The organism is Streptomyces sp. AM 4-1-1 (assembly GCF_029167625.1).
GTDB lineage: Bacteria > Actinomycetota > Actinomycetes > Streptomycetales > Streptomycetaceae > Streptomyces.
Genome location: NZ_CP119145.1, coordinates 6721832 through 6778931, shown reverse-complemented (window position 1 = coordinate 6778931; position 57100 = coordinate 6721832). Strand labels below are relative to the sequence as shown.

The following is a 57100-nucleotide window of genomic DNA, read 5'->3' as shown; positions in this document are numbered from 1 at the left end:
CACTCCGTCCGCACGCCGGCGCACCATGTCGCCCGTCCGGTAGAGGCGGCCCTGTGGATCGTTTCCGTAGCGGTCGGGGACGAAGCGCTCCGCGGTCCGCCTCGGGTCGTTGAGATACCCCATCGCCACGCCGTCTCCGCCGAGCCAGAGTTCCCCCTCCTCTCCTGCCTCGGCCGGGCTGCCGTCCCGGCGGACCACGTAGGCCGTGGTGGCGGACACCGGCGTGCCGATGGGCACGAGTTCCGCGTGCCGTGACAGTGCGCGGATCGTGTGGGAGGTGCTGATGACGCTGTTCTCCGTCGGCCCGTAGGCGTTGACCAGAGTGGTCGGCGCGCCCTGGGCCAGCACGGCGCGGACGGCTCCGGGGCTGATCGTGTCACCCCCCACCATCAGACATCGCAGGCCGGAGAACATGTGTGGTGCCGTCTGCGCGTGAAGGTGGAACAGACCGGCGCTCAGCCACAGGGTCGTGATGCGATCGCGCCGGAGGCGCTGCGCCAGTGCCTCGGTGTCGAGCAGGTCGTCAGGGGCCGGCAGAACCAGACATCCCCCGTTGAGCAAGGTGCAGAAGATCTCGTAGCACGAGACGTCGAACGTCGGGTTCGTCGTGGCGAGGAGGCGGTCACCGGGCCCCGGAACCGCCGGGTGATCGGCGGTCACGAAGCGCACCAGCCCTCGGTGGGAGCACAGCACGCCCTTGGGCGCACCGGTCGAGCCGGAGGTGTATATGAGATACGCGGCGTCCGTCGCCATGCGTCCGGCTGTCCGTCGCGGGGCCTGCGCCCGTGGTTCCTCCTCCAAGTCATGGGTGGTGACAACCAAGAGTCGAAGAGCCTGGGGAACAGCGGTGTCCGGCGTGGCCACGAGGTACTTGATCTTCGCGTCCTGAGCCACCGCGACAAGCCGCTTCTCGGGTGTACGGGGATCGAGGGGCAGGTAGACGGCGCCTGCTTCCAGGATGGCGAGCGCGGTCATCACCGACTGGGGGGAGCGTCCCAGCAGCACGGCGACGATGTCGCCGTCACCGACGCCACGGGCGCGCAGCTGCGCGGCGGCCCGGCGCACTCGGCCGTGCAGGTCCCGAAACGTCCAGCGGCCGTCGCTCCACACCAGGGCATCGCTGTCCGGGGATCGTAGCGCCTGTTCGGAGAACAGGGCCGAAAGGAGGGCGTCGCGCGGATAACCGGTGCTGGTGGCGCCGCACGCGCGGACGTGCTCGGGGGCGCGTTTGTTCGGCGTGCTCGCCGTCGACGGCATGTCGAATCCCTTCGTGAGTCAACCGACCGGGGCAGGAAAAACAAATTCGGCACCGGCCTACGAGCGATCAGGAGACCGGACGAGGGCGAACCCGGCGTGCTCAGCCCGGCGAGCGAATTGACTTCCGGCCCGCTCGGGAACTGAGCCAGAAGCAGGGATGAGGCTGCGGTCCCGCACTGCGGGCCCAACTGGCCGGCCTGCACCATGGTCCACATGTTCCGCTCGCGAACCTGCCCGTCGCCGGCTGATCGCGGCCTGACGCACTCACCTGGCCGACAACCTTTTCCTGCTCCATAAGAAACTGGGCAGCGCCACACACAGGTTCAGAATTCACGGCTTCCCCGTCTCCGGTTCTCCGGCGTAATTGAATTATCCGCCGTCCGCAGGCACGGGTACCCTGACCTCAAACCCGAAAACGCCAAGGCTTCCGGTACCTTCGATACGGCACCAGGCCCCTTGGTTCCAAACGTTTTTCCCCGGCACCGAGAGGGACTGATCCGTAACGAACCACAGGCGCACCACACCTGTAGATCGACATTTCCAGCACTCTCTCATCGCTCCTCCCGTGGTGATCGCGCGACGATCTGAAGCCTCCCCGGGCTGTCGTGTGGTGACTTGGGTACCACAGGGGCACAGGTGAGCCAGTGGTGCCGGACTGAAAGTGAGTCAGAGTCGTCATCACGGAAAAGAGGTTGATCACCGAAATGGAACCCGGTCCAATTTGCGGTTCACCGCCCGGAGAACCAGGGAATAATAACCCCGTCCGTCCCGCCTCGGACCGCAGAACCGCTGACCTTTCTCTGAGCGCCAGAATCTACCCCAGGGGGCGTCGTCGTGCCGGACGAAAAGGGAGCCCACGATCAGGAGATCTTGTGCAGCCTACGGAAACTACTCGAAGACCTCGGTGAAATAACTCAGTTACTGCAGGTCCTGGTCGATGGGTACGAGTCGCACCCCACTCCGCCGCACACCTTCATCAAGACACCACAAAATCCTTCCTCTGGACGCGAAGAAGCATTGACGGTGTTTCTGGACAGAGAAACTGAATCGTTCACGGAACGCGAGAGCGAGGTTTTCAATCTACTGTTGACCGGAATGTCGAACCGACAGATAGGACGCAGCCTCGGCATAGCCGAGCGCACGGTAAAGAATAATCTTCATTCGATTTACCGGAAACTCGGAGTGTCAAGTCGCGCCGAGGCGATGACGAGGTTTTTCAGCGCCTCTGCCGCCTGGCGCGGCACGGATTCTGGCGCCTGACAGAAACCTGGCCTCGGCCTTTCGGAAATGGGCTCAATTCTCCGCCACCGCCCAACTGGTCACCACCGGCCGTCGCCGTCGACTCCGCTTCACCACCCGATGGCGCCATGTTCACAGCGAGGATGTCCGTCGACCCCCTGTCCGACGCGGTACCGGAAGGAGCTTTCCGATGATTGATGTACTGGTCGTCGACGGCGACTTCGTGGTGGCAAGCATCCACCAGGCTCACGTCGACAGCGTCGAGTCCTTCCGGGCCGTCGGCACAGCGAGCACCGGCGAGCAGACGATCACGGCCGTCAGTGAACTACGGCCCGACCTGGTCCCGCTCGATCTCCACCTTCCGGACATGTTCGGTCTGGACGTCATTCCCCGCCTGCGGATCGACGGGCACGACTGCGACATCATGGTGATCAGCGCCTCGCGCGATGCCGACGCGGTCCGCCGCTCCGTCCGTCAGGGCGTGGTCAACTACCTGTTGGAGCCGTTCGTCTTCGAAGACCTGCGTCCTCGCCTCGTGCAGTACGCCGCACAGCGCAACAGTCTGCTCACCGCGGTCGTCAGAGACCAGGCCGACGTGGACCGGGTACTGGCCGGAGGCCACTTGCCGGCCTTGAGCGTCACGCTGCCGAAGGGCATGAGCGGGAGACCTCGAAGCTGATCGAACGCACACTGTCCGGTACGGACGGAACGCTGTCCGCCGCCGAGTGCGCGGCCCGAGCCGGTGTCTCAAGGGTGAGCGCCCGTCGTTACCTCGAATACTTCCACGACACCGGCCGCGCCGAGCTGTCCCTGCGGTATGGGACCGCCGGCAGACCCGAGCGCCGCTACGGCTGGCTCGCCTGAGTTCGCTGTCGCGGTACAACTGCCGGACGAAACCGGCCGATCGGTCGCCCGCCGAACCCCGTTTGATCCGGTGCTGGTCCCAGGACGATCCGGCCGTGAACCGCTCCGGGTCTGATGGAGGCTCGATTCCCTGAGAGGATCGTGTCATGGCCCGTCCGTCTCCTTACCCTGCCGAGCTTCGTGAGCGTGCGGTGCGCATGGTCGCGGAGGTCCGCCCCAACTACCCAACTGAGTGGGCCGCGATGAAGGCGGTTGCCGCGAAGCTGGGCATCGGTGCCGCTGAGACAGCGCGGATGTGGGTCCGCAAGGCCGAGCTCAACGCTGGCCGGCGTCCCGGGGTCGAGCTGCGCCGGGCGAATGAGATCCTCAAGGCGGCCTCGGCTTTCTTCGCGGCCGAGCTCGACCGGCCGTTGAAGCGCTCACAGCGTTCATCGACACCCACCGGCAGGTGTTCGGAGTCGAGCCGATCTGCAAAGTCCTGAGCAGCCACGGACTGAAGATCGCCACGAGCTCCTATTACCCGCTCGGAAGCGCGCCCCCAGCCAGCGGTTGGTCCGCGACGCGGAGCTGAAGACACAGATCAGCCGCGCCCACGCCGACAACTTCGGTGTCTACGGCGTGCGCAAGGTCTGGCGGCAGCCGCACCGTGAGAGCATCCCCGTGGCCCGCGACACGGTCGCCCCCTGATGCATGACCTCGGTCTTGAGTGTGCCCGACGGGGCAAGAGCATCCGCATCACCATCCACGAGGACGGCCATGAGCGGGCCTCTGACCTGCTCAGAGGCGACTTCACGGCATCCCGTCCGAACGAGCGATGGGTAGCCGACTTCGCCTATGTCGCCACCTGGTCCGGCATCGTCTACGTCGCCTTCGTCGTGGACGTGTTCTCCCGGGCGATCGTCGGCTGGTCGGCCGCGACCAGCAAGCGGGCAAAGCTCGTCCTCGACGCACTCGACATGGCCCTGTGGCGCCGAGACCGGGCTGGCATCCGCAGATCCCGGGCTCGTTCATCACTCGGACACGGGCAGTCAATACACGTCTTTCGCGTTCACCGCCCACCTGCTCGAGGCCAGCATCGCCGCTTCAATCGGCACCGTCGGCGGCGCCCTGGACAACGCGCTCATGGAGTCCCAGATCGGCCTCTACAAAAGGGAACTGATCAAGCCCCACAGGCCCTGGCGCGGCCTGGCCGACGTGGAGCTCGGCACCGCGGAATGGGTCGACTGGTTCAACAACCAGCGCCTCCATACCGCCATCGGGGACATCCCGCCCCACGAACACGAGACCAATCACTACGCTCAATACCACCCCCAACCGGCGGCTGGAGTCAACGCATAGAGCCTCCGCCGAACCCGGAGCGGTTCACTGCCCGCAGCCCCTCTCACGACGGCTGCACTTCGTGACTCACCCCAGCAGCTCTGCGCTGATCCGGTCCCAACTGGGTCGCGGGCCGTCGATCGTGCGTACGGTTGTGAGCAGGCGGCCGTCGAGGAAGGTGTCGAGCCGGTCGCCTGTTAGATTACTCAATCGCTTTCGCTGCTCGTGGCGGCTCAGCTCTACGGGCTCTTGCAGGAATCCGATCAGTACTTCGTGCCGTGCCTCGCCCAGGACGTCACCGCGGATCCGACGTCCACGGACGGGCACGCCTTTGAAGGTCCCGAGTGGGGTTGCCTCCCGGTTGAAGGACCGGCTCATCGCCTCCTCGGCCGCCGGGCCCACCTTGCCAAGCTGCGGCGCATGTTTTGAACACGGCGTAACCTCCGCCGATCCGGATCGCTCCGGGGCGGAGGCTACGCCGTTTCACTCGGTCAGCCGAGGAAGGTCTGGCGCCACTCCAGCGGCGACATCGTGAGGGCCGCCTCGGCGAGTTCTCGGGCAGACGCCGTTTTGAGGCTGTTCAACGACGTATCGATCCAGTCCTGCACCAGCGTGTTTCCCTGTGCCCGGTACTCCACCGCCTGCACCAAGCACTCCAGCTTGTCCGCGTCCTTGGCCACGATCGCCTCGGGGCTGTCGTTGGCCTCGTACTCCTCGACCACACGGTGGACTCCGACCTTCACCGCCGGGTGCGCGCGGGCGATCTGGTCGGCGGTGACGGTCTCATTCGGCGCGGCCTTGATGTAGCGGCGGCCGATATGGGGGATGTCCCCGATCCGGGTCTCTTGGGTGTCGTGGAAGAGGCACATCAGCGCGACCTTCGCCGGGTCCACACTCTCCATCATGGCGAGGACGGCGCCGATGATCCCAACGCGGAACGAGTGGTCGGCGATCGACTCGGGGTTGTTGTTGCCGGTGAACCACCAGCCGGTCCTCTTGGCCTGCTTCATCACGCCCATCTCGAAAATGAAGCCGGCCGTGCCCTTTGCCGTGTCGTCCGCCATGTGCTGACCTCCGCTCTCAGGTGCGATCACGCAAAACGTAGTGCACGAAGTTGAGTTCGCGGCGGGTCCTTTCCGAGATCCCACCCCCGTCCAGCACCCGTTCGGTGCGTTCCTCAAGGTCCGCCGCCAGCCCCTTCGCCGCCTCTGGGAGCCATGGGTGCGCGATCAGCAGAGCCCAGAGGGTGTGGGCGTACAGGTCGACATACCCAGGGGCGTAGTGGAACCCTCGCACCAGGCCCCGCAGTAGCGTGACCGGGTCCCAGGCGGTCAGCTCCCGATCCCTCATGAACCGGTCGTCGGACTGTGGCAGTCGTACGCCGCCGAGCCAGTAGGCCCAGTAGTTCAAGTTCGCGGCCTCGGCAGTGTCGTCGTCGGCCAGGGAACGCTCGATGAAGTCCAGAAGCGGTTGGGGATCACCCAGCCGGGCCAACGCGGTCGCCGTCGAACGCGCCTCCGCCCAGTGCTCCGACCACCCCCGTCGGGCCAGCACCCCGCGCCGTGCGTGCAGGGCTTGCGCCGTCCAGGACGCCGCCGCGGGTCCCCGGTCGTATGAGGCGAGATAGAGTGCCTGGCGGTGTAGCAGAGCCCCGCCTGCCGGGCGTCGCGCCGCTTCGGCGGTCTCCCGCAGGTGCGCGAAGAACTGCGCCCGCTCTCCCATGCCGAGCTGCGGGGCAAGAGCCGAAGGCCCCCGCCTGGGTGCCGGAACCCGGCCGGCGAGGGCTGGGGGCGCCAGCCCCGTCAAGGCCCACGCCAGCATGTGCGCGGTGTCCCTCGTGTGCACCCACGACGCCAGCGGGTGCAGGTCCAGCTCCTCCGGTGCGGCGAGCGCTGCCCCGATGATTTGGTCCGCGTCCATCGCCGGATCGAGTAAGCCCACCACCTGCGGATCCGCGCCGAGCAGCCCGAGCCGGCGCCGCAGCCTGAGCAGCGCGCCCGCCTTCATGTTCGCCAATGGGCGGCGCCCCGACTCCCAGCCCTGCAAGGTGCCCAGGTCCACATCCAGGGCCTCCGCCATCGTCGTCTGCGTGCGGGGGATGCTCTCCCGCGCCAACCGCAGCACGAACCCCGCAACCGATCCTCTTGCCGCACGTCCCCGTGCGGGCGGTCTCGCCGCCATGTCCTGCTCCCCGAGTGCGCGTTGCCCCCAACCCGTACTGCCAGTCAGTCCTACCGCGCTCAGAGTGACCGTACGTTCAAGACGCGGAAACCGACAGCACCCGGAAGGGTTCAGCCTGTTGACGCATTCGCTCGGAGATTGAGGACTCCGGGCGGCCCCCGAGGCAGCGGGCTTCGTCGCGTCCCGAACCGCGGCCCGCTGCTGTCCACACGAGAGGAGCGACCACGTGACCGCCTCCGAACTGCCCCGTAGGGCCCCCGGCGCGAGCGGCCGGACATACACGCCGCCGGAGCCCCAGGTGGGTGCGCCGAGCCGTGCTCTGCGCCTGCGGGCGGCCGACGGCTGGGAGAAGTTCATGTGCCGTGCCGCGAGCCGACCGGAGGCGGGAACGTGAACCCGGTCGATCCGGACGGGTACGAGCAGCACCCACTCCTGAACAAGAACGTCCGGGACTTTACCTCGCGCGGTGAGGGCCTCCTCGTCGCCGTGACGCATGAGCTCCACAGCCACGGCACCGTGCGGATCGCGCACATCCGTCCCCGGGGTGGGATCGAGTGGACGACGGCCGCGGACAACATCCAGCTCCTGTGACCCGGTTACGCCCCTGGTCCGGCTGGCGCCAGCACCTGGCTGTCCTCGCGTTCGTCGTCGTAGCCACGTTCGCCGTAGTCGCGCTGGCCATCGCCGGCACGCCCAGTTTCTGAAACGCCCCCAGCCACAGTCTTCTGCCACATTCAGCGAAGGAGAAGCACGGATGGTCAAGCTGCTGAACTCCCACGTGCCCCATGGTGAGAAGCGACCGTCCCTCGCCGCCCTGGCCGGGGAACTGGCGGACGCAAGCCGCTTCCGTACTCCCGTGCCGCCGCTGGCCAGCCGGTTCCCGGGCCTGGCTCTCGAAGATGCGTACCGCATTCAGCGGCTCAACGTGGCGCGTCGCGTTTCGGCGGGTGGTCGCGTCGTCGGTCACAAGATAGGGCTGACCTCGCTTGCCATGCAGCAGCAGATGGGCATCCACCAGCCCGACTCCGGATTCGTCCTCGACGACATGATCTCGCCCAGCGGCAGCCGCTTGAGCATCGCGGACTTCATGGCGCCCCGGATCGAGACGGAGATCGCCTTTCGTATCGGCCGCGACCTGAACGCCCCCACGGACCTTCGTACCGTCCGCGCCTCCGTGGCGGAGGTTTTCCTCGCGTTCGAAGTCCTCGACACCTGCTTTACCGACTGGAACATCACGCTGGTCGACAGCATCGCCGACAACGCCGCGTGCGCCCGGGTCATCACCGGAACCCCGGTCCCCGTCAGCGACATCCAGGATGTCTCCGCAGAGCGGATCACGGTCACCGTCAACGGCCAGACCGTGGCGACCGGGGAAGGACGCGACATCCTCGGCGACCCGTTCAAGGCGCTGATGTGGCTGACGTACCGCCTCCCCGTCCTCAAGACCACGCTGCGCGCGGGCGACATCGTCCTGGCCGGTTCCGTGCACGCCAGCATCCCGCTCACCGCCGACATGGACATCCGGGCCACGTCGCCCCGGCTCCCCACCATCCGTACGCACGCCGTCTGAGTCCTGACCGCTTCGTTTGAAGAATGGAGTACACGTGCTGAACACGGCCGTCCTCGGTACCGGTCTCCTCGCCCTCGACCTGGTCGAGCGCATCCAAAACTCCCCGCACCTGCACTGCGGTCTCGTCGTCGGCCGCGTCCCCGACAGCACCGGCCTGAGCAAGGCCGCCGCCATGGGCTGCGCCACCGCGGCGGGCAGCATCACCGCCCTGGCCAACTCGGAGGAGACGTTCGACATCGTCTTCGACGTCACCAACGCCTTCGCCCACCCCGAGCACGCGGCCCGCCTCGCCGGCACCGGAGCTACGGTAATCAACCTGACCCCCGCCAACACCGGGACGCTGATCGTTCCCGCCGTCAACGGCGACCAGGCCGCCGCGCACCAGCACATCAGCCTCGCCTCGTGTGGCGGCCAGACCTCGCTCCCCGTCCTCCACGCCATCACCCAGCACTACCCGGCCCTCCACGTGGAGATGGTGGCCACGGCCGCCACCAAGAGCGTCGGCCGGGCCAGCCGCCTCAACCTCGACGAATACATCGAGACGACCCAGTCCGCGATCCGGCAGTTCACCGACGCGGACACCGTCAAGACCATGCTGAACATCAGCCCCGCTTCGCCGCCGCCGCGCTTCCGCAGCTCGATGACGCTCCTGGCCCCGGGCGCGGAGGCGGAGCCGGTGCGCACGATCGTGGACTCCGCGGCCAGGACCATGCGGTCCTTTGTCCCCGGCTTCCACGTGGCCTCGTGCACCGTCGCCGACGACACGATCCGCGTGGCCGTGGAGGTCACCGCCACCCGCACCAACATGCCGGTGCACGCGGGGAACCTCGAAGTGATCAGCGCCGCCGCCATCCACGCCGCCGAACAGCACGCTCTCACCCGGACCTCGGCAGTGAAGGAGTACGTACGATGACCTCCAGCAACCAGGGTCGCCTGATCGTCCACGACCCGACCCTGCGCGACGGCCAGCACGCCGTACGCCACCAGCTCGACCGCCACCAGATCAGCGCCTACGCCACCGCCGCCAACGCGGCCCGCGTCCCCGTCGTCGAGGTCGGTCACGGCAACGGTCTGGGCGCGTCCTCGTTCCAGGTCGGGCACAGCAAGATCAGCGACGACGAGATGCTGTCCACCGCCCGCGAGGCACTCACGCACAGCAAGATGGCCGTCCTCATGGCGCCCGCCTGGGGAACCTCCGCCGACCTCCGCAACGCCGTTGTACGCCACGGCGCGGACGTGGCCCGTATCGCGGTGCACTGCACCGAGGCCACCGCCGCCGAACGCCATCTCGGAGTCATCCGGGAACTCGGCGCCGAAGCACAGGCCGTGCTCATGATGAGCCACATGGCCGACCCTGGACAGCTCGCCGAGCAGTGCGCGCTTCTGGTCGGCTACGGGGCTCAGGCCGTCGGCATCATGGACAGCGCCGGTTTCTACCTGCCCGAGGACGTCACCGCCCGCATCGGCTCCATCGCCTCGGCGGTGGAGGTGCCCGTGATCTTCCACGGGCACAACAACCTCGGTATGGCCGTGGCCAACTCCGTCGCCGCCGCCGAGGCCGGTGCCCGCGTCATCGACGCGTGCGCCCGGGGGTTCGGCGCGGGCGCGGGCAACACCCAACTGGAAGCCCTCGTGCCCGTGTTGGAGCGCTATGGCCACGCCACCGGGATCGACGTCCGGCGCCTGGCCGACGCCGCCGACCTCGCCGGACAGACGCTCATGCCCGCGCCGCCGTCAATCGACTCGACCAGCCTCGCGTCCGGACTCGCCGGCGTCTTCTCCGGGTTCAAGAAGCCCGTCATGGAGGCAGCCTCGCGCGAAGGCGTCCACCCCTGGGACCTGTTCCAGGAACTCGGCCGCCGTCAGGTGATCGCCGGGCAGGAGGACGTGATCCCGGAGGCCGCCCGCAGCCTCGCGACGCGGGGAACGGGCCGGTGACCGCCATGACGGCCCCGGCCGGGGTCTGGTTCATCACGCCGGGCCACGCGTCCGAGCGCTTCCCGACCGCGTACGAGTGCGGCGCGGACGTCGCGCTCGTGGATCTGGAGGACGCCGTGCCCTCCGTGGCCAAGCCGTCCGCCCGTGCCGCCGCCCGCGGCTTCTTCGCCGCCCCCGCCGCGACCGAGTGCACGCTCGGTGTCAGGATCAGCTCGCCCGCCACCCTCGACGGCGTTCGCGACCTCGCCGCCATCGCGGTCTTCCCTGTGAAGCCGCAGATCGTCTTGATCCCCAAGGTGGAATCGCCGCGCGACTTCGAGATCGTCGCCGGTGTCCTGGACACCCCCGACTACACGCCCCTGCTGTACGCGCTGATCGAGACTCCGCGCGCTGTGGAGGCGCTGCCGTCGATTGTGCGGGCCGATCGGATCGCCGGGGTCCTGTTCGGTACGGCCGACTACGCGACGTCTACTGGCAGCGCCATGGGGTGGGAGGCGATGCTGCACGCCCGGTCCGCGCTCGTCACCAGCGCCGCCGCTGCGGGCATCCCGGCCATTGACTCCCCGTTCTTCGACCTGGACGACCTTGATGGGCTGCGTCGTGAAGCCGAGCAGGTCAAGGCGCTCGGCTTCGCCGGGAAGAGCTGCGTGCACCCTCGGCAGCTCTTCGCGGTGACGGAGGTGTTCCGTCCGGCGGACGAGGAGATCGCCGCCGCCCGCGCCATCGTCGAGGCCGCCGAAACTGCCGGCGGACGTATCGTCCGTGTGGGCCACCAGATGATCGGACCCCCTATGGTCGCCGCCGCCCGCTCCCTCCTCACCCGTGCCGACACACCGCACGAAGTGCGCGCATGAGCACCGTCGGCCCGCAGGGGTACCGGCGGATCGCCGAAGGCCGCTACCGAGAGGTCGTCGGTCTCGGGTTCGACGAGCTGACCGTGGGCCTGGTCATCGAGCACCGGCCCGGACGCACCCTCACCGAGGTCGACAACGTCCTGATGACGACGCTCGGCGGGAACGACGCTCCCCTCCACACGGACGCCCACTACAGCAGTCTCACCGAGTGGGGCCGCCCCCTGGTGTGCAGCAGCATCACCCTCCACATCGTCGGCGGAATGACCGTGCGCAGCACCAGCGGCCTCACCCTGGCGAACCTCGGCTTCGAGGAGATCTGCTTCACCCACCCGGTCTTCGTCGGCGACACCCTCTACGCGGAGACCGAAGTCACCGGCCGTCGGGTATCCGGGAGCCGGCCCGGGACGGGGATCGTCACCTGCCGCACGACCGGCCGCAACCAGAACGACGAAGTCGTCATGACGTTCAGCAGGAGCTTCCTCGTCCCCCTCGACAGCGCCACGGTCAGAGACCGCACGAACTACTAGAAGCGGACGTCCCATGCCCGATCGGACCCTGTTCACCGAGGTCGTCGACGACGACCACTGGCAGCAGTACGACAGTCTCGCGGCCCGGAGCTACGGCCACCCCGTGGACGACATCGCCCTCCTGCGCCCCCATGCGGACATCCGCCTCGCGGTCAGGGACGGTCACGTCGTGGCTGGCGGTCTCGGCCTCCTCCTGCAGCAGTTCTTCGGCGGGGCCCCGGTACCGTCCGCACTCCTCGGCGCCGGCTGCGTCGCCCCGGAGGAACGCGGAGCCCACCTTTCCGTCCGCATGATCTCCGAACGCCTGCGCCCGCTACGCGACCAGGGAGCCGTGATCTCCACGCTCTGGACCGCATCCAGCGGCTACGCCCGCCGCCTCGGCTGGGAGGCCCCCGCTCAGGTGTACTCGTGGGCCGTCCCCACCGACGAACTGAAACGACGCTTCACTGAGACCGGATTCGAGATCACCCACGGCACGAACGCGAAGGTCCGCCTGCTCCAGAACGACCTGGCGGCCTGGTGGAACGGAACATGGCAACGACCGGAGTGGTGGGCGGACTGGCAGCAGGGCAAGCACCCCGGCCTCACCACCTACCGGTTCAACCGGCCGGGGCAGGAGCCCAGCGGCGTCCTCTGCGTGGCCAACGAGCCTCACCCCATCGAAGAGCGTCAGGTCGTCGTGCACGACTTCTGGGCGGCGAACCAGGACACGGCCGCCGCCATGCTCGCCTTCCTCGGCCGGCACAACAGCCGCATCCCCACCGTCGCCTTCCAGCGAACCGGTCTGCCGCCCGGACCGCTGCTGCTGCACCGCCTGGACCGTCCCGGCTCCCTGACCGCGCGGTCCTGGCACCCGTGGATGCTCCGCATCCTGGATCTACGCCGAGCAGTGCAGCTGCGCGGCTGGCCCGAAGAGGTCGACCTCACCATCCCGATCGAAATCGTCACCGAGAGCGGCGAGGCCACCGAGCGCTACACGCTCCGGATCACCGGCGGGAAGGCCGATCTGGAACCCACCACGCGCGCGGGACAGATCACCCTGACCAGAGGACAGTTCGCCGTCTGGTACGCCGGCGGTTACCGCAGCACGGCCGCCGCCACCCTGGCCGGAGTAGCCGCCCCTCCTCGCACCGTCGCCCGGTTCCTGGCTGTCACCACCGACCGTGAACCGTGGCTCGCTGACCACTTCTGACCCGTATGCCGCGAGGCGCCGCAGTACCCTTCACGCTTACGGGCTGATTCCACCGCTTGCACGCAATTCGGAGAAACCACCACATGAAGCGGAACACCCCCATGCCGCCCGACCTGCGCCGATGGATCACCGAGAGCCTGCCGGACGGGAACCCCGACAAGGCCGAGGACGTCTCCTGGGACCGCGGCGACTCGCGAGTCTGGAGGGTGCCCACGGCTGGGACCGAGGTCTTCGTGAAGCTCAGCCCGAGCCCGAAGGACTACGAGCGGGAGGTAGCAGGCTACGCGTACGCGGCGCGTGTCCTCGCCCCGCAGGAAGCGCCCCGCCTCCTCTCCGCAGATCCCGGCTTGCAAGCGATCATGACCTCGCTCCAGCCGGGCCGCGTCGTACGCGGGCTGCCCCTCGGCAGGAAGGAGGAGCTGCGGGTGCACGAACGGGCGGGAAACCTGCTCAGGCGCTGGCACAACGCCTCCACCCCCGCCTCGAAGCAGGACCGCGACACGATCCGCGCGACCATGGCCGGCCAGGCGAGCGAAGCCGCCGCCTGCCTGGAGACCACCGCCGGACACCTCGACGACAGGCAGCGCGCTCTGGTCCAGTGCGTTGCCCACGAGCTGCCGCAGCTCGCCGAGAAGCTGCCCGTCGTGTACCGGCACGGCGACTACGCCACCCGCAACTGGCTGTGGGACCTCCACCACGGCTACGGCGTGATCGACTTCGAGATGTCCGCCCACGGCGTCGCCGTCGAAGAGTTCGTGTGGCTGTGCGGAGCGGTATGGGCGCCCCGCCCGGACCTCAAGGCCGCATACTTCACCGGATACGGCCGCGCCCTGTCGGACAGCGAGGAGAGGGCGCTGCTCCTCCTCACCGCGAGGCTCGGTGTCTCCTACCTCGCCACCGGCCTCTCCAAGCAGAACCCGGTGCTCGTCGAGCGGGGTCACCTCGTCCTCAGCCGCCTGACGCACGCATAGGGGCGGCCTGATGACGACCGTCCTCATTGTCGTAGCACACCCCGACGATGCCGAGATAGCCATGGGGATGCGCATCCACGAGTACGCGAGGCAGGGAGCACGGGTCTGGGTGCACTGCCTCACCACCGGGGCACCCGGACCGGACGGCGCCCCGGAGCGCACGCACGAGTGCCTGGCCGCCGGCGCGATCCTGGGCGTGGAGAACTACAGCTTCTCGAACATCCCCGACACCCGGTTCGTCGAGAATCGCGGCGAGATCAACAGCGACCTCGTCAAGCTCCTCGACGAGACCCGCCCGGACGTCGTCTACACGCACTTTCCCGACGACCAGCACCTCGATCACCGCGTCACCGCGCAGGAGGTCACGACCGTCGCCCTGCGCGCGGCCAACAACCTGATCTACTTCCGCTCCCCCTACAGCATCGGGTTCGAGCCCACCAAGATCTTCGTGGGCACCCAGGAACTCCTGGACCTCAAAGCAAGGGCTCTGAGGTGCTTCGCCTCGCAGCAGCAACTCGACATGGATGTCTTCCGCAAGCTCGCCGAGGTCGTGTACCGACAGCACGTACACCACCGTGTGGTCGAGCACTTCCCTACGGGGACGAACTCCGCCGAGCTCTTCCGCACAGCGAGGGACATCGAGTTCGCAGGCCGGGCAGATCCGTTCCAACGACGCCCCTCAACGGAAAGACCCGCATGACCTCGACCTGGCTCCCGCCTGAGCAGTACGTCAAGCGGTTCGCGGGGGGTTGAGGGCGTCAGGACGCTGAACGGCGCCGGACCCGCCCAGTCAGGCCGCTCCTCGTCCTCAGTCGTCTCACGGCCCCGCAGCCGGTCCAGGGCACTCTCCTTCTCCAGCTCGTACACGGTCTTGCCCCTGCGTGTCACCCACGCCTCTTGGGGGAGGCCTCGTCCACCCAGTACACAGGGCTGCCTGTCGCGGGGTCCCGGACCGGCACAGGAATGATCATCCAGGCGGGCGGCTCCGGGCCGTACGGGGCCGTCGGTGATTCCGGCGGCGGCTCGGCCAGGATCGCCTACGCGTACTCCGGCCGCGCCGACTTCCCGAGCACCGTCACGTGCCCAAGCGCTCGGCGTGCCACTTTAAGGGCAACCCTACGATCTGCTGTTCGTGGTTCCCGTCTTGGATACCGGTCGGGGGCCAGGCTCCAGATCACCGTCCAGGAGGGCCTGGATAATTCTGTGGGTTCGCGCCTCCATCTCGGGCCCGTAGCCGGCAAGATTGCGCTCTAAGGGCTTGCCGAGGATTAACCTGTGGGTTTTGGGGCTTAAAACCTGCAGGTCAACGCACTGCTTAACTGCAGGTTGTTCTCCGGCGGACGCTAAGGGCTTGCAGGTCATTAACACGGTGTCTTGATCTTGATGCTGGTGTCGCCGGTCAGCGCGAGGACCCTGGCATGGAGGACTGCGAGGGACGCGGGTGGGGTCTTCGCGGGCGGGATGGTGATGCCCTGGGCCTCGAGCAGTCTTCTGTTCTTGAGGAGGGTGCGGTGCATGGCCGTGCGGCTGCTGGTGAACAGTACGGCGAGTGGTTCCGCGGCCAGGGCGACCCGCAGGTGGAGCACGGTCGCCAGGACTTGTTCGGGGAAGGTGAGTCGGGGTGGGCGGCCGCGCTGAATGTCCCCGTCGGTAGCCAACATTGCCGTGAGGTTGTCCAGTTGCTGGCGGGGCATCCCGGTCAGTGAAGGATCGGAAAGCAGAGCCTGGTCCCACTGCGTGTCAGCGGCCTGTGGGGATTGTGTCGCCGACATTGCAGGCCGTATCTGGGGGTGCAGGGCATAGTTCCAGTCTCCGTGGAAGGCATGCCGGGTCAGCGGCAGAGCGGCCATCTCTGCGTCGCTGATCTTCACCCCGATGGGATAGCTGTTGGTGTCGAGCGCGGCCTTCACGCGCAGTCCGGTGCGGGTGGTGGTCGCTGCGATGCTGTTCACGATGACTTCGTGGCTGGTCAGCGGGCGGCCACGCCAGTTCATGGTGATGTGCGAGAACAACCGGTGCTCGATCTTGTTCCACTTCGACGTGCCGGGCGGCAGATGACACACAGTGATGGTCAGCCCTGTTTCGGCGGCGAGCCGTGCGAGTTCGAGCTTCCAGGCCCGGGTGCGGTAGCCGTTGGATCCGCCCGCGTCGGCGGTGACCAGCAGCCGGGTTGCCCGCGGGTAGGCGTCCTGGCCCTGGCCGTGCCACCAGCGGCGGATCGACTCCACGGCAAACGCAGCGGTGTCGTGATCGGTGCCGACGTTGACCCAGCCGGTGTTCTCCTCGATGTCGTAGACCCCATAGGGGACGGCCTTGCCCAGTTGCGGGTCGGCGAAGTCGTGGACGCCCACCAGTACCGGATCACCCGCCGGCCGCCACTCACGGCCGCCGTTCTTGAACTCTCCGACGAGCTCCTTCTTCTTGGTATCCACGCTGATCACCGGCTGGTCGGCGTCCCGGTATTCGCGGGCCTGCTCGTTGAGATAGCGGAACTGGGCGTCGCGATCGCTGTGCTGGCCGCCCTCCAGGGTCTTGGCGTTGGCCTGCAAGCTGAAGCCTTCCTCCCGCAGCAGGTCGGCGACGGTGTCGGCACTGACCTTGTGACCGGCCCGGGACAGCTCCCGGGCAAGGGCGCGTGTCGACTTCACCGTCCACCGCAGCGGCGACATCGGATCCCCGCGCTCGTCCGGCTCGACCAGCGCCAGCAAGGCCGGACGCAGCCCCGGGTCAAGATCCGCGACCCGTTTGCGACCTCCGCCCGGCCTTCGTGCCCGACCCGGCGGTGCCTCGCCCGCCTCCAACTCGAACACGCCCCTGCGGACCGTTGTCTCACTGACCGCCGCGGCCTGCGCGACGGCCCGGACACCGCCATGCCCCAGGACCCTGGCCTCTGCGGCCATCAGCAGCCGGCGCTGCCGTTCATCCAGGTGCGGGAACAACACCTCGAACTTCACAGCGAGTTGATCACGAGTCTCGTCCGGGATGCGCATACCACACCAACGATCCCCGGAACGAGAAGCAACACCTTGATTGCCTGCAAGCCCTAACTTGATCTTTAACCTTGAGGGTCGAACGGTTCCTCGTACTTGATCACTCGGTCTGGTAACTGCCTTACGTGGGGGCGGCCTTCGGCTGAGCATGTGATCCGACCAAGGAACACACAACGCTCAGCACGAAGGCCGTGGGATGAGTCTGTCGCATCACGCTGTCCGACAGGATCCGTTTGCGGGTCTGTCACGCTTCCGGGGCGAGTTCTACGCGTGTCTGACCAGACGTGCGGACGCACTGTTCGAACTCGCGGACGCGGTGTTGTGTGCGGACGGTCCGGTCCGGTCGTTGGTGGAACTGTCGCTGGTGGGCGAGCACCGGCGCGGGCACGGCGGGCTCTACGACGCCCTGGCCGCAGGCCGGGTCGATGCCGCCCGGCTGCGACGGGCCCTGGCCACGGTGCGGCTGCCACGGGCAGCGGACGGCCGGCTGGTCCTGGCCGCCGACCTCACCTGCTGGCTGCGGCCCAGCGCCCATACCTCACCGCAGCGGATCCTGTGCCACACCTACGGACGGGGCAAGGACCAGCACATTCCCGTTCCCGGCTGGCCGTACTCGGTGATCTGCGCACTGGAATCAGGGCGAAGCTCCTGGACCGCACCGCTGGACGCGCTGCGTCTGGCACCGGGCGACGATGCCGCCACCGTCACGGCCCGGCAGATGCGCGAGCTCATCGAGCGGTTGACCGAGGCCGGGCAGTGGAAGGACGGTGATCCGGAGATTTTGATCGTGGTGGATGCCGGCTACGACGTGCCCCGCCTGGCCTTCCTGCTGAGGGATCTCCCGGTGCAGGTACTGGGACGGATGCGCTCGGACCGCGTCCTACGCCGGGCGGCACCGCCCCGCGAGACGGGTGTCCGGGGCCGCCCACCTCGTCATGGAGGCGAATTCGTCTTCGGTGACCCGGCCACCTGGGGCACACCCGACGCGCAGACGGTGACCGAGACCCGTCTCTACGGCACCGCCACCGCCCGTTCCTGGGACCGGCTCCATCCGAGGCTGACCCACCGCTCGGCCTGGACCGCCGAGCTGGGTGCTCTGCCGGTCATCGAGGGCACCGTGATCCGCCTGCAGGTCGAGCACCTGCCCAGCGGCGCCACACCGAAGCCGGTCTGGCTGTGGTGCTCGGGCACCGACGCCACCACAGCCGACATCGACCGTCTGTGGCAGGCGTTCCTGCGACGCTTCGACATCGAGCACACCTTCCGCCTGTTCAAACAGACCCTGGGCTGGACCTGCCCAAAGATCCGCAGCCCCGAGGCCGCCGACCGCTGGACCTGGCTGATCATCGTCGTCTTCACCCAGCTCCGGCTCGCCCGCCCACTGGCGGCCGACCTCCGCCGGCCCTGGGAGAAACCGACCCCGCCCGACAGACTCACCCCCACACGAGTCCGCCGCGACTTTCGAAACCTCCGCCCGAAGGCCGCCTGCCCAGCCGAAGTACCCAAATCTCCCCGCCCCGGCCCCGGGCGGCCACTCGGAAGCAAGAACACCCGACCCACCCCACGCCACGACGTGCACACAGTCGGCAAACCAGGCCCCGCGAAACAACGAACGAAGAAGTCAACAACCCCTCGCCCCCGCCGCACAGGTTAAAGATCAAGCTAAGCGTCCGCCGGAGAACAACCTGCAGTTAAGCAGTGCGTTGACCTGCAGGTTTAAGCTCCAAAACCCACAGGTTAATCCTCGGCAAGCCCTAAGAGCTTGCAGGAGAACAACATGTGGGCCAGCGGCACGCTGACCTGCGGGCCCGGTCGCAAAACCCACAGGTTAATTTCCGGCAAGCCCTAAAGGCTGTCCCGTAACTCTTGCAGCCGCTTACCTGCGTCCAGTTCGACCCGATTGCCCAGGTCGTGGCCGAGGCCGTGAGTCGCACCAGAACCGGACAAGCCGACCCCTCCGCCGTAGCCCGCCAGCCTGTGCGTCGAGTTGCGGGACAGCCTTCAGCGACTCCTTTTGACGCATCGTCAGGAGAGTCAGCATTGAGTCAGCATCCGTCCTGGCACACACGGGAGCACGCTGGCACAGACGGGAACACCCGGCCCGGCAGTGAGTGCGCTCCGGAGCCGTCTCGGTCGACTTCCACGCCCTGATCTCCGAAGCTCAGCCCGAGATAGCGGAGAAAGAAGCGGCGCCCCCTGCAGATGGAGAATGCGCAGCTCAGCGTACGCGTCCACGGGGTTTCAGGGCCACGTCCGGCAGCACCGGCGCCGGGATCGGCGGGCCGTCGTAGCCGTGTACGGTGCCGAACCGATCACCGTTCATCCAGTCCTCGCGAGCCTGCGTGATATCGTCCTGGGTCCTGCCCACGAAGTTCCACCACATCACGATCTCCTCCTCGAACGGCTCGCCGCCGAGGAGCAGCAGGCCCGCGTCCGACACCGCGCGCAGGGGGAGGCCGGTTCGCCCGCAGCCCAGGTACAGCATCGAGCCGGGCAGTACGGGCACACCGTCCACCTCGGCCTCGCCGGACATCGACAGCACGGCGTACTCGAAGTCCGGGTCGACGGGCAGCAGGGTCTCGGCGCCGGCGGTCAGGGAGAGGTCCGCGCCGACGATCGGGGTGTAGGTGGTGCCGGGTGAGGCGGCGCCGTCGAGTTCGCCGAGGATCACGGTGGCGGTGAACCCGGGTGCGGTGACGGTCGGCAGTTCGGTGTGGTGCTGGAAGTGGGGGTCGACGTCCCGGTGGGCGCCGGGCAGGGCGACCCAGAGCTGAGCGCCGTGCAGCAGACGGGGGTGTGCCCGGGGGCTCTCCTCCGAATGGCTGATGGCCCGCCCCGACGTCATCAGTCCCAGCTCGCGGGGACGGATCGTCCGGAGGCTGCCGAGGCTGTCGCGGTGCAGAACCTCCCCGTCGTGCAGCCAGCTGACCGTCTGGAGGCCCATGTGCGGATGCGGGGGAACCTGCATTCCTGGCTCGTCGACGATGTCGTCGGGGCCGTAGTGGTCGACGAACGACCAGGCACCGACCATGCGCCGGCCCAGGTTGGGCAGCAGCCTGCGTACCTCGGTGGACTCGCCGAGCCGGACGTGGCGCGGGGTGAGAAGTTCACGTACCGGTTCGGCCACGACGAACCCTCGGCCCCCGCAGACGGAGAGCGCGGCCTGGCGATCGAGATTGCTCATGGTGGCAACCTAAGCGCTGTCCCGTGGCCCTGGGAGCATCAGCGCACGGCGGGCGTCGTGGTACGAGGGCTGTACGACCGCGGTACTAAGAAGTATGAAGCGGTACGGAGGTGCGCGGGCGTCGCCCCCGCCCTGCGGCCGAGGTGCGTGCGGGTCTTCTCCGGGCGGGAAATGACGGCGAGCGAGTGCCGGTGAGGGCCGGTGGGTGCCAGTGAGGGCCGGCGGGTGCCGGTGAGGACGCGGCAGGGCCCGCCGAACGTCTCGGCGGGCCCTGCTGCCGTGTACCGCGTCGACCAGTCGTCAGCTCGCGGTCGTGACGGGCCGGGACGCCCCGTCACCGGTCGCGGACCGCGCGGTCCTCGGTTCCAGCAGTCGCTCGGCGAGGTGACCGAAGATCAGGCCGAAGGCGGCCCACAGGGTGATCTGGATGGCGACGGAGGCCAGCCGGAACTGCCAGAGCAGGGAGGCCGGGAAGTCGTCCCCGACCTCGTTGATCGAGGGCAGGAAGGCGTACGCCAGCCCGACCAGGAGGATGAAGGCGGCGGAGGCCGTGATGGTGGCGTTCCAGTTGCCCAGGCGCGGGGCCAGCCGTCTGCCGAGGATGACGGTGCCGACGGCCAGAAGCACGCTCAGCGCGATCATCAGGAAGAACAGCGTGGTGCGTTTGCCGATGGTGTCGGGGTTGCCGACCGCGGGCGGGTTGGCCGGGTACTTCAGGAACGGCACGATGTACACGGTCAGCAGAGCGGCGAGGGCGATCAGTCCGGCCGTCGCCCGGGGACCGAACCTGCCCATCCTGCCGAGGGCGTAACAGAAGACGAGTGCGGCGATGCCGCCGATCGCCACGCCGAAGACCAGCACGCCGGTCGCGAGACCGGCGGTGGACTGCACGGTACGGCTGACGAGTTCTTCACCGCCGTGTTCGTGGCTGTGGGACTCTTCCAGGGCGATGGCCGCGTCCACGTGGGACTCGCCGAGGCCGTAGGCGACGATGAGCGCGAGCACACCCGCGATCAGACCGGCCAGCATGCCGCGGACGAGCAGAGCTCTGACGGATATGGAGTTCATGAGAGGTTCCCCTGTTTCGTCAGTGGCAGGGGAAGCCGAGGAGGTGACGGCCGTCGTGGACCCACTCGTGGACGCCTGAACCGGAGAAGACCGACGTGGCCCCCTGCTCGGCGCCGACGAAGTAGAGCAGGACCAGCATGACGACGCCGAGGAAGACCGCCCAAGGGGCGATTTCCTTCAGCGAGATGGGAGTGATGGCGGGTGCGCCGGTGGCGGGGGCGGCGGACTGTGCCATGGCAGAACCTCCTGTGGGAACACGCGTCCCGATCGTGGTGCCTGAGACGAAGGTGCTGGGTCTGACTTCCCCGCACGGGTACGGGGTTCACAGTGGCGCGACCGTGCCGGATTCTCACCGTTCTTCCATCCCACCCTCGTCATGTTCGACGCGACCCTACCGCCTGCGGGCAAGGGCCGCCATGGTGCGACCCCGTGGTACGAACCCCCGCTCACCATGGTGTCCTTGGCGTACGGGCCCGGTCGAGGGAGTGGAGTACGGGTATGACGGTACGGGTGATGTTGATCTCACCGGCGTTGAACGGGGCGCTGCGCGAGGCCCGGTTCGACGACGACGTGCCGCTCGACGGCGCCGGGGAACGGCGGGCCCGGGCCGCGGCTCCGCTGCTGCCCACCGCCGATCACCGGGTGAGCGGGCCTTCGCAGCGGTGCGCCGCGACGGCCGCCGCGCTGGGGCTGCGGGCCGTTCCCGAGCCGGCGCTCGCCGGCTGGGACCTGGGCCGCTGGCGTGGGCGGCCACTGGCCGAGGTGAGCGCGGGCGAGCCGGCGGCGGTCTCGGCCTGGCTGGCCGATCCCGCCGCGTCGCCCCACGACGGGGAGTCGCTGCTCGATCTGTGCGCACGCGTGGGTGACTGGCTGGACGCCCGGCAGGAAGGCGGTGGCGAAGCCCCTTCCGTGCAGCGGGTGTTGGCGGTCGGAGAGCCGTCGGTGGTGCGCGCGGCCGTCGTGCACGCCCTGGCTCTGCCGCCCCAGGCGTTCTGGCGTCTCGACGTCGCACCGCTGACCCTGACGGAACTGAGCGGGCGGTCCGGCCGGTGGAATCTGCGGTGCGGTCGGCCGCTGGTGCCTGAGGGGGCGACGGGCCCGGAGAGCTGACGCGCGGCGGTGCCGGGCGCCGGAGCGGGAACGGCGCGGGCCGATCGCGCGTCCGGTACGTGCTCCACGCGGTCGCGTTCGTCGCGTGGAGCACGCGCCGGCCATCCGGCGCGGATACCCGTACCGGCTGCCCCGTACCGACCGCCCGTGCGACGGCCCCGGACCGACCGCCCGTGCCACGGCTCCGTGCCGGTCCGCCGTCAGCGGTGGGTGAACTCGGGCGGTCGTTTGTCCACGAAGGCCGTCATGCCCTCCTTCTGGTCGGCGGTGGCGAACACCGCGTGGAACAGCCTGCGTTCGAAACGCACTCCTTCGGCGAGCGTGGTCTCGAAGGCGCGGGCCACCGCCTCCTTCGCCATCATCGCGACCGGGGCCGACATCCCGGCCACGGTCGCGGCCACCGCCAGCGCCTCGTCGACGAGTTCGTCGGCGGGGACGACCCGGGACACCAGCCCCGCGCGCTCCGCCTCGGTGGCGTCCATGGTGCGACCGGTCAGGACGAGTTCCATCGCCTTCGCCTTGCCGACCGCCCTCGTCAGCCGCTGGGAGCCGCCGATGCCCGGGATGACTCCGAGCTTGATCTCCGGCTGCCCGAACACCGCGGTGTCTGCGGCGAGCAGGATGTCGCAGAGCATCGCCAGTTCGCACCCGCCGCCGAGGGCGTAGCCGGACACGGCGGCTACGGTCGGGGTGCGCAGGGCGCCGAGCCGGTCCCAGGCACCGAACCAGTCGCTGAGGTACATGTCCATATAACTCCGCGGACGCATCTCCTTGATGTCCGCGCCCGCCGCGAACGCCTTCTTCGAACCGGTGATGACGATGCAGCCGACGTCCGGGTCCCGGTCCAGGGCCTCCGTCGCGGCGACGGTCTCCCGCATCACCTGGAGGTTGAGGGCGTTGAGGGCCTTCGGTCGGTTGAGGGTGATCAGCGCGGTGCGGTTCCGGCGTTCGACGAGAAGGGTCTCGTACGGTCCCGGGGCGGCTTCGTACGCTCCCGTGGAGGGATCGTGGGGACCGGTGGGGGTCTCGCTCATGGGGTGGTCGTCCCGTTCTGTTCGGAGCGTGCTCGGATCGTGTTGACGATCCCGGAGAAGTCCGCGGAATCCCCGCCGTTGTTGACGTATTCCCCGTACAGTTCCGCCGCCTTCAGGCCGAGTTCGGCGCTCACTCCGCCGGTGCGGACCGCGTTGGCGGCCAGACCGAGGTCCTTGGCCATCAGTGGGGCGGCGAAGCCGGGGCGGTAGTCGCGGTTCGCGGGACTGGCCGGAACCGGGCCGGGGACCGGGCAGTTGACGGTGAGCGCCCAGCACTGGCCGGACGCGGTGGAGGCGACGTCGAAGAGCGCCTGGTGGGAGAGGCCGAGGCTTTCCCCCAGTACGAATGCCTCGCTCACCGCGATCATCGAGATGCCGAGGATCATGTTGTTGCAGATCTTCGTGGCCTGTCCGGCGCCCGCCGTACCGCAGTGCACGGCCTTCTTGCCCATCACCGACAGCAGCGGCGCGGCCTGGGCGAACTCCGCTTCGCCGCCGCCCGCCATGAAGGTCAGGGTGGCGGCCTCGGCCCCGACCACCCCGCCGGAGACGGGGGCGTCGAGCGAGCGGTGTCCGGCCGCGGCCACCGCTCGGTGCGCGGCTCGGGCATCGGCGACGTCGATGGTGGAGCAGTCGACGAAGAGGGTGCCGGGCGGCGCGGCGGCGAGCAGTCCCTCGTCCCGGTAGAGGGCGAGGACATGGCGGCCCGCGGGCAGCATGGTGATCACCACGTCGGCCCCCTCGGCGGCCAGGGCTGCGGACGGGACGGGTTCGACCCCGGCGTCCGCCGCAGCGGCAAGGGACTCGGCCACCAGGTCGTAGCCGCGTACCCGGTGACCTGCGGCGACGAGGTTCGCGGCCATCGGGCCGCCCATGTGGCCGAGGCCGACGAACCCGATCACGGGGTCCGGAGCTGTGTCCGTGCTCACCAGGGAACCTCCTGCTGTGATTCGGCGGGGAGGGAGAGTTCCCGGTCGCCGAGCGGGGTGAAGAAGCGGGCCACGTCGTCGTCGCCGACCTCGACGAGGGTGGCGGGTGACCAGCGCGGTTCGCGGTCCTTGTCGATCACCTGGGCGCGGATGCCCTCGACCAGGTCCGGGGTGGTGAGCGCCGCGCACGAGACGCGGTACTCCTGCTCCAGGACCCGTTCCAGCGGCCCGAGTCCGGGGGCGCCGCGGAGGGCGGCCAGGGTCACCTTGAGTGCGGTGGGCGATTTGGTGAGGAGGGCGGACGCGGCGTCCTTCGCCGCCGGCACGCCGCTGCCGAGCAGGCGGTCGATGATCTCCTCGACGGTGTCGGCGGCGTAGCAGTGGTCGATCCACTCGCGGTGTCCCGCGAGTTCGCCCTTCGGCGGCTCATGGACGTAGCGGGGCAGGACGGCCGGTACGGCTTCGCGTGCGAGGTCCGCGACGAGCGCGGGCAGCAGGTGGGAGGGGACGAAGTGGTCGGCGAGCCCGCACAGGAGGGCGTCGCCCGCTCCGATCCTGGCTCCGGTGAGCGCCAGATGGGTGCCGAGTTCGCCGGGTGCCAGGGCCAGCAGGTAGGTGCCGCCGACGTCGGGCACGAAGCCGATGCCGGTCTCGGGCATGGCGACGGTGGAGCGTTCGGTGACGACCCGGACGCTGCCGTGGGCCGAGATCCCGACCCCGCCGCCCATCACGATGCCGTCCATCACCGCGACGTACGGTTTCGGGTAGCGGGCGATCCGGGCGTTGAGGCCGTATTCGTCGCGCCAGAAGTCGGCCGACGCCGACCCGCCCGTACGGGCGTCCTCGTGGATGGACCGGATGTCGCCACCCGCGCACAGCCCGCGTTCGCCCACTCCGGTGAGGACGACGGTACGGACGGCGGGGTCCCGCTCCCAGGCGGTCAGCGCCCGGTCGATCCGGCGCACCATGGAGTGGTCGAGGGCGTTGAGGGCGCGCGGCCGGTTGAGGGTGAGGCGGCCGGCATGGCCCTCGGTGTGCAGGAGTACGGAGTCTTCGCCGCTCATCGGAGGGCTCCGGTCAGTTCCCTGGCCACAATGACGCGCATGATCTCGTTGGTCCCTTCCAGGATCTGGTGCACCCGGAGATCGCGGACGATCTTCTCGATGCCGTACTCGCTCAGGTAGCCGTAGCCGCCGTGCAGTTGCAGGGCCCGGTCGGCGACGGTGTAGCCGGTGTCGGTGGCGAACCGCTTGGCCATGGCGCAGAGTTGAGGTGCCTGGGGCAGTCCTCGGTCCAGTGCCTCGGCGGCCTGGCCGACCAGGGCCCGGGCGGCGGCCAGTTCGGTGGCCATGTCGGCGAGCCTGAACTGGAGCGCCTGCGCGTCGAGGAGGCGGGCGCCGAACGCCTCGCGGTCCGCGAGGTGGGAGAGGCTGCGGTCGAGTGCGCTCTGCGCGCCGCCCAGCGAGCAGGCGGCGATGCCGAGCCGACCGCCGTTGAGGCCGTTCATGGCGATGCGGAATCCGTCGCCCTCGCCGCCGAGGAGGTGGTCGGCCGGGACGCGCACCCCGTCGAGGACCACCTGCCTGGTGGGCTGCGCGTTCCAGCCCATCTTCTTCTCGTCGGGGCCGAACGAGAGCCCGGGGGCGCCGCGTTCGACGAGGAAGGCGGAGATTCCGGACGCCCCGTCGGCGCCGGTCCTGGCCATGACGACGTACACCTGGGAGGCGCCCGCGCCGGAGATGAACTGCTTGACGCCGGTCAGGACGTAGTCGTCGCCGTCGCGTTCCGCGCGGGTGCGCAGGGCGGCGGCGTCCGAGCCCGCGCCGGGTTCGGTGAGGCAGTAGCTGCCGAGGGACCGCATCGCGCAGAGGTCGGGCAGCAGCCGCTCGCGCTGCCGGTCGTTCCCGTAGCGGTCGATCATCCAGGCGACCATGTTGTGGATGGAGAGGTATCCGGCGATGGACGGGCAGCCGGTGGCCAGGGTCTCGAAGACGTGGACGCCGTCGAGGCGGGTGAGTCCCGAGCCGCCCCACTTCTCGGAGACGTACACCCCGCCGAGTCCGAGGTCGGCGGCCTTGAGGAAGACGTCGAGCGGGAAGTGTTTGTCCTGGTCCCAGGCCACGGCGTGCGGGGCGAGGTGTTCCTGGGCGAAGTCGAGGGTGGTCTCGACGATGGCGAGCTGGTCGTCGGTCAGGAGGGTCGGCATCGCGCTCATCCCATGGTCGGGAGGGTGAAGCTCGCGCCCTCCTTGACCCCGGAGGGCCAGCGCGAGGTGACGGTCTTGGTGCGGGTGTAGAAGCGGATGGAGTCGGGTCCGTGCTGGTTGAGGTCGCCGAAGCCGGAGCGCTTCCAGCCGCCGAAGGTGTGGTAGGCGACGGGTACCGGGATCGGGACGTTGACGCCGACCATTCCGGTGTCGACGCGGCGGGTGAAGTCGCGGGCGGTGTCGCCGTCGCGGGTGAAGAGGGCGACGCCGTTCCCGTACGGGTGCTCGCTGGGCAGCCGCAGCGCCTCCTCGTAGTCCGCCGCCCTCACCACGGAGAGGACGGGGCCGAAGATCTCCTCCTGGTAGATCCGCATGTCCGGGGTGACCCGGTCGAAGAGCGAGGCCCCCGCGAAGAAGCCGTTCTCATGCCCCGGGAGTACGAAGTCCCTGCCGTCCACGAGGAGTTCGGCGCCCTCCTCGACCCCGATGCCGACATGGCCGCGGACCCGGTCGAGTGCGTCGCGGCTGACCAGCGGGCCGAAGTCCGCCTCCGGGTCGTCGGAGCGGCCGATCCGCAGGGTGGCGATGCGGTCGCGCAGCCGGGTGACGAGCGCGTCGGCGGTCTCCTCGCCGACCGGTACGGCGACGGAGATCGCCATGCACCGCTCCCCCGCCGATCCGTAACCCGCGCCGACCAGGGCGTCGACAGCCTGGTCGAGGTCGGCGTCCGGCATCACGATCATGTGGTTCTTGGCCCCGCCGAAGCACTGGGCGCGCTTGCCCCGGGCGGCGGCGGTGGCGTAGATGTGCGCGGCGACCGGGGTGGAGCCGACGAACCCGAGTGCCTGGACGCGGGGGTCGTCGAGGAGGGTGTCCACGGCCTCCTTTCCGCCGTTGACGACGTTCAGCACGCCGGGCGGCAGACCGGCCTCCAGGAAGAGCTCGGCGAGCCGCAGCGGCACGGACGGGTCGCGTTCGGACGGCTTGAGGATGAAGGAGTTGCCGCAGGCGATGGCGGGCGCGGCCTTCCACAGGGGGATCATCGCCGGGAAGTTGAACGGGGTGATGCCCGCCGTGACACCGATCGGGCGGCGCAGCGAGTGCACGTCGATGCCCGTACCGGCGTTGTCGGTGAACTCCCCCTTCAGCAGGTGCGGGATGCCGGCGGCGAACTCCACGACGTCGAGGCCGCGGGCGATGTCGCCGTGGGCGTCGGCGACCGTCTTGCCGTGTTCCGCGGAGAGGAGCCGGGCGAGCGAGTCGCGTTCGGCGTCGACGAGTTGGAGGAAGCGCAGCAGGACGCGGGCGCGGCGCTGCGGGTTCCACTCGCCCCATTCCTTCTGGGCCTCGGCGGCGTCGGTGATCGCCGCCTCCGTCTCGGCGCGGTCGGCCAGCGGGACGCGGGCCTGTACCCGGCCGGTGTTGGGGTCGTACACGTCGCCGTGGGCGCCGGACGTTCCGGCGACGTGCTTGCCGCCGATGAAGTGGGTGAGTTCTCGGACCATGGGAGCCTGCTCTCGTCAGGGTGTGATCCGGGGATGGCACGGCGGACCCGCGGCGCGCGCTGTGGGGCGCGCCGTCGGCCGCTTCGTGGACGCAGGGGCGAAGTGGCCGTCAGGGCGTGGGAATTGCGGCTCTGCGGGCGTGCTCGCCTGGGCCGGGAACATGGACCGGTGCCATGCGTGTCTGCTCCATCCTCGTGGAAAACACGGAACACCCCGCGGCCGGTATCCTGACTCCCGGATCGGCGCGCGTCCTCCTGCCTTCCCGACATCTCGCTCGTCAGTGGCGTTTCCTGCGAGGACGTGCTCCCCGGTCACAGTGGCGGGACCGCGCCGGAATCGCACCGGCTTCCCTGCACCGCGGGCCTTGGCCACGAACATATAGTTGGACGTCCTAGTAAGTCCACCCCACCCGCCGCGGACCGGCCGGGCGGGGACATCGGTTGTCTCATTTCGGCGTCCGGCATGCGGGCAGAGGTGTTCGGGGCGGGTGCGAGCGCCTAGGGTGGCGGTGCAGCTGGTTCGCCCCGTCCGCCAGACGGGATGCGTCGTAAGAGGGAACCCGGTGGGAATCCGGGACTGCCCCGCAGCGGTGAGTGGGAACGACCGCCGTCATCGAGCACTGGGCCCGTACGGGACCTGGGAAGCGACGGCCGCTAGGTGTCCGCCCTCGGGCGGACGTGCCCACGAGTCCGAAGACCTGCCACTGCCCGCGCACGGCCTCGTGCGCGGTGATTCCGGTGACCTCGAGGGCGGGTCGGCGCACACACGGACGGGCATGCTCGGGCGACATCGAGCCGCGGCCCGTCGGTTCCGTCACCCCTTCGCGCCCTCGTCCCGTCCCGGGTCGACCCAGGCACATACTCGCGAAGGAGAGTTCCGTGACCAGCAAGCCCGCAGCCGCGGCGGCACGAGCGACCGTGTACGGCTACCCCCGACAGGGCCAGAACCGCGAACTGAAGAAGGCCGTCGAGGGGTACTGGAAGGGCCGCGTCACCGCGACCGCCCTCCGGGACACCGCCGCCGAACTGCGCGGTGCCCATTGGCGGCAGCTCGCCGCCGACGGCGCCGACGAGGTGCCCACCGGCGACTTCTCGTACTACGACCACGTGCTGGACACCAGTGTCATGGTCGGCGCGGTGCCGGCCCGGCACCGGGACGCGGTCGACTCGGACGCGCTGGACGGCTACTTCGCGATGGCCCGCGGCACCCAGGACGTGGCGCCGCTGGAGATGACCAAGTGGTTCGACACCAACTACCACTACCTGGTGCCCGAGCTGGGCCCCGACACCGTGTTCACCGCCGACTCCACCAAGCAGGTCGCCGAGCTGCGGGAAGCACTCGCCCTCGGCCTCACCGCGCGCCCGGTGCTGGTCGGCCCGGTCACCTATCTGCTCCTGTCGAAGCCCGCGCCCGGTGTCGCGGCCGACTTCGAACCGCTGACCCTGCTGGACCGGCTGCTGCCCGTGTACGCCGAGGTCCTGGCCGATCTCCGGTCGGCGGGCGCCGAGTGGACGCAGATCGACGAGCCGGCCCTGGTCCAGGACCGCACCCCGGCCGAGCTGAACGCGGCCTCCCGCGCCTACAACGCGCTGGGCACGCTCACCGACCGGCCCAAGCTGCTGGTCGCCTCGTACTTCGACCGGCTCGGCGAAGCGCTCCCGGTGCTCGCCAAGTCGCCGGTCGAGGGCCTCGCCCTCGACTTCACCGGACCGGCCGCCGCCAACCTCGACGACCTCGCCGCCGCGGGCGGTCTGCCCGGCAAGCGGCTCGTCGCGGGCGTCGTCAACGGCCGCAACATCTGGATCAACGACCACCAGCAGTCGCTGGCGACGCTCGGCACCCTTCTCGGTCTCGCCGACCGGGTCGACGTCGCCGCCTCCTGCTCGCTGCTGCACGTCCCGCTGGACGCCACCGCCGAGCACGACATCGATCCGCAGATCGCCCGCTGGCTGGCCTTCGCCCGGCAGAAGACCGCCGAGATCGCCGTGCTGGCCCGCGGCCTGACGCACGGTACGGACTCCATCAAGGCCGAACTCGCCGCCAACCGGGCCGACCTGGCGTCCCGGGAGAGCTCCGCCCTCACCCACGACCCGGCGGTGCGCGCCCGCACCTGCGCCGTCACCGACGCCGACGGCCGCCGCTCGCAGCCGTACCCCGAGCGCGCCGTCGCCCAGCGCGCCCACCTCGGACTGCCGCTGCTGCCCACCACCACCATCGGTTCGTTCCCGCAGACGACCGAACTGCGCACCGCCCGCGCCGATCTGCGCGCCGGGCGCATCGACCACACCGGGTACGAGGCACGCATCGAGGCCGAGATCCGGGACGTGCTCTCCTTCCAGGAGAAGGCGGGCATCGACGTCCTGGTGCACGGCGAGCCCGAACGCAACGACATGGTGCAGTACTTCGCCGAGCAGCTGACCGGATACCTCGCCACCCAGCACGGCTGGGTCCAGTCGTACGGCACCCGCTACGTCCGGCCGCCGGTCCTGGCCGGTGACATCTCCCGCCCCGCACCGATGACGGTGCGCTGGACGGCGTACGCCCAGTCGCTCACCGACCGCCCGGTCAAGGGCATGCTCACCGGTCCGGTCACCATGCTCGCCTGGTCCTTCGTCCGCGACGACCAGCCGCTCGGGGAGACCGCCCGGCAGGTCGCCCTGGCACTGCGCGACGAGGTCGACGACCTGGAGGCGAACGGCACTTCGGTCATCCAGGTCGACGAACCCGCGCTGCGCGAGACCCTGCCGCTGCGCGCCGCCGACCACGCCGAGTACCTGGCCTGGGCCACCGAGTCGTTCCGGCTGGCCACCAGTGGCGTACGGCCGGACACCCAGATCCACACCCACATGTGCTACGCGGAGTTCGGCGACGTCGTCCAGGCCATCGACGACCTCGACGCCGACGTCATCAGCCTGGAGGCCGCCCGGTCCCACATGCAGGTCGCCCGGGAACTGGCCGCACACGGCTACCCGCGCGAGGCCGGCCCCGGGGTCTACGACATCCACTCCCCCCGCGTGCCGAGCACCGAGGAGGCGGTCGCCCTGCTCCGCAAGGGACTTGAGGCGATCCCCGCCGAGCGGCTGTGGGTCAACCCGGACTGCGGTCTGAAGACCCGTGGCTGGCCCGAGGTCCGGACCTCGCTGGAGAACCTGGTGGCGGCGGCGCGCACCGTGCGGGAGGACCTGCCGGGCGCGGCTTCCTGATCCTGGCCGTACGGCACCGGGACGGGCCGCTCACCAGGGCCCGCCCGGTGCCGTACGGCGGACGGACGAAGGGCGTCCCGCCGTGCGGGGCGCGGGGCGCGCTCAGGACTGAAGGGCCTGGTGTTCTCAGGGCTGTTGGGGTCTGGGAGCGGGCAGTGCTATCGCGGTGACCACGATCCCCTCGTGCACCAGCCAGTTGCCGTCGAAAACCGTGGGAAGCCCTGGTACGGTCCGCAGCAGCCGGGCGGCGAAGGTGCCCCCGGGGCTCGGGCCGGGGCTCCGGCGGAACGAGATGTCCGCCTCGGTGAAGTCGAGTTCGAGCCGGGTGTACGGGTTCCACGCCTTGAAGACGCTCTCCTTGGCGCTGAACAGCAGCCGGTCCCAGTGGATTTCGCCGCCCGTGCCGCTCCGGGCGATCCGTCCCCGCTCGGAAGGCAGCGCGATCGTCTCCAACACCCCTTCGGGTAAGGGCGCGTGCGGTTCCGCGTCGATGCCCAGCGCGAGGGCGTCGGAGGTCCGGGCCAGGGCCGCCGCCCGATAGCCGTCACAGTGCGTCATGCTTCCGACAATGCCCTCGGGCCACCGCGGTGCGCCCCGGTGGCCGGGGAGCACCGGGGCGGGCGGCAGTCCCAGTTCGCCCATGACGCGCCGGGCGCACGCCCGGACGGCGGCGAACTCCCGCCGCCTGCGCGGCACGGCCCTCGTGATCAGGGCCTCTTCCTCCGGATAGAGCGTGCCAGGTGGCGCGTCGTCCTCCCGGGTCTCCGCGCAGGCCACATGGGACGGGAGCAGCCGGCTGATCACAAGCACCTCCAGGGGTTCTCGGACTCAGCGTCTCATGGGCCGTCCTCGGGCGTGATCGCTTCCAGGAAGACGAATTGGTCCGGACCCCGCGACGGAGCAGATGGGGCCGTCGGACGTCCGGCGGTACAGGCGCGCGGCCCGGTCCGGGGCTGGGCGGCGCGGACCGGTCCGGCCCGGAGGGCGGGCGGCGCGGACCGGTCCGGCCCGGAGGCCGGGGGCACGGGCGGCCCGGCGCACCGGCCCGGAGCCGCCGTCGCCGTACGGCTGACGCACCGCGAGGCACACGTCGCCACCGGACCGGCGCCGCTCCCGCCCCACGCGTCCGGCTCGGCCCACGCGCCCTCGCCACCGGGCTGCCGCCCGCACGCCCGCCGGGACGCGGTCCGCCCGGCGTCACTCGTCCCGGTATGTCTCCAGCAGCCGCAGCCAGACCTCGCTGATCGTCGGATAGGCGGGCACCGCGTGCCACAGCCGTTCGATCGGCACCTCGCCCGCGACCGCGATCGTCGCCGAGTGGAGGAGTTCCCCGATGCCCGGACCGACGAAGGTGGCACCGAGGACGATCCCGCGGTCCAGGTCGACGATCATGCGGGCGCGGCCCCGGTAGCCGTCCGCGTAGAGCCCGGAGCCCGCCACCGCCGCGAGGTCCTGGTCGACGGCCCGTACCCGGTGGCCGGCCTGTTCGGCCTCGGCGAGGGTGAGGCCCACCGAGGCCGCCTCGGGGTCGGTGAAGACGACCTGCGGCACGGCGGCGTGGTCGGCGGTCGCCGCGTGCGCCCCCCAGCGGTCCGTCTCCAGCGGCGGTGCGCCCTGGGCGCGGGCGGCGATGGCGTCGCCCGCGATGCGGGCCTGGTACTTGCCCTGGTGGGTCAGGAGCGCGCGGTGGTTGACGTCGCCCACGGCGTACAGCCAGTCGCTGCCCTCGACCCGGCAGCTGTCGTCGACCGTCAGCCAGCTGCCGGGTTCCAGTCCGACGGTGTCGAGCCCGAGATCGTCGGTGCGCGGCGCGCGGCCCGTGGCGAACAGGACCTCGTCGGCCTCGATCCGACCGCCGTCGTCCAGCTCCACGGTGACCGGACCGTCCTTGCCGGTCCGGTGGACGGCGGTGGCGGAGACCCCGGTCCGGACGTCGGCGCCCGCCTCGGTCAGGGCCTCGGCGATCAGCTCGCCCGCGAAGGGTTCCATCCTGGGCAGCAGGCCCTTGCCCCGCACCAGCATCGTCACCTCGGCGCCGAGTGCCCGCCAGACGGTGGCCATCTCGACACCGACGACTCCCCCGCCGACGACGACGAGACGGCCGGGCACCCGCTGGGCGCTGGTGGCCTCGCGGCTGGTCCAGGGCCGGGCTCCGGCGATTCCCGGCAGGTCGGGGACGACGGCCCGGCTGCCGGTGCAGACGGCGACCGCCCGGCGGGCCGTGAGCCGGTGCCGCGTACCGTCCGGGCCGGTGACGGAGACCTGTTTCACGCCGGTCAGCCTGCCGTGCCCGCGGAAGATGTCCGCGCCGATCCCCTCCAGCCAGGCGACCTGGCCGTCGTCCTTCCAGTGGGAGGCGTACTCGTCCCGGTGGGCGAGGACCGCCGCCGTGTCGAGGGGGCCGCCCACCGCCCCGCTCAGCCCCGGTACCCGCCGGGCGTCGGCGCGGGCGACGACGGGGCGCAGCAGGGCCTTGCTGGGCATGCAGGCCCAGTACGAGCACTCGCCGCCGATCAGCTCCGACTCGACGACGGCCGCGCTCAGCCCGGCCGCCCGTGCCCGGTCCGCGACGTTCTCGCCGACCGGTCCCGCTCCGATCACGACGACGTCGTACTCCGCGCTGTCGACCTTGTCCGCCCCATCCTTGGCATCCGCTGCATCTGTCATGGGGCCAGTCTGGTCGTGGGTGTGGTCCGCTGCCACACGGGCAGGCGGAATACCGCAAGGGGCGTCACCGTTGTGCCGGAAAGGTCTCAGCGGGCAGAGGAAGAGGTATCGAGCATGAGCACCGTAGAGCTCACCAAGGAAAACTTCGATCAGGTCGTCAGCGAGAACGAGTTCGTCCTGATCGACTTCTGGGCTTCCTGGTGCGGCCCGTGTCGGCAGTTCGCGCCGGTCTACGACTCGGCGTCCGAGCGCCACCCCGATCTGGTCTTCGCCAAGGTCGACACGGAAGCCCAGCAGGAGCTGGCGGCCGCCTTCGAGATCCGGTCCATCCCCACGCTGATGATCGTGCGGGACAACGTGGCGGTCTTCTCCCAGCCCGGCGCGTTGCCGGAGACCGCCCTGGAGGACGTCATCGGACAGGCCAGGAAGCTGGACATGGACGAGGTGCGCAAGTCCGTGGCGGAGCAGCAGCAGGAGCAGAAGTAGACCCTGCCACCGCGTGAGGGAGGGCCCGGCCGGACGGCCGGGCCCTCCCTCTTTCCGCCGGGTCTCCCGGCGGCTGCCGCGCGGTGTCAGTTCCCCGCGGGCCGGTCCGCGATCCGCACCGTCAGGCCGTAGGCCAGTTCCGCGCCGTCGACCAGCAGGGCCTCCACGGTCCGGGTCTCCGGGTCGATGTCCGCCGCCATGCCGTCCCCCTCGTAGCGTGGGTAGCCGGACTCCCCGGTGTCGCCGGTGGCCGCCACCACGCCGGAGCGCAGGACGGTACCGGGTTCGTCGGCGGTGTGCGGGGCCCGGTCCGTGCCCTCGGCGGGCTCCGGGTACAGCAGGATCTCGTAACTCTCCGGATGACTCATGCCCACGACGGTAGACACCGAAGGCGCCCGACGCACGTCTTCTCACGTCCGGGATTCAACTGGACTCCCTGGGAACGGCCCGGGCGCACAGCAGATCGTGGCGTTCCGGCGCTCCGCCGGGGTTCCGCACCAGCCGGTCGACGATCTCCGCGAGCGGCGGTCCGGCGGCCAGTTCCATGCGTACGCTGCTCAGCCGTGGGCGCAGCAGCCGGCCGAGCATCAGATCGTCCGCGCCCACCACCGCCGTGTCCCCGGGGACTTCGACGCCTTCGTCCTGGAGGGCCCGCATCAGCAGCATCGCGTACGCGTCGTTGTACGCGAACACGCCGTCCAGCCCCAGCGCCCGCCAGCCGGTGGCGAGCGCGGCGGCCGCCTCCTCCTCGTACCGCAGGGGCAGCGGCCGCACCTGGGCGCCCACGCGTTCGGCCGCCCGCCGGGCCCCGGCCAGTCTCGGTTCGGCGAACAGGGCGAGGCCGGGTGCCTCCGGCATCACCACGCCGATGCTGCGCCGACCGCGCTCCAGCAGATGGCCGACCGCGCAACTGCCCACCTCCCGCTGGTCCATGACCAGGGCGTGGGCGCCCTCCACCGGCCGGGGCCCGAGCGTGATCACCGCCTTGGCCCCGGAGCGCCTGAGCACCGATATGCCGTGCGGGGTCAGGGGGATTCCGCCCGGTGAGACGACGGCGACGGGGCGCAGCTCCGCCCAGGCCCGGGCCGCCTCGTCCGCGTGGAGGCCGACGCTGCCGTACTGGACGACGGTGTAGTCGAGGCTGCGCAGGCCCGACTGGAGTTCGTCGAAGAACCGGTGGTGGAGCGGCCCGGTGGGGGCGTGCCCCGCGGCGAGCAGGATCATCCGGGTGTGTCCGGCGCGCAGACTGCGGGCCGCCGCGTGGGGCACGTACCCCAGTTGGGTGGCGGCCTGTCTGACCCGGTGGCGGGTGGCCTCGCTGATCCGCACGGTGGGGCTGTTGTTCAGTACGTAGGACACGGTCGCCCGGGACACTCCGGCCAGCCTCGCGACGTCGGCGCTGGTGGGTACGGGGCCCTCGGTGGGCTGCTTCGATAACTGGCTCATGGCGTCCGGAAGTCTTCCAGACCCACCCGCCGGGGAAACGCTCCGGGGCACCCTCCGCGGCCGGTGTCCGCTCAGCCGCGGGCGAGGACCGGCCACACCTGTGAATCCTCGAATCCGAGGGCCCACAGCGCGGTGCCGCGCACCCCGTGGCGGCGCAGCACCGGCAGGTGCGCGGCGACTCCCCGGGCGTCCTGGTACCAGACCTCGCGGCGCTCGTCCCCGTCGAGGTAGCCGAAGTGGGGGGTGCCGGACGCCGGGTCGAGCCGGTAGGGGGCGCCCTTCGCGCGGCGCAGCGCGTCGGCCTCCTTCCAGGTGACGTGCCGGGTCACGCCCTTGCCGTCGGCGGGCCAGTCCCAGCCGTACGCGGGAAGTCCCATCTCCAGCTTGGTCCGGGGCACGGCCGCGGTGGCGCGGGTGAGGATGTCGTCGTACCACTTCGGGTCGGCCAGCGGGCCGGGGGCGCCGTTCGCCGAGTGCAGGTTGTACGCCATGACGCGCACCCGGTCGGCGGCCCGGCCGATCGCCTCGTAGTCCCAGACCCGACCGGTGGTGGCGGTCCTGGGGAGGACGGTGATCACGCACAGCCGGTGCCGTTCGCGCAGGCGGCGGCAGAGGTCGGTGGCGAAGGCGGCGAAGCCGTCGCGCACCTGCCGGTAGGCGGAGTCTCCGGTCGTGGCGATGGATTCGTAGTCGATGTCGAGGCCGTCGTAGGAGCGGCTGTCCGCGACGCTCATCAGCGCGTCCACGTGCCGGGAGCGCCGGGCGGGGTCGGTGAGGATCGCGGCCAGGGCGCCGGGCCGCATGGTCTCCATCACCGTGGGCACGACCCGTGCGCCGGCCTTGTGCAGTCCGTCGATGATCCGGCGGTCACCCGCTCCGGGGTGTCCGTCGACGGCGGTGGCGGATGTCGCCTGATACCAGAAGGGGCTGACGGTGTGCAGCTGGTCCGCGTGGCGCAGCGCGTCCTGGTACGCGTTCTCCTGGTCCCAGTAGGGGAGCCAGCCGGAGACCGTGCGCGCCGGGGCGGCCTCGGCGCCCGGGGAGGGGGAGGGGGTCGAGGCCGGGGGTGGGGAGGGGGTCCGGGCCGAGGGCCCGGCGGTCCCCGGGGCCGGGGCCGGCCGGGCGGCGGACGGGAAGGGGGCGAGGAGGGCGGCGGTCAGCAGGCAGACGGTCACTGCCGGGAGCGCGGAGCGGGAGAGCCGTACGAGGGACATGGTCCGAGCCTGCCGTCCGTTCGACGGACCCGCTCCATGGAAAGGGCCGTACAGGTTCTACGGTATTCCGATGAGCATTCAGTACCGCACCGACAGCACGGATGACCCGACCGACTTCCCCGGCCGCACCGGCCCGACCGCCACGTCCGAGGCCGACCCGCGCGATGTGGGCCCGGTCCGGACCAGGTACGCCCCCGACCGCGACGGTGACCCCGATCCGGGAGAGATCGTCTGGACCTGGGTGCCGTTCGAGGAGAACGACGGGCGGGGCAAGGACCGCCCGGTCCTGGTGGTGGCCCGTGAGGCGACGGGCACGCTGCTGGCCGTGCAGCTGTCCAGCAAGCAGCACGACGGGGCTCGCGAGTGGGTGGGGCTCGGCGCCGGGCCCTGGGACAGCTCGGGCCGCCCGTCGTGGGTGGATCTGGACCGGGTGCTGCGGCTGCACGAGGACGGGATGCGGCGCGAGGCCTGCGCGCTGGACCGGGACCGGTTCGAGCTGGTCGCCGAGCGGATGCGGGAGCGCCACGGCTGGAGCTGAACCCGGGGGGCGGAGCGGCCCGGGGAGGGACGGCGGTGGGCTCCCACCGGCGCTCCCCCGTGTGCTGCGTACGGGCGACGCTCCGCGCCCCGGCGGCACGGGCGCGACCCGTTTCCACCACGCGGGGGCACTCTTGTGCGAACTCCGGGGTAAGGGTTTGGGTGGTGGAGAAACCCCCCGAGACAGGAGGCCACGCCATGCCGTCCGACGCGTTCGGCACACACGGCCCGCCCGGCCACGACCCGCTTCTCGGCGAGGCCGAGGCCGAGGACTTACTGCGCTGTATCTGTTTCAAGACGGGCCCGCCCCGCACTGTCGGTGTGGAGCTCGAATGGCTCGTCCATGACCGCGGGGACGCCCGGCTCCCCGTGTCCCACGACCGCCTCGGCGCCGCCGTCGCCGCCCTGCGGGAACTGCCCCTGAGCGCGGCGCTCACCCTGGAACCCGGGGGCCAGGTGGAGCTCAGCTCCCGGCCCGCCGCCTCCCTGATGGAATGCGTCGACACGACGACGGCCGATCTGACCGCCGTCCGCGGCACCCTCGGCGAGGCCGGTCTCGCCCCGGTCGGCCTCGGGGTCGATCCGTGGCATCCCCCGCGCCGGTGGCTGCGGGAGGCGCGCTACGACGCGATGGAGACCTCGCTCGACCGTTCGGGCCCGGCGGGCCGGGCCATGATGTGCACCTCCGCCTCCGTCCAGGTCTGTCTGGACGCCGGTACGGAGGAACCCGGACCGCTCGGCCACGGGCGGCGCTGGCGACTGGTCCACCTGCTGGGAGCGGTTCTGGTGGCGGTGTTCGCCAATTCGCCGTTCCAGCAGGGCCGGCGCACCGGATGGCGCTCCACCCGGCAGTCGCTGTGGGCCGATCTCGACCCCTGGCGCACGCTGGCGCCCGCCCTCGACCGGCCGCCCCGCGCGGCCTGGGCCGCCCATGTGCTCGACACACCCGTGATGTGTGTCCGGCGGGACGACGGGCCGTGGGCCGTGCCGGAAGGACTGACCTTCCGCGACTGGCTGCGCACGGGGGCTCCGCGCCCGCCCGTGCGCGCCGATCTCGACTACCACATCAGCACGCTCTTCCCGCCGGTCCGGCCGCGCGGACACCTGGAGCTGCGCATGATCGACGCCCAGTCCGGCGACGACGGATGGCTGGTTCCGCTCGCCGTCACCACCGCCCTGTTCGACGACCCGGAGGCCGCCGAGAGCGTGTACCGCGCCGTCAAACCGCTGGCCGAGACGGCGGGCGGGGCGGCCGCGCCGCGCAACCCGCTCTGGACCGTCGCCGCCCGGGACGGCCTGGCCGACCCCGAGCTGCGGACGGCCGCCACCACCTGTTTCCAGCTCGCCCTGGAGGCACTGCCCCGGATCGGTGCGACGCGAGCCGTGCAGGACACGGTGGCCGACTTCCACGACCGGTTCGTCGCCCGGGGCCGATGTCCGGCAGACGAGCTGGCGGACGACCCCGCCTACGCACTCATCGACCCCCCGGCACCGCCCCGCACGCGCCACGGGAAAGGCACCAGCCGATGACCGACGACCCGGCAGCCCTCGACCCCGCCGACGGCCACCCCGACTCCCACGCCCCCGGCACCGACCCCGACTCCCTCCGGGAACGCGCCCTTGCCGCGCTCCTCACCGCACGTACGCGCACGGCCCTCCTCACCAGCTGCGTCGACGACCGCGAACTCACCGCGCAGCACTCCCCGTTGATGTCACCACTGGTCTGGGACCTGGCGCACATCGGCAACCAGGAAGAGCTGTGGCTGCTGCGGGCCGTCGCCGGGCGCGAGGCCATGCGGCCCGAGATCGACGGGCTGTACGACGCCTTCGAGCACCCGCGCGCGAGCCGCCCCTCACTCCCGCTCCTGGCTCCCGACGAGGCCAGGATGTACGCCTACGAGGTGCGCGGCCGGGCACTGGACGTGCTGGACGGGGCCCGCATGGACGACGGAGGTGACCGGCTCGCGCGGGCCGGGTTCGCCTTCGGCATGATCGCCCAGCACGAACAGCAGCACGACGAGACGATGCTGATCACGCACCAGCTGCGTGCGGGGCCCGCCGCGCTGTCCGCGCCGGAGCCGCCGTCGCCTGTCGACGCGGCCGGCCTGCCCGCGGAAGTCCTGGTGCCCGGTGGCGCGTTCACCATGGGCACCTCCACCGAGCCGTGGGCGCTGGACAACGAACGGCCGGCCCACCGGCGTGAGGTGGCGGACTTCTTCATCGACACGGCGCCGGTCACCTGCGGCGCCTACCTCCGCTTCGTCGAGGACGGCGGCTACACCGAACGTCGCTGGTGGGAGCCGGACGGCTGGGCCATGGTGCGCGAACGCGGCCTGGCCGCCCCGCTCTTCTGGCACCGGGACGGCGGGCAGTGGCTGCGGCGCCGGTTCGGGACGACCGAGCCGGTCCCCGACGACGAGCCGGTCCTCCATGTGAGCTGGTACGAGGCGGACGCGTACGCCCGCTGGGCCGGGCGCCGGCTGCTCACCGAGGCGGAGTGGGAGAAGGCCGCCCGGCACGACCCGGTCTCCGGCCGGTCCCGGCGGTATCCGTGGGGCGACGGCGACCCGACACCGGAGCTGGCGAATCTGGGCCAGCGCCATCTGCGGCCCGCCGCGGCCGGCGCCTACCCGGCGGGCCGGTCGCCACTGGGCGTGGGGCAGCTGATCGGCGACGTGTGGGAGTGGACGTCGAGCGACTTCCTGCCCCACCCCGGCTTCGCGGCGTTCCCGTACCGCGAGTACTCGGAGGTGTTCTTCGGTCCGGGCCACAAGGTGCTGCGCGGCGGTTCGTTCGCCGTGGACCAGGTGGCCTGCCGGGGCACGTTCCGCAACTGGGACCTGCCGGTGCGGCGCCAGATCTTCTCCGGCTTCCGCACCGCCCGGGACGCCTGATGTGCCGTCACATCGCCTACGTGGGACCCGAGTTGGCGCTCGGCGAGGTGCTGTCAGCACCCGCGCACTCCCTGGTGCGGCAGTCGTGGGAACCACGTCGGCAGCGCCACGGGACGGTCAACGCGGACGGTTTCGGGGTGGGCTGGTACGCGCAGGGTGATCCGGTGCCGGGCCGGTACCGGCGCCAGGGGCCGGTCTGGGCCGACCAGTCCTTCACCGACCTGGCCAGAGTGGTCCGCAGCACGGCCCTGCTCGCCGCCGTCCGGGACGCCACGGACGCGGGTGCGGACGGTGAGGCGGCGGCCGCGCCGTTCTCCTCGGGCCGGCTGCTGTTCAGCCACAACGGCGCCGTACGGGGCTGGCCGGATTCGGTCTCCTCGCTCGCCGCCGCTCTGCCCGTGGCCGAGCTGCTGACCCTGACCGCCCGCTCCGACTCGGCGCTGGTGTGGGCGCTCCTCCAGCACCGGATCGCGGCGGGCGACGAGCTGTCCGGGGCGCTCGCCGACACCACCGTGGACGTCGGGGCGGCGGCTCCCGGCTCGCGGCTGAACCTGCTCCTCACCGACGGCGCGACGATCGCGGCCACCACATGGGGCGACACCCTCTGGTATCTCGCCGGCCCGGGGCCGGGCCGCACGGTCGTGGCCTCGGAGCCGTACGACGACGACCCGTCCTGGCGCGAGGTGCCCGACCGCACCCTGCTCACCGCCACCCGCACCGAAGTCCTGCTGACCCCGCTCAAGGAGCACACAGCGTGAGTCCCTTCCTGCTGACCCGCACCCTGCCCGAGGACGCCACGGACGCGGCGTTGCGCGCCGATGTGCGCACGGGGCTGACCCGGCGCCCCAAGACACTGCCGCCCAAGTGGTTCTACGACGCGCGCGGCAGCGAACTCTTCGAGGAGATCACCCGGCTGCCCGAGTACTACCCGACCCGCGCCGAACGGGAGATCCTGCTCGCCCGCGCGGCGCGGATCGCCGAGGTGTCCGGGGCCCGGACCCTCGTCGAGCTGGGTTCCGGTTCGTCCGAGAAGACGCGCCATCTGCTGGACGCGCTGCCCTCGCTGCACAGCTACGTGCCCGTCGACGTGAGCGAGAGCGCGCTGCGGGGCGCGGCCGAATCGCTGCTCGCCGACCGCCCCGGACTGTCCGTGCACGCGCTGATCGCGGACTTCACCCGGGGGCTCGCGCTGCCCGGCACACCGGGGCCTCGGCTGGTCGCGTTCCTGGGCGGCACGATCGGCAATCTGCTGCCGGACGAGCGGGCCGCGTTTCTGCACTCCGTACGGTCGCTGCTCTCCCCCGGCGACGGGCTGCTGCTCGGCACGGACCTGGTGAAGGACGAGGCGACGCTGGTCGCCGCGTACGACGACGCGGCCGGGGTGACGGCCCGGTTCAACAAGAACGTGCTCGCGGTCGTCAACCGGGAACTGGGCGCGGACTTCGACCGCGACGACTTCGGCCATGTGGCGGTCTGGGACCCGCACCACGAATGGATCGAGATGCGGCTGCGTGCCCGCCGGGCGCTCTCGGTGAAGATCCCCGAACTGGATCTGGTGGTGCCGTTCGAGGCCGGGGAGGAGGTGCGCACCGAGGTGTCCGCGAAGTTCCGGAAGGAGGGCATCGGGGGCGAACTGGCCGCCGCCGGACTTCGGCTGGACCAGTGGTGGACGGATTCCGCGGACCGGTTCGCGCTGTCGTTGGCCACGGCGGTCTGAGCGGCGCCGGCCGGGGCCGGGCGTGCGCGCCGCCCGCTTCCCGGCCGTGGCACGGCGTGCGGTACCCGGGGTGTCCGCCTGACGGACACCCCGGTCATCCGGCCACGGGGCGCGGGGCCGGCGCCGGGCGGCCCCGGGACCGGCGGACCTCCGCCGCCGGACCCGCGGCCCGGACCCGCCGCCCGGGTCAGACGGGCGGGTCAGACGGGCGGGTCAGTTGCCCGCGAGCATGCCCGAGATGTGCTCGGACGCCGCCTTCGCCTCCGCCAGCGGGTCACGCCCCTGGAGGACGGCCGTCATGTACGGCTTGATCGGGTTGGCGGCCTCGACCGCCGCCCACTGGGGCGAGTTGGGTGTGGCCCGGCCCTTGGTGGCGCCCTGCGCCATCGCGGCGGTACCCTCCTGACCCTCGATGACGTGAGCGAGGCCAGGCTTGTTGGGCACGTAACTCATGGTTCTGGCCAGATCCGTCTGCCACTTCTCGCTCGCCAGGGCCTTGATCACGGCGATGCCCTCGCTGCGGTGGTCGGCCTTCTCGGGGACGATCAGGTCGGAGCCGCCGGTGAAGACGGAACCAGGCTCTTTCGCGGTCTTGCCGGGGATCGGGAAGTAGCCGAGTTTCCCCTTGAGTTCGGGGTTCTTCTGCTCGATCAGCTTCGCGCTGCCGGGGACATCGATGATCTGGGCGACGTCGCCCTTCGCGAACACGTCGGACTGCGGGGGCTTCTGCTCGTCGGCGTTCTTCGGGCCGTGTCCGTACTGCTGGAGTTCCTTGTAGAAAGCCATGCCCTTGAGCGCCGCGGGGGTGGCGAGCGCGCCCTGCCATTCGCCACCGTTCTCGGTGGCCAGTTCCCCGCCCTCGTCCCAGATGAATCCGGCGAGTACGTACCAGTTCTGGCCCGCGAGGTAGATCCCCTGATTACCGTCCCGGTTCAGCTCCTTGGAGTTCTGGACCCACTCCTCACGGGTCTTCGGCGGGGCCTTGATGCCCGCCTGCTGGAAGAGTTCCTTGTTGTAGATCACCACGCGGTTGGCCGCGTACCAGGGGACGCCGTACTGGACGCCGTTGATGCTGCCGGGGTCGGCGAGACCGGGCAGCCAGTCGTCCCGGCCGAGGTCACGCATCGATTCCAGGGTCAGATCGCGGAGCCCGCCGCTCTCCGCGTACTGGGCGACCTGGGTATTGCCGACCTCGATGACATCGGGGGCGTCCTTGCCCTTGAGGGCGGCCGTCACCTTGGGACCGATGCCACTCCACTCCTGAATCTTGAATTCCAGTTCGACGGAGGGGTGTTCCTTCTCGTACGACGTCGTGAAACGTTTCAGGAAGTCGGACGAGACACTGTCCTTCATCAGCCAGACGGTGACGGTGCTCTTGCCTGACGCGCTCGAAAAGTAGCCGCATCCGCCGAGCGCGACGGAGGAAACGAGCGCGACGGCTCCAGCGAGTATGCGGTTTTTCACGGGGTCACCTTCTGCGAAACAACACGACGAAATCTGAACCCGATGTGTGGGGGATTGCGGGCGGCGCTCGCACGGGCGTGGCTGGATTTTGGTATGGACCATTGCTCCGGTCAAGGCCCACTGTCCGCCCATTCTGCGCCATGACCTCTCGCGCACTCGTCCCAGGTGGTGCACCGTGGAACCAGGAGAGGAGACATAAGATGACAAACCACGTCTACCGGGTCACAGAAATCGTAGGAACCTCCCACGAAGGGGTCGATGACGCCGTTCGCAAGGGGGTGGCGAGGGCGTCGGAAACGTTGCGCAATCTCGACTGGTTCGAGATCAAAGAGGTCCGGGGCCACATCGAGGATGGCCGGATCGAGCACTTCCAGGTGACCCTCAAAATCGGCTTCCGGCTCGACGGCGACGGCTGACGCGCCACGCGTGCACCAGGAGCTGTCCCGTATCCCCTGGCAGGCGTGCGACGGGCGCACGGACCCGGACGACTCCCCCCGTGATCCGACGCGCCTCTCGCACTGCCGCGGGCTGTGCCCCGCCCATCCGCCGTGCGGGGCACGGCCCGGCGCGCGGCTCGCCGTCCACCCGGCGGACCGCGAACAGCGAACGGCGGACCGCGGACCGCGGACGGTCGCGCGTAGGGGAATCCTGACGGCGCGGGCGCGTTGAAGAGAGCGTGAGCCCGCTGATCACCTCGACCCGGTTCTCCCTGCTCGACCGTTCCCGCACCCGTGAGGGGTACGACGGTCCGGCCGCCCTGCGCGACACCGTGGCCCTGGCCGTGGAGGCCGAAGCGCTCGGCTATCACCGGTTCTGGGTCTCCGAGCACCACAGCGTGCCGGGGGTGGCGGGCTCGGCGCCGACGGTCCTGGCCGCCGCGGTCGCCGCCGCGACCTCCACCGTCCGGGTGGGCACCGGCGGGGTGATGCTGCCCAACCACCGGCCGTTCGTCGTCGCCGAGCAGTTCGGGGTCCTGGAATCCCTCTTCCCCGGCCGGATCGACATGGGCCTGGGGCGCTCCGTCGGGTTCACCGACGCGGTCCGCGGGGCGCTCGGACGCGGCAAGGAGGACGCCGAGGACTTCGCGGGGCAGCTCGCTGAACTGCTGGGCTGGCTGGACGGCACCCAGCGCGACCACCCGCATGTGCACGCCCGTCCGGCCGAGGGGCTGCGCATCCCCGCGTACGTCCTCGCGATCGGGGAGGGCGCCGCCGTCGCGGCCGCGGCCGGGCTCCCCCTGGTCGTGGGTGATCTGCGCGACTGCCCGAAGCTGCTGCGCGCCGTCGAGCGCTACCGGCGCGAGTTCCGGCCCTCCGCCCGCAACGCACACCCGTACGTCGTGGTGTCGGGGAGCGTCGCGGTCGCCGGATCTCCCGAGGAGGCCCGCCGGCTGCTGATGCCGGAGTCCTGGTCGATGGCGTACTCCCGGACCCACGGCATCTTCCCGCCGCTCGCCCCGCCGGAGCGGATCGAGGCACTGGTCCCCGCCATGACCGGGAGGGAGCGCGATCTGTACGAGCGCGGGCTGAGCGGCGGCGTCCAGGGCACCGAGGAGCAGGTGGCCGGGGAACTCGAAGCCGTTGTCGCCGCGACCGGGGCGGACGAGGTGCTGGTCACGACCAGTACGTACGACCGCGAAGCGCTGGTCGACTCCCTGCGCCGGCTCGCCCGGCTGGCGGGTCTCGCCGACGGCCGGGGCACGCCGGAGGTCCGGGCCGTGACCGGCGACGCGCGTCCGGGAGGAGGGCCGCCGGCGCGCACGTCCCTTCCGGGCGACCGTCACCGGTCACAGCGGTAGAATTCGGACTGTTCGACCGACACCAACCGTTCCGTCCCGATCCGTACGGAGTTCCCGCGCCGATGTCCACGCCCCACGATCCGTACGTCCGGGTGCGCGGCGCCCGTGAGCACAATCTGCGGAACGTCGACGTCGACATCCCCCGGGACACCCTGACCGTCTTCACCGGGGTCTCCGGCTCGGGCAAGTCCTCACTGGCGTTCGGGACGATCTACGCCGAGGCGCAGCGCCGCTACTTCGAGTCCGTCGCGCCGTACGCCCGGCGGCTGATCCACCAGGTGGGGGCACCCGAGGTGGGGGAGATCACCGGGCTGCCGCCCGCGGTCTCCCTGGAGCAGCGGCGTTCCGCGCCCGGCGCCCGGTCGTCGGTCGGCACGGTCACCACGCTCTCCAATTCGCTGCGGATGCTGTTCTCGCGGGCCGGTGACTACCCGGCCGGGGCCGGGCGTCTCGACTCGGACTCCTTCTCGCCGAACACGGCCGCCGGGGCGTGCCCCGAGTGCCACGGGCTGGGGCGCGTGCACCGCACCAGCGAGGAACTGCTCGTGCCCGACCCGTCGCTGTCGATCCGGGAGGGCGCCGTCGCGGCGTGGCCGGGCGCCTGGCAGGGCAAGAACCTCCGCGATGTGCTGGACGCGCTGGGGTACGACATCGACCGGCCGTGGCGCGAGCTGGCTCCGGAGGACCGGACCTGGATTCTCTTCACCGACGAGCAGCCGGTGGTCACGGTCCATCCGGTACGCGACGCGGGGCGCATCCAACGCCCCTACCAGGGCACGTACATGAGTGCGCGGCGCTATGTGACGCACACGTTCGCCGACACCAGGAGCCGGTCGCTGCGGGCGAAGGCCGAGCGGTTCCTGACCAGTGAGCCGTGCCCGGTCTGCGGCGGTGGCGGACTGCGCCCCGAGGCGATGGCGGTCACGTTCGCCGGGCGGACGATCGCCGAACTGGCCGCGCTGCCCCTCGCCTCCCTGGCCGACGTCCTGTCGGCGGCGGACGGTGGCGGGACTGCCCGGGTGCTGACGGCCGATCTGCTGGCCCGGATCGCGACGGTCACCGAACTGGGTCTCGGCTATCTGAGCCTGAACCGCACCGCGCCGACGCTCTCCTCCGGGGAACTGCAACGGCTGCGGCTCGCGACCCAGTTGAGGTCGGGGCTGTTCGGAGTCGTCTATGTGCTCGACGAACCGTCGGCGGGTCTCCACCCGGCGGACACCGAGGCGCTGCTCGCGGTACTGGTACGGCTGAAGGAGGCCGGGAACACGGTCTTCGTGGTGGAGCACCAGATGGACGTGGTGCGGCGGGCGGACTGGCTGGTCGACGTGGGCCCGCTGGCGGGCGAGCACGGTGGCAGGGTGCTGCACAGCGGGCCCCCGGCCGGTCTGGCCCAGGTGACCGGGTCGGCGACACGGCGCTTCCTGTTCGACGAGGACCCGCCGCCGGTCCGGGAACCGCGGGTGCCCTCCGGCTGGCTGAGGCTCGACGGGGTCGAGCGGCACAATGTGCGCGGGGTGGACGCGGCGTTCCCGCTGGGGGTGTTCACGGCGGTCACCGGGGTTTCGGGCTCGGGGAAGTCGACGCTGGTCGGGCAGGTGCTGGCGGGGGTGCTCGCCGGGGACCGCGAAGGCACCGGTGGGGGGCCGGAAGGCGATGGGGGTCCGGAGGGTCGCGGAGCTCCGGAGGCGTCCGGCGACTCCGGGAGTTCCGGGAGGGCGGTGGCTCTCTCCGGGTGCGCGTCGGTGTCGGGGCTGGACGCGGTGGACCGGCTGGTGCAGGTGGACCAGAAGCCCATCGGCCGTACGCCCCGCTCCAATCTGGCGACGTACACCGGTCTCTTCGACGTCGTACGGAAGCTGTTCGCCGCGACGGACGAGGCGCGCGAGCGCGGTTACCGGGCGGGGCGGTTCTCGTTCAACGTGCCGGGCGGGCGGTGCGAGACCTGTCAGGGCGAGGGTTTCGTCTCCGTGGAGCTGCTGTTCCTGCCCAGTACGTACACCCCCTGCCCGGACTGTCACGGCGCGCGCTACAACCCGCGGACGCTGGAAGTCACGCTGCGCGGCCTGGACATCGCGCAGGTGCTCGGCCTGACCGTGGAGTCGGCGGCCGAGTTCTTCGCCGGCACCCCCGCCGCCACGCGCGGTCTGCGGACCCTGCTCGATGTCGGACTCGGCTATCTGACACTCGGTCAGCCGGCCACGGAGCTGTCCGGCGGCGAGGCGCAGCGGATCAAGCTCGCGACCGAGTTGCAGCGGACCCGGCGCGGACGGACGGTGTACCTCCTGGACGAGCCGACGACGGGGTTGCATCCGGCCGATGTCGAGGTGCTGATGCGGCAGTTGCACGGGCTGGTGGAGGCCGGCGGCACGGTGGTGGTCGTCGAACACGACATGGCCGTGGTGGCGGGCGCCGACTGGGTGATCGACCTGGGTCCGGGCGGTGGTGACCGGGGCGGCCGGATCGTCGCGGCGGGCCCCCCGGGCGAGGTGGCCGGGGCGGCGGACAGCCGTACCGCGCCGTACCTCTCCGCCGCCCTCCGGGCGCGCTGAACGCCGGACATTCCCAACCGGTGCGGTGAGAAGCGGAGTTACCGCTCCAGGCAAGAGTAGGGAATGAAAAGGCAAAGAACATTGACCACATGATGGTCCAGACCAATTATGGGCATGCCCCACGGCGGCTGTGTGTCGTGGGGCACGTGACCCCGGCCGGGACTCACAGGAACGGGCCGCGCCCTCACCCCCGGGCGCGGCCGAGCCGCGCGATCCGCTTGCTGTCTCACCCCGCTGGGAGAATCCATGAGACGTCCAAGATCCGCCAGTGTCCTGCTGAGCGTCCTGGCCACGGCCGCCGCCTCCGCCGGTCTGTTCCTCGGCGCGGGCCCCGCCGCGCAGGCCGCCACGACCGCCGCCACCCCACTGCCCGCGCATGTCTTCGCCCCCTACTTCGAGGCGTGGAACGGGGACAGCCCCGCCGCGCTCGCGCAGCAGTCCGGCGCCAAGTACCTGACCATGGCGTTCATCCAGACCGCGACACGCGGCTCCTGCACCCCGTACTGGAACGGCGATTCGGGACAGCCCATCGCCCAGTCCGAGTTCGGCGCCGACTTCACGGCCATGCGGTCGCGCGGGGGTGACGTGATCCCGTCGTTCGGCGGCTACACGGCCGACAACGGCGGCACCGAGATCGCCGACAGCTGCACGAGCGTCGACTCCATCGCGGCGGCGTACGAGAAGGTCATCACGACCTACGACGTCTCCCGCCTCGACATGGACATCGAGGACAACTCGCTGGAGAACAGCGGCGGTGTCGACCGCCGCAACAAGGCGATCAAGAAGGTGCAGGACTGGGCGGCGGCCAACGGCCGTTCGGTGCAGATCTCGTACACCCTGCCCACCACCACGAGCGGTCTCGCCGACAGTGGCCTCGCGGTGCTGGAGAACGCCAAGTCCAACGGCGCCAAGGTCGACGTCGTGAACCTCATGACGTTCGACTACTACGACGGCGCCTCGCACAACATGGCGCAGGACACCCAGACGGCGGCGGCCGGTCTGCGCGACCAACTGGCCGATCTCTACCCGGACCGGACGGCGTCCCAGCTCTGGGGCATGATCGGTGTCACCGAGATGCCGGGCATCGACGACTACGGCCCGGCCGAAACGTTCACCACCGCCGACGCCACCGCGGTCTACAACTGGGCCGTCTCCAGGAACATCAACACGCTCTCGTTCTGGGCGCTCCAGCGTGACAACGGCGGCTGCCCCGGTACCGGCGGCTCGGACACCTGCTCCGGCATCGCGCAGGACACCTGGTACTTCTCCCACACCTTCGCACCGTTCTCCGGCCCGGGCGGCCCGGTGACGGACGACTACTCCGTGGACATCGTCCCCGGAGCGGGCACGGTGCAGCCGGGCGCTTCGGCCACGGCCACCGTGAAGACCTCGGTCATCTCGGGCAACGCGAAGACCGTCGCCCTGACGGTCACCGGGGCGCCCGCCGGAGTGACGGCCACGCTCAGCCCGTCCTCGGTCACCGCGGGCGGCACGTCACAACTGACGCTCAGCGCGGCGGAGTCGGCCGCTCCCGGCACGTACCCGCTCACGGTGACCGGTGCGTCCGGCTCACTCAGCCACTCGGCGTCCTTCACGCTCTCGGTCACCTCCCCGGGCGGCGGAGGCGGCGGCGCCGTGGTGAACGGCGACTTCGAGACCGGCTCGCTGGGTCCGTGGACCTGTGAGAGCGGCGGCGCGGTCGTGACCACCCCGGTGCACGGCGGTTCGCACGCCCTGGCCGCGGCGGCGAGCGCCTCGCAGACCGGTGAGTGCACCCAGACGCTCGCCCTCTCCCCCAACACCACGTACAAGCTGAGCGGCTGGGTGCAGGGCAACTACGCCTACCTCGGCGTGCGCGGCGGTGCGACGGCGAGCGTCTGGACCTCGTCGAGCGGCTGGTCGCAGCAGTCGACGTCCTTCACCACCGGCTCGTCCGGCACGGTGACGGTCTATCTGCACGGCTGGTACGCGCAGGGCACGGTCCACGGCGACGACATCTCCGTCACCTCCTGACCGTGTGATCCATCGGTTCTTCCTGGTCCTGGAGGTGGGCGGCCTCCGGGGCCAGGAACTCGCCGTGTTCCGCCGCTGACGGCGGGCGGGCGGTGGCGGCCCGCCCGCCGTCAGCGGCGGACCTTGCGGGTGGCGCGCAGCCACTCCTTGTTCATCGCGGCGATCGACGGCAGCGGGATGCCCTTCGGGCAGGCGGTGGCACACTCGCCGGCCAGTGTGCAGCCGCCGAAGCCCTCCTCGTCCATGGTGGCGACCATGTCCAGCACCCGGGTCTCCCGCTCGGGAGCGCCTTGCGGGAGGACGTTGAGGTGGTTGACCTTCGCCGAGGTGAAGAGCATCGCCGATCCGTTGGGGCAGGCGGCGACGCAGGCTCCGCAGCCGATGCACTCGGCGTGCTCGAAGGCGAGGTCGGCGTCCGGTTTGGGCACCGGGGTGGCGTGCGCCTCGGGCGCGGCCCCGGTCGGGACGGTGATGTATCCGCCGGACTGGATGATCCGGTCGAGGGCGGAGCGGTCCACGACGAGATCCCTGACCACCGGGAAGGCCGAGGCGCGCCACGGCTCGACGTCGATCGTGTCGCCGTCCCGGAAGGACCGCATGTGGAGCTGGCAGGTGGTGGTGCGCTCGGGACCGTGGGCGTCGCCGTTGATGACGAGACTGCACGCCCCGCAGATGCCCTCGCGGCAGTCGTGGTCGAAGGCGACGGGGTCGTCCCCGCCCAGGATCAGTTCCTCGTTGAGGGTGTCGAGCATCTCCAGGAACGACATGTCCGGTGAGATTCCGTCGACTTCGTAGGTGGCCATGGCGCCAGGTGCTTCGGCGTCGCGCTGACGCCAGACGCGCAGGGTGAGCCTCATGCGTAGCTCCGCTGGGTGGGGTGGACGTACTCGAAGACGAGGTCTTCCTTGTGCAGGACGGGGGCGGCGCCGGTGGCGCTGAACTCCCAGGCGGCGACGTAGGAGAACTCCTCGTCCCGCCGGGCGGCCTCACCGTCCGGGGTCTGCGACTCCTCGCGGAAATGGCCTCCGCAGGATTCGGCCCGGTGCAGGGCGTCGAGGCACATCAGCTCCGCGAGTTCCAGGTAGTCGACGACGCGGTTGGCCTTCTCCAGCGACTGGTTGAACTCCTCCCCCGTGCCGGGCACCTTGACGCGGCGCCAGAACTCCTCACGGATCTGCGGTATCCGGCCGAGGGCCTTGCGCAGGCCCTCGGCGGTACGGGCCATTCCGCAGAACTCCCACATGACTTCGCCGAGTTCGCGGTGGAAGTCGTCGGGTGTGCGGTCGCCGTCGACGGCCAGCAGCAGATTGAGCCGGTCCTCGGTGTCGGCGACGGCCTCCTGGACGGCCGGGTGCGAGGCGTCGATCTCCTCGGTGCGCGGGGTGCGGGCCAGGTAGTCGTTGACGGTCGCCGGCAGGACGAAGTAGCCGTCGGCCAGGCCCTGCATCAGCGCGGAGGCGCCGAGCCGGTTGGCGCCGTGGTCGGAGAAGTTGGCCTCGCCGATCGCGAAGAGACCGGGGACGGTGGTCCGCAGGTCGTAGTCGACCCATAGCCCGCCCATCGTGTAGTGCACGGCCGGGTAGATCCGCATCGGGGTCTCGTACGGGTCCTCCGCGGTGATCCGCGCGTACATGTCGAAGAGGTTGCCGTACTTCTCCTCGACCTTCGCCCGGCCCATCCGGGCGATGGCGTCCGCGAAGTCCAGGTAGACGCCCTGTCCGCCGGGGCCGACGCCCCGGCCCTCGTCGCAGACGTTCTTGGCGGCGCGCGAGGCGATGTCACGCGGCACGAGGTTGCCGAACGCCGGGTAGATCCGCTCCAGGTAGTAGTCGCGCTCGTCCTCGGGGATCTCACCGGCGGGGCGGTCGTCGCCCTTGGCCTTCGGGACCCAGATGCGGCCGTCGTTGCGCAGCGACTCGCTCATCAGCGTCAGCTTGGACTGGTGGTCGCCGGTGCGCGGGATGCAGGTGGGGTGGATCTGGGTGAAGCAGGGGTTGGCGAAGTAGGCGCCGCGCCGGTGGGCCCGCCAGATCGCGGTGGCGTTGGAATTCATGGCGTTGGTCGACAGATGGAAGACGTTGCCGTATCCGCCGGTGGCGAGGACGACCGCGTCCGCGAAGTGGGTGTCGACGCGGCCGGTGACCAGATCACGCGCCACGATGCCGCGGGCCCTGCCGTCGACGACGATCAGATCGAGCATTTCGGTACGGGAGTGCAGTTCCACGTTGCCCGCGGCGATCTGCCGCGAGAGGGCCTGGTAGGCGCCCAGGAGGAGCTGCTGACCGGTCTGCCCCCGGGCGTAGAACGTACGGGACACCTGGACGCCGCCGAAGGAGCGGTTGTCGAGGAGACCTCCGTACTCACGGGCGAAGGGCACGCCCTGGGCGACGCACTGGTCGATGATCTCGACGGAGATCTCGGCGAGCCGGTGGACGTTGGACTCACGCGAGCGGAAGTCGCCGCCCTTGACGGTGTCGTAGAAGAGCCGGTGGACGGAGTCGCCGTCGTTGCGGTAGTTCTTCGCGGCGTTGATGCCGCCCTGCGCGGCCACGGAGTGGGCGCGGCGGGGCGAGTCCTGGAAGCAGAACTGGACGACGCGGTAGCCCTGTTCGGCGAGGGTCGCGCCGGCCGAGCCGCCCGCCAGGCCGGTGCCGACGACGATGACGGTGTGTTTGCGGCGGTTGGCCGGGTTGACCAGTCCGGCCTGGAAGCGGCGGGTGCTCCAGCGTTCGGCGACGGGTCCCTCGGGGGCCTTCGTGTCGACGACGGGAGCCCCGGTCGTGTAGTGGGTGTACTCGGGCATTCAGCTCACCACTCCGGTCATGACGGCGACGGGTACGGAGACGAAACCCGCGGTCAGTGCCACCGCGAGGACGTTGGCGGCGGTCTTGAGGACACGGTCGCGGGCCGCGTTGCCCACACCGAGGGTCTGGGCCGCGCTCCAGAAGCCGTGCTGGACGTGCAGGCCGAGCGCGAGCACCGCCGCGATGTAGACGACGTCTCCGTACCAGGTGGAGAAGGTGTCGATGACGTTCTGATACGGATGTCCGGGCTGGAAGCCGCCGGGATGCGCGGTACCGGTCGTCAGATCGAGGATGTGCCAGACGATGAACAGGGCCAGGATGATCCCGCCCCAGCGCATGGTGCGGGTGGCATAGCTCGCGCGGGGCCTGCTGTGGACGTACTTGGCGGGCCGCGCCCGGATGTCGCGGCGGCTCAGCTGGTACGCGGAGACGGCGTGCAGCACGACGGCCGCGACGAGCACCACACGGACGATCCAGAGCCCCCACTCGCGGTGCAGCACGGGCTCGCCCATGACCCTCAGCCAGTGGGCGTAGTGGTTGAACTCGCCGGGCCCGAAGAAGATCTTCAGGTTCCCCACCATGTGGGCGACCAGGTACAGGAGCATGACCAGGCCGCTCACCGCCATGATCGTCTTCTTGCCGACGGACGAGTCCCAGAGCGTGCGCGTCATGGACGGCCGTCGGTCCGTCCGGGTTGCCGATGCCATGGACACGACGCTAGGACCGGACAACCCCATCAGTCCAAGACATGGTCCGGCTCATCTCCATAGGCTATGACTATCACGCCTCGTTATCGTGGGCCCATGCACCTCCAACAGCTCGCCTATTTCGTGGCCGTCGCCGAGGCCCGGCACTTCACCCGCGCCGCCGAGGCGGTGCATGTCTCACAGCCCTCGCTCTCCCAGCAGATCCGGGCACTGGAGAAGGAGCTGGGCGCCGAGCTGTTCAGCCGGGCCCGGGGGAACATCACGCTCACCGACGCGGGCGGGACGCTGCTCCCGCTCGCCCGGCGGATTCTCGCCGACGCCGACACCGCCCGCCGCGAGGTGCAGGAACTGGTGCAGTTGCGCCGGGGCCGGGTCAGGCTCGGCGCCACCCCGAGCATCTGCACCGGGCTGCTGCCCGATGTGCTGCGCGCCTTCCACGATCTGCACCCCGGGATCGAGCTGCTGCTGGAGGAGGGGGGCTCGCACGACCTCGTACGGGAACTGGCGCGGGGCGCTCTCGACCTCGCGCTGGTGGTGCTGCCGCTGCCCGCCGCCTCCCCCGCGCTGACGACGGTGGAGCTGCTGCACGAGGACCTGGTGGTCGTGTCGTCGACGGCCCGGCCGCGTCCCGGGCGGGGCGGGGCCGTACGGATCTCCGATCTTCGCCACGAATCGCTCGTGATGTTCCGGCACGGCTACGACCTGCGGGAACTCACGGTGGCCGCCTGCCGCGCCGAGGGGTTCGAGCCGTCGTTCACGGTGGAGGGCGGTGAGATGGACGCGGTGCTCGGGTTCGTACGGGCGGGGCTGGGCATCGCCGTGGTGCCGAGCATGGTCGCCACCCGGGCGGGCCATGACCTGCGCACCACCCCGCTGGCCGGACCCGGGCTGCGGCGCGCGATCGCCCTCGCGCACCGCAGCGACGTGGCACCGCCACGCGCGGCCCGTGAACTGCAGAGACTCCTGCTGACGAGCCGGCCGGCGACCGGCTGAGCGGTCCGGACCGGGGAGCCGCCCGGGAGGGCCCGCCCCGGCCCGGGAGCCGCCTCAGACGGCGTCGGCCAGCAGCAGTGAGTGGATGCGGTCGGGGGCTCCCGGCCGCGCGTAGTACCAGCCCTGGGCCGTGTCGCAGCCCAGGGCCCGCAACTGCTCGGCCTGGGCCCCGGTCTCCACGCCCTCCACCGTCACGGCGAGCTCCAGGCTGTGCGCCAACGAGACGATGCCCTCGACGATCTTCAGATCGACCGGGTCGGCCGGGTGCTGCTGCATCCCCTGGGTGAAGGAGCGGTCCAGCTTGAGGACGCTCACCGGCAGCCGGCGCAGATTGGCCAGGTTGGAATAACCGGTGCCGAAGTCGTCGAGCGCTATGTTCACACCCATCTCGGCCAGCTGCCGCAGCGGCTTGAGCAGATCGTCGTCGGCGCCGATCAGCGCGGACTCGGTGACCTCCAGGCAGAGCGCCGCGGGCTCCAGGCCCGACCGCTCCAGGACGTCCACCGTCTCGGCGACCAGCCTCGGATGGTGCAGCTGGGCCGGCGAGAGGTTGACGTTGATCCGCAGCGGACCGCCGTCGCTGTGCCGCTCCTGCCAGAAGTTGGCCTGGCGTACGGACTCCTCCAGCACCCAGCGGCCGAGCGGGACGATCAGCCCGGTGTGCTCGGCGAGCGCGATGAACCGGTCCGGTCCGAGCACCCCGTGCTGCGGATGGCACCAGCGCACCAGCGCCTCCGCCCCGTGCACACTGCCGTCGCCCAGGTGCACGAGCGGCTGGTACTCGATGAAGAACTCACCACGCTCCAGGGCCGCGGGCAGGGCGGTGGTCAGGCCGTGCCGGGTGATGGCGAGGGCGTCCGCCTCGGCGTCGGCGAACTCGAACCGGTTGCCACCCGCCGACTTGGCCCGGTACATCGTGATGTCGGCGCTGCGCAGCACCTCGGCGGCGCTGCGTTCGCCGGCCGGTCCCTCGACGATGCCGATCGAGCCCCGTACGGTCAGTTCACGGCCGTCGAGCCTGATCGGTGAGGACAGCGCCCCGAGAATCCGGCAGGCCAGGTCGTCGACCTCGCGCTCGGTGTCCGGCCCGGTGGTGAGGGCCACGAACTCGTCGCCGCCGAGCCGCGCCACCATCTCGCCGCGCGCGGTCGCGCAGCTCTCGAGCCGGTCGGCCACCTCGACGAGCAGCCGGTCCCCGGCCGCGTGCCCCAGGCTGTCGTTGATCGCCTTGAAGCCGTCCAGGTCGAGGTAGCAGAGCCCGAACCGGCCGCCGTCCCGGCTCGCGAGCGCCTTCTCCAGGCGTTCGAAGAACAGCGTCCGGTTGGGCAGTCCGGTGAGCGCGTCGTGCGTGGCCTCGTAGCGCAGCCGCAGGTTGAGCAGTCTGCGCTCGGTGGTGTCCTCCATCAGCGCCAGCTGGTACTGCGGGCGGCCCTCGGGGTCACGCAGCAGCGACACCGTGAGGTTGGTCCACAGGACGGTGCCGTCGTTGCGGTAGTAGGGCTTCTCCACCCGGTAGTGGTCGCGTTCGCCGCGTACCAGTTCGCCGTAGTACTTCCAGACCGCCGGGGAGTCCTCGGGGTGGACCCATTCGTTCACCTTGTGGCTGCGGACGTGGTGTTCGAGGCCGCCGAACATCCGGGTGAGGGTGTCGTTGATCTCCAGCACGTTGCCGTCGAGGTCAGCGATGCCGATGCCGATGGCGGCGTCCTTGAAGACGGCGCGGAAGCGGGTCTCGGTGATGTGCAGGGCCTGTTCCGCGTCGCTGCGCGCGGTGAGTGCGGAGCGGGCGATGGCCTCCTGCTCCGCCAGGGTCCGCTCGCGCAGCGCCTGGGTGAAGCCGCCGGCGAGGGAGTGCTGGAGACGGGCGCAGCGCGCCCTGCTCTCCTCGGTCGAGAGCTCCAGCGGGCCGTTTCCACCGCAGTAGAGCACCAGGTACGAGTCGACGACGCCGAGGGTGCGGCTGAGCGCGTCCGGGTCCGTGCAGTGGGCGGCGACCAGGGCGGCGCCGACGAGTTGCGCGGGCGCCGGGTCGAACGGCCGTATGTGCAGGGCGTCGCTCAACTGCCGTGCCAGGGGCAGCAGATGGCGCTCGAACTCCGGGCGGCTCAGGGAGGTGGCCGTCGAGGGGAAGATGGCCCGGCTCCAGATCCTGGCGAAGCGCCGGAGCCGGTCCTCGGCGCCGTCCGGCTGCTCGGCCGCGGGCTGCGGCGCCGGGGCGGGGATAGTCACGCCTTGCGTCCCACTCCCGCGAAGCCCGAGAAGACGAATGGGTCCTCCTGGTCGGGCAGCACCGGACTGTCGGGACGCCAGTGCGGCATGGACACCAGGCCGGGTTCGACCATCTCGTACCCGTCGAAGAACCGGGCGACCTCGTCGTGCGAGCGCATGACCAGCGGGTTGCGGATGTCGCGGTAGACGCCGACGGTGCCGCGCGCCTCGTCCTCGGTGAGCGGTATGCCCTCGTACGAGGCGTGGGTGACGACCATCAGGCTGCCGGGTGCGAGCGCGTCGCGCAGCTCGGCGATGGCGGTGTACGGGTCGTCCGCGTCCTCGACGAAGTGCAGGACCGCGACGAGCAGCAGGGCCACCGGGCGGTCCCAGTCGAGGAGTTCACCGATCACCGCGTTGTCCAGGATCTCCCGCGGGCGGCGCAGATCGGCGGTGGCGATCAC

The 57100-nt window shown here is 70.6% G+C and carries 49 protein-coding genes, 2 pseudogenes, 2 riboswitches and 1 other annotated feature (2 of these 54 cut by a window edge); of the genes and pseudogenes, 27 read left to right on the top strand and 24 right to left on the bottom strand.

Going from position 1 to position 57100, the window contains the following annotated elements:
• Window positions 1-1257 carry the 5' portion of an amino acid adenylation domain-containing protein gene (locus tag PZB75_RS28815; protein WP_275538221.1) on the bottom strand. It extends 1857 nt beyond the left edge of the window, so 1257 of the gene's 3114 nt are visible here — the first part of the coding sequence; the start codon lies at window positions 1255-1257; its stop codon lies beyond the left edge, outside the window.
• An 834-nt stretch (window positions 1258-2091) separates the two neighbouring features.
• Between PZB75_RS28815 and PZB75_RS28810 the strand changes: the two genes are divergently transcribed.
• The 3 genes and pseudogenes from PZB75_RS28810 (at window position 2092) to PZB75_RS28800 (ending at window position 4698) form a co-directional block, all read left to right on the top strand.
• Window positions 2092-2517: a response regulator transcription factor gene (locus tag PZB75_RS28810; RefSeq protein ID WP_275538220.1), complete on the top strand. Its 426-nt coding sequence runs from the start codon at window positions 2092-2094 to the stop codon at window positions 2515-2517.
• A gap of 169 nt (window positions 2518-2686) precedes the next feature.
• Window positions 2687-3360 (top strand): annotated as a pseudogene (locus PZB75_RS28805) (response regulator).
• Between the two features lie 146 nt (window positions 3361-3506).
• Window positions 3507-4698, top strand: a pseudogene (locus PZB75_RS28800) (IS3 family transposase).
• Window positions 3740-3868: a sequence feature (AL1L pseudoknot), on the top strand. Its footprint overlaps the pseudogene before it by 129 nt.
• Before the next feature lie 66 nt (window positions 4699-4764).
• Here the strand turns inward: PZB75_RS28800 and PZB75_RS28795 are convergent.
• From PZB75_RS28795 to PZB75_RS28785, 3 genes are all read right to left on the bottom strand, one after another.
• Window positions 4765-4887, bottom strand: coding sequence for a hypothetical protein (locus tag PZB75_RS28795; RefSeq protein WP_275538219.1), 123 nt, complete (start codon window positions 4885-4887; stop codon window positions 4765-4767).
• Window positions 4888-5168: 281 nt separating this feature from the next.
• A complete protein-coding gene (locus tag PZB75_RS28790) occupies window positions 5169-5741 on the bottom strand; it encodes an HD domain-containing protein (protein WP_275538218.1) in 573 nt (190 codons plus the stop codon).
• Window positions 5742-5757: 16 nt separating this feature from the next.
• On the bottom strand, window positions 5758-6756 hold the full coding sequence (locus tag PZB75_RS28785) for an XRE family transcriptional regulator (protein WP_275538217.1): 999 nt from the start codon (window positions 6754-6756) through the stop codon (window positions 5758-5760).
• Between the two features lie 328 nt (window positions 6757-7084).
• Here PZB75_RS28785 and PZB75_RS28780 point away from each other — a divergent pair, with 328 nt between their 5' ends.
• The 10 genes from PZB75_RS28780 (at window position 7085) to PZB75_RS28735 (ending at window position 14610) form a co-directional block, all read left to right on the top strand.
• Entirely contained in the window at window positions 7085-7252 is a 168-nt protein-coding gene (locus tag PZB75_RS28780) for a hypothetical protein (RefSeq protein ID WP_275538216.1), read from the top strand.
• Window positions 7249-7449, top strand: coding sequence for a hypothetical protein (locus PZB75_RS28775; RefSeq protein WP_275538215.1), 201 nt, complete (start codon window positions 7249-7251; stop codon window positions 7447-7449). Before PZB75_RS28780 ends, PZB75_RS28775 begins: the two co-directional genes overlap by 4 nt.
• 163 nt (window positions 7450-7612) lie before the next feature.
• A complete protein-coding gene (locus PZB75_RS28770; protein ID WP_275538214.1) occupies window positions 7613-8428 on the top strand; it encodes a fumarylacetoacetate hydrolase family protein in 816 nt (271 codons plus the stop codon).
• 34 nt (window positions 8429-8462) lie between these two features.
• Complete coding sequence (locus PZB75_RS28765; protein WP_275538213.1) at window positions 8463-9341, top strand: acetylating acetaldehyde dehydrogenase; 879 nt, start codon at window positions 8463-8465, stop codon at window positions 9339-9341.
• Window positions 9338-10366 (top strand): 4-hydroxy-2-oxovalerate aldolase, encoded by a 1029-nt coding sequence (gene dmpG / locus PZB75_RS28760; protein WP_275538212.1) that lies wholly within the window; start codon window positions 9338-9340, stop codon window positions 10364-10366. The genes PZB75_RS28765 and dmpG overlap by 4 nt, the downstream gene beginning before the upstream one ends.
• Window positions 10367-10371: 5 nt before the next feature.
• Entirely contained in the window at window positions 10372-11220 is an 849-nt protein-coding gene (locus tag PZB75_RS28755; protein WP_275538906.1) for a CoA ester lyase, read from the top strand.
• Window positions 11217-11747, top strand: a complete 531-nt coding sequence (locus tag PZB75_RS28750; protein WP_275538211.1) for a MaoC family dehydratase — start codon at window positions 11217-11219, stop codon at window positions 11745-11747. The genes PZB75_RS28755 and PZB75_RS28750 overlap by 4 nt, the downstream gene beginning before the upstream one ends.
• Before the next feature lie 13 nt (window positions 11748-11760).
• Entirely contained in the window at window positions 11761-12939 is a 1179-nt protein-coding gene (locus PZB75_RS28745; protein ID WP_275538210.1) for a GNAT family N-acetyltransferase, read from the top strand.
• Between the two features lie 83 nt (window positions 12940-13022).
• Window positions 13023-13910 (top strand): aminoglycoside phosphotransferase family protein, encoded by an 888-nt coding sequence (locus tag PZB75_RS28740; RefSeq protein WP_275538209.1) that lies wholly within the window; start codon window positions 13023-13025, stop codon window positions 13908-13910.
• Window positions 13911-13920: 10 nt separating this feature from the next.
• Window positions 13921-14610 (top strand): PIG-L family deacetylase, encoded by a 690-nt coding sequence (locus PZB75_RS28735; protein ID WP_275538208.1) that lies wholly within the window; start codon window positions 13921-13923, stop codon window positions 14608-14610.
• Window positions 14611-15271: 661 nt separating this feature from the next.
• On the opposite strand, the gene PZB75_RS28730 is transcribed toward PZB75_RS28735, so the two are convergent.
• Window positions 15272-16900: an ISAzo13 family transposase gene (locus tag PZB75_RS28730; RefSeq protein WP_275538207.1), complete on the bottom strand. Its 1629-nt coding sequence runs from the start codon at window positions 16898-16900 to the stop codon at window positions 15272-15274.
• Window positions 16901-17096: 196 nt separating this feature from the next.
• On the opposite strand from PZB75_RS28730, the gene PZB75_RS28725 reads away from it, so the two are divergent.
• Window positions 17097-18554, top strand: a complete 1458-nt coding sequence (locus PZB75_RS28725) for an NF041680 family putative transposase (RefSeq protein ID WP_275538206.1) — start codon at window positions 17097-17099, stop codon at window positions 18552-18554.
• A 564-nt stretch (window positions 18555-19118) separates the two neighbouring features.
• On the opposite strand, the gene PZB75_RS28720 is transcribed toward PZB75_RS28725, so the two are convergent.
• The 3 genes from PZB75_RS28720 to PZB75_RS28710 all read right to left on the bottom strand — a co-directional run bounded on the left by PZB75_RS28720 (window position 19119) and on the right by PZB75_RS28710 (window position 21387).
• Window positions 19119-20084 carry a pirin family protein gene (locus tag PZB75_RS28720; protein WP_275538205.1) on the bottom strand — a complete coding sequence of 322 codons (966 nt, stop codon included), beginning with the start codon at window positions 20082-20084 and terminating at the stop codon, window positions 19119-19121.
• Between the two features lie 300 nt (window positions 20085-20384).
• A complete protein-coding gene (locus tag PZB75_RS28715; RefSeq protein WP_275538204.1) occupies window positions 20385-21152 on the bottom strand; it encodes a CbtA family protein in 768 nt (255 codons plus the stop codon).
• 19 nt (window positions 21153-21171) lie between these two features.
• Window positions 21172-21387 (bottom strand): CbtB-domain containing protein, encoded by a 216-nt coding sequence (locus tag PZB75_RS28710; RefSeq protein ID WP_275538203.1) that lies wholly within the window; start codon window positions 21385-21387, stop codon window positions 21172-21174.
• 263 nt (window positions 21388-21650) lie between these two features.
• Here PZB75_RS28710 and PZB75_RS28705 point away from each other — a divergent pair, with 263 nt between their 5' ends.
• A complete protein-coding gene (locus PZB75_RS28705; protein WP_275538202.1) occupies window positions 21651-22262 on the top strand; it encodes a histidine phosphatase family protein in 612 nt (203 codons plus the stop codon).
• Window positions 22263-22462: 200 nt separating this feature from the next.
• On the opposite strand, the gene PZB75_RS28700 is transcribed toward PZB75_RS28705, so the two are convergent.
• The 5 genes from PZB75_RS28700 to PZB75_RS28680 are packed head-to-tail and all read right to left on the bottom strand — an operon-like array spanning window position 22463 to window position 27936.
• Window positions 22463-23296, bottom strand: coding sequence for an enoyl-CoA hydratase (locus PZB75_RS28700; protein WP_275538201.1), 834 nt, complete (start codon window positions 23294-23296; stop codon window positions 22463-22465).
• Window positions 23293-24225: a 3-hydroxyisobutyrate dehydrogenase gene (mmsB, locus tag PZB75_RS28695; RefSeq protein ID WP_275538200.1), complete on the bottom strand. Its 933-nt coding sequence runs from the start codon at window positions 24223-24225 to the stop codon at window positions 23293-23295. The genes PZB75_RS28700 and mmsB overlap by 4 nt, the downstream gene beginning before the upstream one ends.
• A complete protein-coding gene (locus PZB75_RS28690) occupies window positions 24222-25289 on the bottom strand; it encodes an enoyl-CoA hydratase/isomerase family protein (protein ID WP_275538199.1) in 1068 nt (355 codons plus the stop codon). Before PZB75_RS28690 ends, mmsB begins: the two co-directional genes overlap by 4 nt.
• A complete protein-coding gene (locus tag PZB75_RS28685) occupies window positions 25286-26440 on the bottom strand; it encodes an acyl-CoA dehydrogenase family protein (RefSeq protein ID WP_275538198.1) in 1155 nt (384 codons plus the stop codon). The genes PZB75_RS28690 and PZB75_RS28685 overlap by 4 nt, the downstream gene beginning before the upstream one ends.
• Window positions 26437-27936 carry a CoA-acylating methylmalonate-semialdehyde dehydrogenase gene (locus tag PZB75_RS28680; protein ID WP_275538197.1) on the bottom strand — a complete coding sequence of 500 codons (1500 nt, stop codon included), beginning with the start codon at window positions 27934-27936 and terminating at the stop codon, window positions 26437-26439. The genes PZB75_RS28685 and PZB75_RS28680 overlap by 4 nt, the downstream gene beginning before the upstream one ends.
• A gap of 199 nt (window positions 27937-28135) precedes the next feature.
• Window positions 28136-28324: riboswitch (cobalamin riboswitch) on the bottom strand.
• Between the two features lie 127 nt (window positions 28325-28451).
• Window positions 28452-28639, top strand: a riboswitch (cobalamin riboswitch).
• A 175-nt stretch (window positions 28640-28814) separates the two neighbouring features.
• Here PZB75_RS28680 and metE point away from each other — a divergent pair.
• Window positions 28815-31139 carry a 5-methyltetrahydropteroyltriglutamate--homocysteine S-methyltransferase gene (gene metE / locus PZB75_RS28675; RefSeq protein ID WP_275538196.1) on the top strand — a complete coding sequence of 775 codons (2325 nt, stop codon included), beginning with the start codon at window positions 28815-28817 and terminating at the stop codon, window positions 31137-31139.
• A gap of 126 nt (window positions 31140-31265) precedes the next feature.
• Here the strand turns inward: metE and PZB75_RS28670 are convergent, their stop codons facing one another.
• Both PZB75_RS28670 and PZB75_RS28665 read right to left on the bottom strand, forming a co-directional pair.
• Window positions 31266-31943: a 4'-phosphopantetheinyl transferase superfamily protein gene (locus tag PZB75_RS28670; RefSeq protein WP_275538905.1), complete on the bottom strand. Its 678-nt coding sequence runs from the start codon at window positions 31941-31943 to the stop codon at window positions 31266-31268.
• Window positions 31944-32336: 393 nt separating this feature from the next.
• Window positions 32337-33806 (bottom strand): NAD(P)/FAD-dependent oxidoreductase, encoded by a 1470-nt coding sequence (locus tag PZB75_RS28665; RefSeq protein ID WP_275538195.1) that lies wholly within the window; start codon window positions 33804-33806, stop codon window positions 32337-32339.
• 114 nt (window positions 33807-33920) lie between these two features.
• Here PZB75_RS28665 and trxA point away from each other — a divergent pair, with 114 nt between their 5' ends.
• A complete protein-coding gene (trxA, locus tag PZB75_RS28660) occupies window positions 33921-34292 on the top strand; it encodes a thioredoxin (protein WP_275538194.1) in 372 nt (123 codons plus the stop codon).
• Between the two features lie 86 nt (window positions 34293-34378).
• Here trxA and PZB75_RS28655 read toward each other — a convergent pair whose 3' ends face one another.
• The 3 genes from PZB75_RS28655 to PZB75_RS28645 all read right to left on the bottom strand — a co-directional run bounded on the left by PZB75_RS28655 (window position 34379) and on the right by PZB75_RS28645 (window position 36952).
• Window positions 34379-34660, bottom strand: a complete 282-nt coding sequence (locus PZB75_RS28655) for a hypothetical protein (RefSeq protein ID WP_275538193.1) — start codon at window positions 34658-34660, stop codon at window positions 34379-34381.
• Between the two features lie 55 nt (window positions 34661-34715).
• Window positions 34716-35738 (bottom strand): LacI family DNA-binding transcriptional regulator, encoded by a 1023-nt coding sequence (locus PZB75_RS28650; protein ID WP_275538192.1) that lies wholly within the window; start codon window positions 35736-35738, stop codon window positions 34716-34718.
• Window positions 35739-35809: 71 nt separating this feature from the next.
• Window positions 35810-36952, bottom strand: coding sequence for a glycosyl hydrolase family 18 protein (locus PZB75_RS28645; RefSeq protein WP_275538191.1), 1143 nt, complete (start codon window positions 36950-36952; stop codon window positions 35810-35812).
• Window positions 36953-37022: 70 nt separating this feature from the next.
• Here PZB75_RS28645 and PZB75_RS28640 point away from each other — a divergent pair, with 70 nt between their 5' ends.
• The 5 genes from PZB75_RS28640 to egtD all read left to right on the top strand — a co-directional run bounded on the left by PZB75_RS28640 (window position 37023) and on the right by egtD (window position 42100).
• Entirely contained in the window at window positions 37023-37490 is a 468-nt protein-coding gene (locus tag PZB75_RS28640; RefSeq protein ID WP_275538190.1) for a type II toxin-antitoxin system PemK/MazF family toxin, read from the top strand.
• A 197-nt stretch (window positions 37491-37687) separates the two neighbouring features.
• Window positions 37688-39019: an ergothioneine biosynthesis glutamate--cysteine ligase EgtA gene (egtA, locus tag PZB75_RS28635; protein ID WP_275538189.1), complete on the top strand. Its 1332-nt coding sequence runs from the start codon at window positions 37688-37690 to the stop codon at window positions 39017-39019.
• Entirely contained in the window at window positions 39016-40383 is a 1368-nt protein-coding gene (egtB, locus tag PZB75_RS28630; protein WP_275538188.1) for an ergothioneine biosynthesis protein EgtB, read from the top strand. The genes egtA and egtB overlap by 4 nt, the downstream gene beginning before the upstream one ends.
• Entirely contained in the window at window positions 40383-41141 is a 759-nt protein-coding gene (egtC, locus tag PZB75_RS28625) for an ergothioneine biosynthesis protein EgtC (protein WP_275538187.1), read from the top strand. Before egtB ends, egtC begins: the two co-directional genes overlap by 1 nt.
• Window positions 41138-42100: an L-histidine N(alpha)-methyltransferase gene (gene egtD, locus PZB75_RS28620; protein WP_275538186.1), complete on the top strand. Its 963-nt coding sequence runs from the start codon at window positions 41138-41140 to the stop codon at window positions 42098-42100. The genes egtC and egtD overlap by 4 nt, the downstream gene beginning before the upstream one ends.
• 213 nt (window positions 42101-42313) lie before the next feature.
• Here egtD and PZB75_RS28615 read toward each other — a convergent pair whose 3' ends face one another.
• The gene (locus PZB75_RS28615) at window positions 42314-43564 is read right to left on the bottom strand and encodes an extracellular solute-binding protein (protein ID WP_275538185.1); all 1251 of its coding nucleotides are present in this window, start codon (window positions 43562-43564) and stop codon (window positions 42314-42316) included.
• A gap of 200 nt (window positions 43565-43764) precedes the next feature.
• Here PZB75_RS28615 and PZB75_RS28610 point away from each other — a divergent pair, with 200 nt between their 5' ends.
• From PZB75_RS28610 to PZB75_RS28595, 4 genes are all read left to right on the top strand, one after another.
• A complete protein-coding gene (locus PZB75_RS28610) occupies window positions 43765-43980 on the top strand; it encodes a dodecin (protein ID WP_275538184.1) in 216 nt (71 codons plus the stop codon).
• A gap of 260 nt (window positions 43981-44240) precedes the next feature.
• Window positions 44241-45362, top strand: coding sequence for an MsnO8 family LLM class oxidoreductase (locus tag PZB75_RS28605; protein ID WP_275538183.1), 1122 nt, complete (start codon window positions 44241-44243; stop codon window positions 45360-45362).
• A gap of 62 nt (window positions 45363-45424) precedes the next feature.
• Complete coding sequence (locus tag PZB75_RS28600) at window positions 45425-47911, top strand: excinuclease ABC subunit UvrA (protein ID WP_275538182.1); 2487 nt, start codon at window positions 45425-45427, stop codon at window positions 47909-47911.
• 246 nt (window positions 47912-48157) lie between these two features.
• Window positions 48158-49924: a glycosyl hydrolase family 18 protein gene (locus tag PZB75_RS28595; RefSeq protein ID WP_275538181.1), complete on the top strand. Its 1767-nt coding sequence runs from the start codon at window positions 48158-48160 to the stop codon at window positions 49922-49924.
• 110 nt (window positions 49925-50034) lie between these two features.
• Here PZB75_RS28595 and PZB75_RS28590 read toward each other — a convergent pair whose 3' ends face one another.
• Genes PZB75_RS28590 through PZB75_RS28580 form a run of 3 tightly spaced genes read right to left on the bottom strand, consistent with a single transcriptional unit; the run spans window position 50035 to window position 53435 of the window.
• Complete coding sequence (locus tag PZB75_RS28590; RefSeq protein WP_275538180.1) at window positions 50035-50781, bottom strand: succinate dehydrogenase/fumarate reductase iron-sulfur subunit; 747 nt, start codon at window positions 50779-50781, stop codon at window positions 50035-50037.
• A complete protein-coding gene (locus PZB75_RS28585; RefSeq protein ID WP_275538179.1) occupies window positions 50778-52727 on the bottom strand; it encodes a fumarate reductase/succinate dehydrogenase flavoprotein subunit in 1950 nt (649 codons plus the stop codon). The genes PZB75_RS28590 and PZB75_RS28585 overlap by 4 nt, the downstream gene beginning before the upstream one ends.
• Window positions 52728-53435, bottom strand: coding sequence for a succinate dehydrogenase (locus PZB75_RS28580; protein ID WP_275538178.1), 708 nt, complete (start codon window positions 53433-53435; stop codon window positions 52728-52730). It abuts the gene before it with no gap.
• A gap of 96 nt (window positions 53436-53531) precedes the next feature.
• Here PZB75_RS28580 and PZB75_RS28575 point away from each other — a divergent pair, with 96 nt between their 5' ends.
• Window positions 53532-54428: a LysR substrate-binding domain-containing protein gene (locus PZB75_RS28575; protein WP_275538177.1), complete on the top strand. Its 897-nt coding sequence runs from the start codon at window positions 53532-53534 to the stop codon at window positions 54426-54428.
• 54 nt (window positions 54429-54482) lie between these two features.
• Here the strand turns inward: PZB75_RS28575 and PZB75_RS28570 are convergent, their stop codons facing one another.
• Both PZB75_RS28570 and PZB75_RS28565 read right to left on the bottom strand, forming a co-directional pair.
• On the bottom strand, window positions 54483-56657 hold the full coding sequence (locus tag PZB75_RS28570; RefSeq protein WP_275538176.1) for an EAL domain-containing protein: 2175 nt from the start codon (window positions 56655-56657) through the stop codon (window positions 54483-54485).
• Window positions 56654-57100, bottom strand: partial view of an SAM-dependent methyltransferase gene (locus PZB75_RS28565; RefSeq protein WP_275538175.1) — the 3' portion only. Its footprint extends 372 nt past the window's final position; only the last 447 of its 819 coding nucleotides appear in the window; its start codon lies beyond the right edge, outside the window; its stop codon occupies window positions 56654-56656. Before PZB75_RS28565 ends, PZB75_RS28570 begins: the two co-directional genes overlap by 4 nt.

Bases quoted from the DNA above. Each gene is read 5' to 3' on its own strand.
- PZB75_RS28690 (WP_275538199.1), bottom strand. From the start codon at position 25,289: ATGAGCGGCGAAGACTCCGTACTCCTGCACACCGAGGGCCATGCCGGC.
- PZB75_RS28715 (WP_275538204.1), bottom strand. From the start codon at position 21,152: ATGAACTCCATATCCGTCAGAGCTCTGCTCGTCCGCGGCATGCTGGCC.
- PZB75_RS28640 (WP_275538190.1), top strand. From the start codon at position 37,023: ATGAGCATTCAGTACCGCACCGACAGCACGGATGACCCGACCGACTTC.
- PZB75_RS28590 (WP_275538180.1), bottom strand. From the start codon at position 50,781: ATGAGGCTCACCCTGCGCGTCTGGCGTCAGCGCGACGCCGAAGCACCT.
- PZB75_RS28685 (WP_275538198.1), bottom strand. From the start codon at position 26,440: ATGAGCGCGATGCCGACCCTCCTGACCGACGACCAGCTCGCCATCGTC.
- PZB75_RS28785 (WP_275538217.1), bottom strand. From the start codon at position 6,756: ATGGCGGAGGCCCTGGATGTGGACCTGGGCACCTTGCAGGGCTGGGAG.
- PZB75_RS28750 (WP_275538211.1), top strand. From the start codon at position 11,217: ATGAGCACCGTCGGCCCGCAGGGGTACCGGCGGATCGCCGAAGGCCGC.
- egtB (WP_275538188.1), top strand. From the start codon at position 39,016: ATGACCGACGACCCGGCAGCCCTCGACCCCGCCGACGGCCACCCCGAC.
- PZB75_RS28755 (WP_275538906.1), top strand. From the start codon at position 10,372: ATGACGGCCCCGGCCGGGGTCTGGTTCATCACGCCGGGCCACGCGTCC.
- PZB75_RS28650 (WP_275538192.1), bottom strand. From the start codon at position 35,738: ATGAGCCAGTTATCGAAGCAGCCCACCGAGGGCCCCGTACCCACCAGC.
- PZB75_RS28655 (WP_275538193.1), bottom strand. From the start codon at position 34,660: ATGAGTCATCCGGAGAGTTACGAGATCCTGCTGTACCCGGAGCCCGCC.
- PZB75_RS28700 (WP_275538201.1), bottom strand. From the start codon at position 23,296: ATGAGCGAGACCCCCACCGGTCCCCACGATCCCTCCACGGGAGCGTAC.
- PZB75_RS28725 (WP_275538206.1), top strand. From the start codon at position 17,097: ATGAGTCTGTCGCATCACGCTGTCCGACAGGATCCGTTTGCGGGTCTG.
- PZB75_RS28710 (WP_275538203.1), bottom strand. From the start codon at position 21,387: ATGGCACAGTCCGCCGCCCCCGCCACCGGCGCACCCGCCATCACTCCC.
- PZB75_RS28735 (WP_275538208.1), top strand. From the start codon at position 13,921: ATGACGACCGTCCTCATTGTCGTAGCACACCCCGACGATGCCGAGATA.
- PZB75_RS28745 (WP_275538210.1), top strand. From the start codon at position 11,761: ATGCCCGATCGGACCCTGTTCACCGAGGTCGTCGACGACGACCACTGG.
- PZB75_RS28740 (WP_275538209.1), top strand. From the start codon at position 13,023: ATGAAGCGGAACACCCCCATGCCGCCCGACCTGCGCCGATGGATCACC.
- PZB75_RS28665 (WP_275538195.1), bottom strand. From the start codon at position 33,806: ATGACAGATGCAGCGGATGCCAAGGATGGGGCGGACAAGGTCGACAGC.
- PZB75_RS28580 (WP_275538178.1), bottom strand. From the start codon at position 53,435: ATGGCATCGGCAACCCGGACGGACCGACGGCCGTCCATGACGCGCACG.
- PZB75_RS28705 (WP_275538202.1), top strand. From the start codon at position 21,651: ATGACGGTACGGGTGATGTTGATCTCACCGGCGTTGAACGGGGCGCTG.
- dmpG (WP_275538212.1), top strand. From the start codon at position 9,338: ATGACCTCCAGCAACCAGGGTCGCCTGATCGTCCACGACCCGACCCTG.
- egtA (WP_275538189.1), top strand. From the start codon at position 37,688: ATGCCGTCCGACGCGTTCGGCACACACGGCCCGCCCGGCCACGACCCG.
- PZB75_RS28720 (WP_275538205.1), bottom strand. From the start codon at position 20,084: ATGAGCAATCTCGATCGCCAGGCCGCGCTCTCCGTCTGCGGGGGCCGA.
- PZB75_RS28770 (WP_275538214.1), top strand. From the start codon at position 7,613: ATGGTCAAGCTGCTGAACTCCCACGTGCCCCATGGTGAGAAGCGACCG.
- PZB75_RS28730 (WP_275538207.1), bottom strand. From the start codon at position 16,900: ATGCGCATCCCGGACGAGACTCGTGATCAACTCGCTGTGAAGTTCGAG.
- PZB75_RS28645 (WP_275538191.1), bottom strand. From the start codon at position 36,952: ATGTCCCTCGTACGGCTCTCCCGCTCCGCGCTCCCGGCAGTGACCGTC.
- PZB75_RS28585 (WP_275538179.1), bottom strand. From the start codon at position 52,727: ATGCCCGAGTACACCCACTACACGACCGGGGCTCCCGTCGTCGACACG.
- PZB75_RS28595 (WP_275538181.1), top strand. From the start codon at position 48,158: ATGAGACGTCCAAGATCCGCCAGTGTCCTGCTGAGCGTCCTGGCCACG.
- PZB75_RS28575 (WP_275538177.1), top strand. From the start codon at position 53,532: ATGCACCTCCAACAGCTCGCCTATTTCGTGGCCGTCGCCGAGGCCCGG.
- PZB75_RS28790 (WP_275538218.1), bottom strand. From the start codon at position 5,741: ATGGCGGACGACACGGCAAAGGGCACGGCCGGCTTCATTTTCGAGATG.
- trxA (WP_275538194.1), top strand. From the start codon at position 33,921: ATGAGCACCGTAGAGCTCACCAAGGAAAACTTCGATCAGGTCGTCAGC.
- egtC (WP_275538187.1), top strand. From the start codon at position 40,383: ATGTGCCGTCACATCGCCTACGTGGGACCCGAGTTGGCGCTCGGCGAG.
- PZB75_RS28610 (WP_275538184.1), top strand. From the start codon at position 43,765: ATGACAAACCACGTCTACCGGGTCACAGAAATCGTAGGAACCTCCCAC.
- PZB75_RS28600 (WP_275538182.1), top strand. From the start codon at position 45,425: ATGTCCACGCCCCACGATCCGTACGTCCGGGTGCGCGGCGCCCGTGAG.
- PZB75_RS28680 (WP_275538197.1), bottom strand. From the start codon at position 27,936: ATGGTCCGAGAACTCACCCACTTCATCGGCGGCAAGCACGTCGCCGGA.